This window comes from Streptomyces sp. NPDC051684, assembly GCF_044453445.1.
Classification (GTDB): domain Bacteria; phylum Actinomycetota; class Actinomycetes; order Streptomycetales; family Streptomycetaceae; genus Streptomyces.
The window spans coordinates 105,417-161,543 of sequence record NZ_JBITCS010000022.1 but is presented as its reverse complement, the minus strand read 5'-3'; the positions used below and the strand labels follow the sequence as shown (position 1 = coordinate 161,543).

The window sequence follows — 56,127 nt, the reverse complement described above, 5'->3', positions numbered from 1 at the left end:
GCTCGGCTGACGCATACGCGGTGAAGTGGGGCCCGGCGCCGGGGTGGCGCCGGGCCCCGCCCGCGTTCTCAGCCCAGGTCGTCCGAGTGTCCCGCCGCGAGGCGCGGCCAGTGCGGGATGGGCCGGCCCCCGCTGCGCAGCCGGATGTCCTCGGCCGGTTCCCCCTGGCCCTGCGGCCAGCCCTCCGGCGAGTCCTCCCACAGCTCCTGGCGGCCGTAGGCGGTGAGGTCCATCAGCCGGTAGCTGTTGTCCAGCTGTTCCACGCCGCGCAGCGTGGTCCACCAGGTCTCGAAGACGCGGTCGCCGTCCCGCAGATAGCTCACCAGGTGCATCATGCCGACGTGCCGGCCGACGAGGAGCCGGTCCAGGGAGGGCACCGCCGAGTACCAGGGCATGTCCCAGCCCATGAAGTCCCGGTAGCGCCTGCTCTCGTCGTACGGGCCCTGGCACAGGACCGCGTACGTGATGTCGCGCGAGTGCAGATACGACAGCTCCCTGACCTGGCTCGCGCACCACGTGCAGCCCTCGCACTGCTCTGCGGCCGGCCGGCCCTCGCGCCACATGAAGTAGTACGCGAGGAGCTGTCGGCGCCCCTCGAAGGCGTCGAGCAGCGTGAGCGGTCCGTCGGGCCCGGTCAGCTCCAGGCCGCCGTCCACCTCCACCATGGGCAGCCGGCGCCGGGCGGCGGCGATGGCGTCGCCCTCGCGGGTGTGGGCCTTCTCGCGTGCGCGCAGCTTGCCGACCTCGGCCTCGAAGGCGGCCCGGTCGGTCACCGGCGGCAGCGCAGGTGCGTGGTCGCTCATGACTCCTTCTCCCTTCCCGCGTCCGGCACTTCGGCCAGTTCCTTGAGGCGCAGCAGGCGGGTCTCCCAGGAACGGCCGATCCGGTCGAGCTCCCGGGCGAGCGCCCCCAGCCGGGCGCCGACGGCGATGTGGACCACCTCGCGGCCGCGCTGCTCGGACTCGACGAGCCCGACCTCGCGCAGCACCTCCAGGTGCTTGCCGATGGCCTGCCGACTCACCGGCAGCTCGCGGGCGAGCGCGGACGCCGACATCGGGCCCCGCCCCAGTTGGGTGAGTATCTCCCAGCGGGTCGCGTCGCCGAGCGCGGCACACATGACGGAGGGCTCGGCGCTCACGCGCGGGCCTCGACGAACGTCTTCGCGGCGGCGAGTTCGGTGAGCCAGCCCTCGTCGTTGCCCGCGCGTTCCTTGAGCCATGCGGCCGGGTCGTCGGCGAGGCCGGAGAACCCGCTCTCGACGACGCGCAGGGTCACGCCGCCCTCCGGGCGTTCGTCGATCCAGAACTCGACGAGGGTCGAGGCCGTGGACTCGTCCCGGTACGGGGTGCCGATCCAGCGGAACGCGGCGTAGCGCGGCTTGTCGAGCTCGACGGTGCGGAACCGGAACTCGCCCAGCGTGGCGTGGCGCACGACGGCGACGTCTCCCTCGTACCGGATGTCGGGCTCGGCCTCGACGGTGCCGTCGTTGACGTACCACCCAGGTCGTACGACCAGGTCCCAGACCCGGTCGGCGGGGGCGTCGATGTCGATGCGGCGGGCGATGCGGTCGAGTTCCGCGAGGTCGGCGGCGGTGTGAGTGGCGTGGGTGTCGGACATGGGGTCCTCCTGACGACTCTTCCTGCAACTCCAGGGTTGCACATGATGCCGCGACCCGCAATGGGCGGGTTGCAGGTTGGGGTTCGCCGTTCCGAAGGCGTCAGCCCACGTGGCGGGACCAGTCCTGTTCTGCCGGGGGCTTTCCGTGGAGGTCGGGGACGCGTTTCAGCCAGGCGGGGCGGCCGCGTTCCGTCGCCGCCGCGCGCCGCGCGTCGGCCGCCGCCAGTTCGTCGCGGGACGGGAAGTCCGTGGGCAGCCAGGAGGCGGAGGTGCGGGCGCGGGCCAGGAGGTAAGTGACGTACGCGTCCCGCGCCTCGTCGGGCGTGGCGAAGTCCGTGAGCCACGCGTCCGGGACCAGGGACAGGATCTCGTGGAGCAGCCCCTCCGTGACCTTCGGCGCCAGCTCCGCGTCGGCCGCGCGCGTGTCGGGGCCGTACCCGCCGAGCGCGTGGTGCCGGAAGTCGTACGCCTTCGCCGGGTCCGCGCCGTCCCACCGGTGGTGGAAGACGAGCGCCGCACCGTGGTCGATCAGCCACAGCTTCGGCGGGGCGATGCCGAGCGTGGGCCAGACCATGAGGTTCGAACTGTGCACCGTACGGTCCACGTTGACGGTGAGCGCGTCGAGCCAGACGACTCGGCCCGCCTCCAGCGGGTCGACCGGAAAGGACTCCGCGACCTCCGGCGTGAAGTCGACCGCGCCCGGCAGGAAGTCCATCCCGAGGTTGAGGCCGGCGCTGGCCTCCAGGAGCTCCTTGACCTCCTGGTGCGGCTCGTCCGCCCCGAGTGCCGGATCGAAGTCCGCGAGCACCAACTCCGGGAAGCGCAGCCCGAACGCGCGCGCCAGCTCACCCACGACGATCTCCGCGACGAGCGCCTTCACGCCCTGCGCGGACCCGGTGAACTTGAGGACGTACGTACCGAGGTCGTCGGCCTCGACCACGCCCGGCACGGAGCCGCCGGTGCGCAGCGGGTTCACGTAGCGGGTCGCGGTGATCTCTCTGAGCGTGGGCACCAGGTCAGGCTAGTACTTCCCCCCCGGTCAGGCGTCCTGGCGCAGGACCTGTTCGAGGAGCGAGATCAGCGTCTCCTTGCCGGACTCCCGATCCCGGGCGTCGCACAGCAGCACCGTGGTGTCCGGGCCGAGGTCGAGCGCGCGGGAGACCGCTTCCGAGGAGTGGGACCGCACGCCGTCGAAGCAGTTGACGGCGACGATGAACGGGATGCCGCGGCTCTCGAAGTAGTCGACCGCCGGGAAGCAGTCGGCGAGCCGGCGGGTGTCCGCGAGGACGACCGCGCCCAGGCATCCCGTCGCCAGCTCGTCCCACAGGAACCAGAAACGGTCCTGGCCCGGCGTGCCGAACAGGTACAGCGCGAGGTTCTCGCGCAGCGTGATGCGGCCGAAGTCCATGGCCACGGTCGTCGTCGACTTGGTGGTGATGCCGTCGAGGTGGTCCACGCCGCGCGAGGCGACCGTGAGGTCCTCCTCGGTGCGCAGCGGACGGATCTCGCTGACGGACTCCACCATCGTGGTCTTGCCGACGCCGAAGCCACCCGCGATCAGCACCTTCAGGGCCGTGAAGTCGGCGCGGGCGGTCTGGTCAGAGTGCGCGAAGGCCATTGATCACTTCTCGGAGGAGGTGGGCGTCGGGGCGGGCGTACCCGGCGGGTGCGCCCGTGGCGGGGTCGGCGGCCGGGGTGCTGGGCGGCGTGACCCTGACGAGGGACTTCACCGCCAGGTCGCCGAGCAGCACGCGTACGACGCCGAGCGGGAGGCCGGAGTCGGAGGCCAGGTCGACCAGCGGGCGCGGGCCCCGCAGGCACAGGGCGAGCAGCTCGCGCTGTTCGGGCGGCAGCGGGCCCTGCGGCCTGGTGCGGGTGGGGCGGACGATGGCCATCAGGTCCATGCGTTCCGCGCCGTTGCCGGTGCGGGCGCGGCCCGCGGTCATGGCGTAGAGCCGGACCAGGGGCCCCGCGTCCTCGTCGTAGCGGTCGGACCAGGCGTCCATGCGGTCGGGGGGCTGTGACGTCACGGAGTATCGCCGTCCGAGCGGGTCGGTACGCCGAGGTGCTCGCGGACCCGGTCGACGAGCAGCGCCATCTCGTACGCGACGAGGCCGATGTCGGCGTGGCCGTCGGTGAACACGGCGAGGCAGGAGCCCTCGCCCGCGGCGACCACGAACAGGAAGCCGCCCTCCAGTTCGACCATCGTCTGGACGACGCCGCCCGCGGAGAAGTGGCGGCCAGCGCCCTTGGCGAGGGAGTGGAAGCCGGAGGCGATCGCGCAGAAGCGTTCGGACTCGTCGCGGCCGAGGCCGGTGGAGGCGCCGACGCAGAGGCCGTCGCCGGAGAGCATGACCACGTACCGGACTTCCAGGACGCGGGCGGCCAGCTCGTCGAGGAGCCAGTCGATGCCCATGCGGTGTTCGTCCTGGCTGCCGAGGCCGGTGACGTTGTACGTCGGGGTCATCGGGGTCCTCCGTCTTCCTCGCGGGCGGCGCGGGCGCGGCGGCGGCCCGAGCTCAGCGACGTCATGGTGGCGCGGGCGGCTTCCGGCGACCGTCCGCCGGCCCTCGTGCCCTCGCTCTGCGCGGGTGCGGTGTCCCGCAACTCGGGACTGATGTTGGCCTGCCGTACGCGCCGCGGAAGGTCTTCTCCGGTGCCGGGGTCGGCGTCCTGATCGTGGGTGCGCTGCACCGGGGTCTCCGCCATGCCGTGGTCGACGCCTTCCGTATCTGGCACGCCGCGCCGGGGTGCCTCCCCCAAGCTCTCGAACTTCGCTCGAGCAGGGGGGACCCCCTCGCCCACCCTGCCGCCCAAGGCGGCAGATTGCCCAAGGCGGGGCGGCACCGTACGGGTGGGCAGATCAAGCTCCTCGGCTTGCTCAGCACGCGGGCGGGTGGGCAGATCAAGCCCCGCCGGCGATTGAGGCGCGGGGTCCGGGGCGGAGCCCCGGGGCGCAGGGCGGTCGAGATGCATCGCTTCCAACAGGTTCTGCGGGATGAAGACGACCGCGGTGATGCCCCCGTAAACGGACCGCCGCAGCGTGACATCCAACCGCTGCCGCTCCGCGAGCCGGTTGACCACGAAGAGCCCGAGCTTGCGGGAGTCGAGCAGGTCGATGTCACTGGCCGTGATCCGCGCGTTGGCATCGGCCAGCGCCTCGTCGCTCATGCCGAGCCCACGGTCCTCGATCTCCAGACAGGCCCCCGCCCCGACCGGCTCACCGCGCACCACCACGGGCGTGTGCGGCGGCGAGAACGCCGAGGCGTTCTCGGCGAGTTCGGCGACGAGGTGGACCACATCCGCGACGGCCGAACCCGCGAGGGACAGGTCGGGGATGTCCTGGAGCTGGACCCGGTCGAAGTCGGGCGTCTCCGCGAGGCCCGCACGGACCGCGTCGATCAGCGGCACCGGATTGCGCCAGGCACGCCCCGGCGCCGAACCGGAGAGGATGAGCAGGGACTCGGCGTGCCGGCGCATGCGCGTCGTCAAGTGGTCGATGCGGAACAGGTCCTCGAGGTCGGTGGGGTCCTCCGTGCGGCGTTCCATCGCGTCGAGGAGGTCGAGCTGCCGGTGCAGCAGCACCTGGCTGCGCCGGGCCAGCGACACGTACACACCGGAGACACCCGTGAGGACCGCGGCCCGGTCCGCGACCGCGCGCAGCGCCGCGCGCTGCACGGTGGTGAGGGCCGCGGCGACCTGCCCGACCTCGTCGCTGTGCGGCGTCTCGTCGAGCGGCGCCTCCTTGTCGAGGTCGACGTCCTCGCCGTTGTGGATGCGCCGCATGGAGGCGGGCAGCCGGGTCGCCGCCATGTCGAGCGCGGCGTTGCGCAGGCCCGTCAGGTCGGCGACGAGCCCACGCCCGATCCGTACCGACAGCAACAGCGACACGATCACACCGACGAGCCCGAGCAGCACGGCGATGCCGGAACTGCCCAGCGAGGACAGGGAGTACGGCTCGGCGCCCGCGGCCTCGTCGATCGCGCGCGACTCGGCCTTGTCCAGGGCGGTCAGGGTGGCGCGCACGTCCGACTGCCAGCGCCCGGCGGGCACCGCGTCGGTGGCGTGCCCGGCACCCGCGGCGAGCACCATGTCCTGCACGTGCTCCAGGTCCTTGGCGCCGGCGGTGCCGAGCGCGGCACGGAAGGCGGCGGCGTCACCGTCCGGCAGGTCGGGCAGCGCGGCCTCGGTGAGGCTGCGCTGCACCGCCACGTCGCCGACGAAGTCGCGGTACTGGGCGGGCGTCATACCCCCCGCGGCCGCGTGCGCGGCGCCGAGCAGCGCGTCCTGGCGGCTCAACGCGTCGCGGGCGCGGGCGAGTTGGAGGAGCGTACGGGCGGTGTCGCTGTCGGCCGCCGCGAGTCCGGCCCGTACGGACAGGGCCCGCTGGACGGCGGTGTCGTAGCCGCCGATGGTGTCGGTGCCGCCCCGGGCGCCGGCCTTCTGGCGCGGCCCGGACAGCGAGTCGGCGCTGAACTTGAGCTTCTGGATGCGGTCGGGCAACGCGGCGTCGAGGTCGGCGAGGTCGGTGCTGATGGAGCGCAGGCCCGCGTTGAGCGCGCCGACGGCCTTGTCGGTGCGGGCGGTCGCGTCGGTGAAGTCCTGGCGCGTGGTGGCGTCGTGGGCGGCGCGGTACTTCATGGCGGCCGCGCGCTCGCCCTGGACGGCGACGGTGAAGCGGGAAATCGGCGTGACAAGCGCCGAGTTCACCTCCTTCAGCTGCTCCTTGTCGGATATCTGGGACGCCGTGGTCACCGCGGCGTGCCCCCACAGCGCCATCACGGAGACGACGGGGACCGTGAGCAGGGTGACGACCTTGGCTCTGATCGATTTGGAGCGCAGCCGTTCGGGCAGCGGAAAGCGCGCGGGCATGGGGAAGCTCCTCGGCCGGGCCTGAGTGGTGTGAGGGGGTGGGAAACGCGCCTACGCGACGGGGAGTTCGACCTCGTGCAGCGGGCGGGCGGCGGCGGCGCTGCGCGCACGCTCGTCGGCCGTCGGCGACAGCGCGACGAAGGCGCAGGTGAGGAAGAGGAACGAGCCGAGCACGACGGCCAGCGGCAGGATGAACGCGGTCGCGGTGGCACCGGACAGCGGCGCGGTTCCCGGGTGCACGGAGACCTTCACGGCGGCCATTCCGGTGTAGTGCATGCTGCTCACCGCGAGCCCCATCACGAGGGCGGCGACGGCCGCGATCACGGGCCCCCGCACGGACAGCGCGGCCCACAGCGCGGCGGACGCGGCGACGACGGCGATCACCACGGAGGCGGCGACCAGCACGGGGTCGTAGGTGAGCGAGCCGTTGAGCCGCACCGCCGACATGCCGATGTAGTGCATCGCGGCGACGCCGAGTCCGGTGCCGAGACCGCCGAGCACCACGGACAGGGCGCGCGACTTCCCGTATCCGGCGACGAACATGCCCGCGCCGACCACCAGGATCGCCACGAGCAGGCTCAGGAGGGTCAGGGGGATGTCGTAGCGGATCGCCGTGCCGTCGACGGCGTAGCCGAGCATCGCGATGAAGTGCATCGTCCAGATGCCGGCGCCGATCGCGACGGACGCGGTGAGCAGCCAGTTGCGCTTGGACCGCTGTCCGGCGGCCTGGGCGCGGGCGGTGCAGCGCAGGCCCAGTGCGGATCCCACGACTGCCATCACATAGGACAGGACGGGGGTGATCCAGCCGCCTGTCATGTGGTGCATGTGCCCCATGTTCTCTACGGGCCCCTCTCACTCTTCACAAGGATTGGCATCGGCCCCCCGACCGACCGGGACGCTAACACGCATATGACGGCTTGATCAGAGCGGTAATTGGCCCGAATCAGACGGGTTACCGACTGGTAGAGCCCGAGTTCATGGGGTCTTCACAAAGTGGCGCGTCCTGTGACCACGGGCGCGGTTGCGACTCTTGTCACGCCGCGCCTCGGGACGGTCCGGACATTGCCGCCGTTCCCTCGCGGGACGCCCATGAGGAGAGGTTTCAGGAGGTGCCACTCCCTGGAGAGGGGTGAGAACTCAGGAGGGCGTCCCCCTTGAGAAGGGACGCCAATTCAGGAGGCACCACTCCTTGAAGCGGGACGCGCACCCAGGAGGCGCCGCCCTGGAGAGAGACGCGCACTCAGGAGGCGTCACCGCCTTAAGGAGAGACGCGCACTCAGGAGGTGCCAGCGCGCAGTGCCTTCGCCAATGCGCTCTCTCCCGCCACGGAGACGCGTCCGTCGCGCACCGCCTCGACCAGGCCGACCGCACCGCGGGCGACCTCGCCGCACACCCCGGCCTCAAGGGTCAGCCGCACGTCCGGCTCCCCGTCCGGGTACCCGCCGTCCCCATATACGGGCGACACGGATTCCCCGCCCAGCCGGACGTGGAAGACCCCCTCGTCGACCCGGACCTCGACCGAACCCGGCTCCCCCAACCCTTCCAACTGTCGCGACAACGGCAGCGCCAACCAGTGCGCCCGCACCGCGTCGGTGGGCCTGCGCTCGGCGAGTTCCGGTGCGCCCCACTCCCCCAGCGCCTGGAGCACGGGCAGCAACCGCCGACCGCGCGGAGTGAGTTCGTACACGTATACGGAAGCGGGCGCGGGCAACCGCCTGCGCTCGGCGATCCCGTCCCGCTCCATGCCCTTCAGACGCGTGGCCAGCATGTCCGTACTCACACCCGGCAGATCGGCGTGCAGGTCCGTGTAGCGGCGCGCCCCGGCGAGGAGTTCGCGCACGATCAGCAGGGTCCAGCGGTCCCCGACGACGTCGAGGGCACGGGCTGCGGCGCAGTACTGGTCGTAACTTCGGCGTGGCATGACGCGCAGTCTATGCAACTTGTTGGACTTTCCAAGCACCCACTTGGTAAAACCAAGCAACAACGGTTCAGCACAGTGGCACCTGGTCCGCCTGGAGGGCAAGCGCATGGAGTTCCGGCAGTCGAGCAAGCTGAGCGAGGTCTGTTACGAGATCCGCGGCCCGGTGATCGAGCACGCCGACGCGCTCGAGGAGGCGGGCCACAGCGTGCTGCGCCTGAACACCGGCAACCCGGCGCTGTTCGGCTTCGAGGCGCCGGAGGAGATCGTCCAGGACATGATCCGGATGCTCCCGCAGGCGCACGGCTACACGGACTCGCGCGGCATCCTCTCCGCCCGCCGCGCCGTCGCCCAGCGCTACCAGGCGCTGGGCCTCGGCGTCGGGGTCGACGACGTCTTCCTCGGCAACGGCGTGTCCGAACTGGTCTCCATGGCGGTCCAGGCGCTCCTGGAGGACGGCGACGAAATCCTCATCCCCGCCCCGGACTTCCCGCTGTGGACGGCCGTCACGACGCTCTCCGGCGGCCGGGCCGTCCACTATCTCTGCGACGAGCAGTCGGACTGGTACCCCGACCTCGCCGACATGGAGTCGAAGATCACCGACCGCACGAAGGCGGTCGTCATCATCAACCCCAACAACCCGACCGGCGCGGTCTATCCGAAGGAGATCGTCGAGGGCATCCTCGATCTCGCCCGCCGGAACGGCCTGATGGTGTTCGCCGACGAGATCTACGACCAGATCCTCTACGACGACGCGGTGCACCACACCGCCGCCACCCTCGCCCCGGACCTCGTCGTCCTCACCTTCTCCGGTCTGTCGAAGACGTACCGCGTCGCCGGGTTCCGCTCCGGCTGGATGGTGGTCACGGGCCCGCGGCAGCACGCGCGGAACTATCTGGAGGGCCTGACCATGCTGGCCTCCATGCGCCTGTGCCCGAACGCGCCCGCCCAGTACGCCATCCAGGCCGCGCTCGGCGGCCGCCAGTCGATCCGCGAACTCACCGCGCCCGGCGGCCGGTTGCTGGAGCAGCGCGACAAGGCGTGGGAGAAGCTGAACGAGATCCCCGGGGTGAGCTGCGTGAAGCCCAAGGGCGCGCTGTACGCCTTCCCGCGCATCGACCCCAAGGTGCACAAGATCGTCGACGACGAGAAGTTCGTCCTCGACCTGCTGCTGCGCGAGAAGATCCAGGTCGTCCAGGGCACCGGCTTCAACTGGCCGAGCCCGGACCACTTCCGCATCCTGACCCTCCCCCACGCCGACGACCTCGATGCTGCGATCAGCCGGATCGGCCGCTTCTTGAGCGGATACCGTCAATGACATGATCACTTCGACGTCGTGCAGCACCTGTGGGCATCCCAGCCACACGCAGTTCGCCTCCCCCGACCTGGTCGGGCCCATCGTCTCCGGCCGGTTCGACCGGGCCCGGGACCCGGCATGGCGGCAGTCGGGCGCGGCGACGGTCGAGGACTACGCGCGCTGGTGCGGGCACCTGTGCGGGGCGACGTGCCTGCGCATGGCGCTCGGCCCCGGCGCCCCCTCGCTCTTCGAACTGCGCGACGGGGCCCTGAAGTTCGGCGCGTACCGGGTGGACGCCGAGGGCGAGATCCGCGGCATGATCTACGCGCCCGCGGTGGAGTACGTACGGGAGGTGCACGGCGTCGGCGCGGCGGTGCACCGCACCCTGGGCGCGGACGGGATCGGCGAACTGCTCGACGCGGGCCGCCTGGTCGTCGCCTCCGTGCACTACGCGATCCGCCGTCCGCAGGAGCCGGCCCCCGGCCGCGGCGGCCACCTCGTCCTCGTCACGTCCCGCACGCCGGACGGCTCCGGGTACCACTTCCACAACCCCTCCGGCACGGACGCGGCAACCCGCACGGCCCAGCTGCCCGTAGCCCGGTTCGCGGACTTCTTCGCCGGACGCGGCATGTCCCTGGCAGTGGGGGCGGACTGAGGCTCCGCCATTCAAGCCCCTGCAGGGAGCACCTCCCAGCGGTAGCTGGGGGAGATTGAGCAGCGGGGTCCGGGGCAGCGCCCCGAAACCGGCGGACGGTCCCGTGGCCAGGGGCGCAGCCCAGGTGTCAGCCGCCGCCCAGGACGGAGTCCAACGCCGACACCGGGTCGCGGCCCGGCTCCCCGCGGGGCCACCAGTCCTCGCGGCCCGGCTCGGACTCGTACCCGTACCACCACCCGTCACGGCCGAGCCGAAGCTGGACGGACCGGGTCGACAGGTGGTTGCGGTGCGGGCGGAACTCCGGGTGCCCCATGGCCAGGAGGGCCGGGCGGGCGCGGTCGAAGGGGCCCGCCGGCGGGTCCCACTCCTCCTCCAGGACCGAGAGACCGTCGAGCCCGCCCTGCCGCCACGCCGCGACGGCCCGCGCCAGATCCGTGGGCGTACGGCCCGTCCCCCGCGACAACGAGGCGTAGAGCGCACGGGTCGCCGCCGTGAGACCGGAACCGGGGTGCGCCGCTGCGAGGCGGACCGCGTCCTGCCACGGAGTGAGCGCGGCGATCGGGTCCGCGCCGGTGCTGAGCAGCGCGTGCGCGCGGGCCCCTGCCTCCGTGGCGAGGAGGTCGAGCGCGAGCGGGTCGGGGGCGTCCGGCGCCTGCGGGTAGGAGGGCGGCCGCTCGGGGTACTGCGGGGCCGGGAACTCCGGTGGCAGCTGAGGCAGTTGACCAGTCTCGGCGCTCGCGTACACGTCCTTCGCCGGGAGCGAGTCCAGCTCGGGGGCCCGCGCCTTCGAGCGCTCCTGCGCCTCGTGCACCGAGCTGCGCCGGGTCAGCGCCCGCAGCAGCTCCTGCTCGCCGCGTCCGCGCAGCAGGAACAGAACGAAGGGGTCCTCGTCGAGGATCCGGGCCGCCTGGTAGCAGAGCGCCGCCGCGTGCTTGCAGGGGTGGCCGCGGTCCGGACAGGTGCACTCGGGGCTGAGGTCGTCGACCGTGGGCAGCAGGTCGGCGGCCGCCGCCAGCGCGTGCGGCACGTCCTTGTCGAGCAGCGACGCCAGGTGTTCGGGGCGGGCCGCCGCCGTGTCCAGGAAGCGGTCCCAGGCCTCGTCCGGCAGTTCCCGCAGGCGCAGTTCGGCCCGGTAGGGGCGGGGGCGCGAGCCGTGCACGTAGGCGACGACGCGGCCCGGGGTGACCGTGATCGCGTCGACGTGGCCGCGGTCCGCGTAGGCGCGGCCACGGGCGAGGCGGCCCTGGTCGAGTGCTGTGTCCTCCAGGGCGTCGACCCACGCGTTGCCCCACCACGTGAGGGCGAAGCTGCCGCCCGGCTCGGCGCGCGGCGCCAGCGGCGGGAACGTGCGGCGCGTGTCCAGGTGCCGGGCCCTGGCCTGCTCGTCGGCGCCCGCGCGGCCCGGCACGTGCGGCCGGTGCGTCCTGTGGGGCCTGCGCGTCGGGCTCATCGCGTCGCCTCCCTGCGCAGCGTCACGAGGTCCGTGAGTTCCCGGTCGGTCAGTTCGGTGAGCGCCGCCTCGCCGGTGCCGAGCACCGCGTCCGCCAACGCCCGCTTGGTCGCGAGCAGTTCGGCGATCCGGTCCTCCACCGTGCCCTCGGTGATGAGCCGGTGGACCTGCACGGGCTGGGTCTGCCCGATGCGGTACGCCCGGTCGGTGGCCTGCTCCTCCACGGCCGGGTTCCACCAGCGGTCGAAGTGGATCACGTGCCCCGCGCGCGTGAGGTTGAGTCCGGTGCCGGCCGCCTTCAGGGAGAGCAGGAAGACGGGCACCTCACCGGACTGGAAGCGGTCGACCATGCGCTCGCGCTCGACGATCGTGCTGCCGCCGTGCAGGAGCTGGCTGGGGATGCCGCGGGTCGTGAGGTGCGTGGCGAGGAGCTTGGCCATGGAGACGTACTGGGTGAAGACGAGGACGGCCCCGTCCTCCGCGACGATCGTGTCCAACAGCTCGTCCAGGAGGGCGAGTTTGCCGGAGCGGCCCGACAGGCGCGGGCGGGAACCGTCGCCCTGGCCCTCCTTGAGGTACTGCGCCGGGTGGTTGCAGATCTGCTTCAGTGACGTGAGCAGCTTCATGATCAGGCCGCGTCGGCCGATGCCCTCGGCCTCCTCGATCTGCGCCATCGACTCGCGCACCACCGCCTCGTAGAGCGAGACCTGCTCGCGGGTGAGCGGCGCGGGATGGTCGGACTCGGTCTTCGGAGGCAGTTCGGGGACGATGCCGGGGTCGGACTTCCTGCGGCGCAGGATGAACGGGCGGATCAGGCGGGCGAGGCGCTCGATCGCCTCCGGGTTCGTCCCGCCGTGGCCCTGGAGCGGGACCTCGCCCTCGACCACGCGCGCGTGCCGGGCGCGGAACGCCTTGAGCGGCCCGAGCAGCCCGGGTGTCGTCCAGTCGAGCAGCGCCCACAGCTCGGACAGGTCGTTCTCCACGGGCGTGCCGGTGAGCGCCACGCGCGCGGGGGCCTCGATGGTGCGCAGTGCCTTCGCCGTCGCCGAGTTGGGGTTCTTCACGTGCTGCGCCTCGTCCGCCACGACCATGCCCCAGGTGTGGCCCGCGAGTTCGGCGGCGCGGGTGCGCAGCGTGCCGTACGTGGTGAGGACGAAGCCGCCCTCGACGCCGGTCAGGGCGCGGTCCACGCCGTGGAAGCGGCGCACCGGGACACCGGGGGCGAACCGCTCGATCTCCCGCTGCCAGTTCCCGAGCAGGGACGCCGGGCAGACGACGAGCGTGGGCGCGGTCCTGGCACGACGCAGGTGCAGCGCGATGAGCGTGACGGTCTTGCCGAGGCCCATGTCGTCGGCGAGGCAGCCGCCGAGGCCGAGCGAGGTCATCAGGTCGAGCCAGGCGAGACCGCGCAGTTGGTAGTCGCGCAGCGTCGCGCGCAGGCCCTCGGGCGGCTCGACGGTGTCGATGCCCCGGGTCAGCCGGTCGCGCAGCTCGGCGAGGCGGCCCGCGGGCACGGCCGCGACCCGCTCCCCGTCCACCTCGGCCTCGCCGGTCAGCGCGACCGCCAGCGCGTCGACGGGCTCGAGGAGGCCCAACTCCCGCTTGCGGGCCTTGCGGACGAGATCGGGATCGACGACCACCCACTGGTCGCGCAGTCGCACCACCGCGCGGTGCGACTCGGCGAGCAGGTCCATCTCGCGCTCGGTCAGCGGGTCCCCGTCGAGCGCCACCTGCCAGTCGAACTTCAGCAGCTCGTCGCTGTCGAAGAACGGCGTCCCGTCGGTGGCCGAGCCGGGCGCGGCCTGCGCGCGCACCACGGCGGTCGCGGTCAGCGAGCGGGCGATGTCGCGCGGCCAGTGCAGGGTCACGCCCGCCTTGGCGAGGCGCGCCGCGCCGGGCCCGAGCAGGTCGGTGAGCTCGCTCTCGGACAGGGCGAGCACGTCCGGCACGTCCTGCTCCAGGAGGCGGCCGAGCGGCGGCCAGGCGAGCGCGGCGCGCCGCACCGCGAGGACCGCGTCGATCCGGGCGCGCGGCCCGAAGTGGTCACCGGCCTCCCCGGCCCACAGTCCGGCGGCGTCGACCACGCGCGTGGGGTCGGCGAGGCTGTGCACCTGAACGATGGCGGCGCCCGCGCGGCGCGCCCCGGGGTCCTCCTCGGGCTCCTCGCCCTCGTACCCGGCGTCGTCCCCTTCGAACAGCGCGTACTGCGACAGGTCGAGCCGCAGCGACACCTTCACGCCCGCGTCGAGTCCGGCCGCCGCCTCGACCGCCCAGGGGCGGGCCCGCGGAATGTGCTGGGCGGCGGCCGCCGCGAACGGCGCGCCCGCCGCGTGCGCCGCGGCCGGGGTGCGCGGCAGCGCGTCGGCCACGGCGTCGAGCAGCGCCCGCACCAGCGCCTCGGGCTGCGGGACCCGCAGCGGCCTGCTCCCCGGCACCGGCGTCGCGTACCCCTCGGGCGGCAGGGCGGCGGCGATGCCCCGCACCTGCGCCACGTCGTCCTCGTCGAGCGGGCCCGCGCGCCACGCGTCGTGGTCGGACGCGGTGAGCCCCGGCAGCAGGCGGCCCCGCGCCACCAGGTGCAGGGCGTGCGCCGCGGCCGCGCCCCAGGCGGCCGCCGCCGGGTGGGCGCCCCTGGTGCGGCGGGCCCGCAGCAGCAGGGGCAGCGCGTCGAGGACCGGCAGGACGAGGGCGGGCACCGTGCGGCTGCGCACGGTCGAGCCGTGCGGCCGTACGACCGTCAGCTCGCCCTCGGCGCCCGGCAGGCCCGGCTCTTCCCGGCCGCCCTCCGCGTCGGGGAACCAGAAGGCGATCCGCCCGGCACGGGGCAGTGGATCCGGCAGGAAGACGGCGGCAGCGCTCAGCGGGACACCAGACAGCTCCGGCACGTCGCGCCACCTCCCTTCCCACTCTCCGCTCGGGCCTCGACTCCGGCCTCGACGACCCCTAAGACCTTACGGGCCGGGTCTGACAATCCTTGATCCCATGCCCGGCGGCCCGCGTCCGGCCCGCCCGCCGGGCCCGCTCACGCCCGCCCGGAGACAATGGCCGTGCCTCTGCCCACCTCCTAGCGAACAGGCGCGAACCTTGGGTGATCTGCTTCTCGTCCGGCACGGCGAGACCGAATGGGCCCTCACCGGGCAGCACACCGGCCTCACCGACATCCCGCTCACCGACAACGGCAGGGAGGAGGCGCGCCGCGTCGCTCCCCTCGTCGGCAGCTATCACATCGGGGCGGTCTTCGTGAGCCCCCTCCAGCGCACCCGGGAGACCGCCGAGCTGGCCGGCCTCAAGCGCTACACCGTCGATGCGGACCTGCACGAATGGGACTACGGCGCGTACGAGGGCGTCACCACGCGGGAGATCCAGCGCACCCGGCCCGACTGGTACCTGTTCGACGACGGGGTGCCGCCGGGGCCGCCCGAGCATCCCGGCGAGACGCCCGAGCAGGTGGGCGAGCGGGCCGACCGGATGCTCTCCAAGGTCGACGCGGCGCTCTCCAACAACGAGGGCAGCGTCGTCCTCGTCTCGCACGGCCACTTCCTGCGGGTGCTGACCGCGCGGCGCCTCGGGCTGCCGCCGTCGGGCGGCTCGCACTTCCTGCTGGCGACGGGCACGGTCAGCCGCCTCACCTACGAGCACGGCAGGCCGGTGATCTCCGGCTGGAACCTGCGGCCCTGAGGGCGTCCGCCCGGCCGCACCGGCCCGTTGTCAGTCCCGTCGTGCACCATCGACGCAAGACGGGAGGCACGCCATGACCAGACCGCCGACAGCCGCGCAGCGCCGCATCATCGAGGCCGCCGATCCGGAGACGGGCCGGATCTCCGGCACGCCCGCCCAGCTCGACCGGCTCATCGCCCTGAAGCTGGCGTTCCGGCATCCGAGGCCCCCGCACGAGCACTTCCTGACCCCGGCGGGTCACCGGCTGCGCGAGGCCGGGGACGAGCCGCCGGCCGCCGAGCCCGGCCCGGCGGAGTCCGGCGGGGTGTTCGCCGCGCGGCTCGGCGGCGAGCCGTGGTCCGGCTCCGACACGGGGCCCGCGCGGGCGCGCGAGGTGCGCACGGCCTGGCAGGGCCTGCTGGAGATACGTCGGATGACGAACCCGGACAGCGCGACGGACCGGCCGTGCGCCTGGGAGCGCGGTCGGCTCGCCCCGTCCGCCGCGCTCGCCCTGGAGGCCGCGGGCTGCGCGCCCGCGGAGGCAGACGGCGAGGACGGTTCCGTCCCCGGCTATCGCGTGCGGGACACCCCGCAGCCGGAGGCCGTCGCCGTGCAGCACCCGGACCCGGCCGGGCTCGCGGCGTGCGCGGCGGCGTTGCGGGAGGCGGGCTGGCAGGTCGGCGAGCACGCGCGGGCAGGCGGCGGGTCCCGTTATCTGCTGGCGTCGCCCAGACGTGCGTAACGCACCTCACGGCGGCGCGGACTGCCGTGTCCCACCCCCCTGTTGGCATGATCGGCACAACGCCCACCATCGAGAGGAACGTCGTGGCAGAGCAGTTTTCCGTACCGGTCGAGGTCCGCGGGTACGAGATCGATGTCAACGGGCACCTCAACCAGGCCGTCTACTTGCAGTACGCGGAGCACGCGCGCTGGTCGTTCCTGCGCCACGCCGGTCTCGACGAGAACGCCCTGCTGGGCCGTGGGGTGGGCCCCGTCGTCCTGGAGACGAACATCCGCTATCTGCGGGAGCTGCGCGCCGGCGATGTCGTCGACGTGAGCTGCGCCTTCGAGTTCGGAGACGGCAAGGTGTTCCGCGTCCACCAGACGCTCCGCAGGGCCGACGGCTCGGTGGCGGCCGAAGTGACCGCCGTGAGCGGCGTCATGGACCTCACCGAGCGCAAGCTGGTGCGCGACCCTGGGGAGATCTTCAAGGAACTGGCCGCCGCCCCGGCCGTCCTCGGCCTCTGACCGGCGCGCCCGCCGCTCCCCCGTCATGAACCTCCACAGCCGTTCCTACGGACACCCCGACGCGGTTGCGCTCAGCGACCAGGTGCAGGCCGAGTACCGCAAGCGCTTCGGCTACGACGACTTCACCGATCTGCACCCCGGGCACTTCGACCCGCCGCGTGGCCTGTTCCTCGTCGCGTACGACGCCGGGGTCCCGGTCGCCTGCGGCGGCTGGCGGGCGCAGGAGCGCGACGACGCGGGCTACGCGGACGGTGACGCCGAGCTGAAGCGGATGTTCGTCGTGGAGCGGGCGCGCGGCCGGGGCCTGGCGCGGCGGATCCTGACCGCGCTTGAGGACAGCGCGCGGGACGCGGGCCGTACGCGCATGGTCCTGGAGACGGGCGTCCACCTGCCGGAGGCGATCGGCCTGTACGAGGCCGACGGCTACGGCCCGACGCCGCCGTTCGGCCCGTTCCGCGACTACGACGACAGCCGCTTCTACGCCAAGTCCCTCACGGCTCCCGGCGCTTGTGGGTCCTAGGGCTTGTCGTTTGGATCAGGCCGGGCTCGCGGGGCCTGATCCAAACGACAAGCCCTAGCGGCGCCCCGCTCCCCCTTGCCACCTCCCGCGAAGATCGCTACGGTCCCGTTCGAGCCGCCTTTCTACGCGCGTCAACCCCGTGCACGGCACCACCCGAACGCCCCCACGCGAGAGGCCCCGCCCATGCAGTTGCGCCACAAGTCCCTGCTCTCCGCCGCCCTTGTCACGCTGGCCCTCGCCGCCCCCGCCCGCGCGGGCGCCCCGGCGCGGCCCGAGCCGCCCGCCACCGGCTGGCAGCAGGTCGGCGACGACGCCAGGTCCGGGGTCAGCGGCCTCGCGCTCACCGGGAAGACGACGGCCGACGGCGCGGTCCAGGCCCTCGTCGTGCACGACAACAAGATGCCCGGCGAGCGCCGGATCAGCCGCGTCGCCTTCCACCCCTCCGCGCCGAAGGACACCAAGGTCACCCCGCTCGCGTGGGAGGGCATGGCCCCCAAGGACCTGGAGGCGATCGAGGCGGTGCCGGGCTCGGACGGCGAGTTCATGGCGCTGGCCAGCAGGGGTCTCGTGTACCGGCTGCACGTCGACGGCGACACCGCACGGGTGCTCGACCTGGCGCCGCTGCCCGCGATCCCCGAGGGCGCGGACTTCGAGGGCTTCGCGCTCGGCACGTCGGCGCACGGGCGGACGGTCGCGGTGTGGGCCGACCGGGGCGCGGGCAAGGACCGCCCGGCGACGGTGTTCGCGGCGCCGTTCGCCGTGAACGAGTACGGGGAGGCGGAGTTCGGGAACGTCAGCAAGGCGGAGTTCCGCGCGGCCTACCCGAAGGGGGAGGTGCGGCACGTCTCCGACATCTCGCTGACCAAGTCCGGCCGGATCATGGTCGGTTCGGCCTCGGACGCCGGGGACGACGGGCCGTTCGCCTCGGCGGTGAGCGAGGCAGGCCGGGTGTCGCTGAACACGTCGGGCACCGGGGCGACGCTGCGGATCGCCGAACGGCACGGCGCCCCCGACAGGTTCGACGGCCGCAAGATCGAGGCGGTCGAGTGTCTGCCGGGGGCGGGCGGCCGGGCGCTGCTCGGCACGGACGACGAGAATCTGGGCGGGTACCTGAAGTCCGCGCCCGTGTGCGGCGGCTGAGACGCGGGCGGGGGTGGCGCCGCCGACCGCGTCACCCCCGCCGCGTCGCTCAGTGCGCCCCCGCCGTCGTCGCCTCGGTGCGTGGTCCCGCGATGTCGCTGCCACCCTCCATCGGATGCGTGACGTCGTCGGCGTCGCGCCCCTTGCCGATGTGGTTGAACAGCAGGTTGAGCACGACCGCCGCGACACAGCCCGTCGAGATGCCCGAGTCCAGGATGATCTTCGCGTTCTCCGGGAACGCGTGGTAGAACTCCGGCACCGCGATCGGGATCAGGCCCACGGCGAGCGAGACGGCCACGATGAGGACATTGTTGTCCTTGTCCAGGTTGGCCTTGACCAGGGTCTGGATACCGCTGGCCGCGACCGAGCCGAAGAGCACGACGCCCGCACCGCCGAGCACCGGGCGCGGCACGACCGCGATCAGCGAGGCCGCCATCGGGCACAGGCCCATCAGGACGAGGAAGCCGCCACCGGCCGCGACCACGAACCGGCTGCGGATCTTCGTCATGGCGACGAGGCCGATGTTCTGGGCGAACGCGCTGCACATGAAGCCGTTGAACAGCGGGCTGATCGCGGTGCCGAGGGTGTCGGCGCGCAGGCCGGCCGCGATGGTCTTCTCGTCGGCCGGGCGGTCGACGATCTCACCGAGGGCGAGCATGTCGGCGGTCGACTCGGTCATCGAGACGACCATGACGACGCACAGCGAGACGATGGCCGCGCCCGCGAACTGCGGGGCACCGAAGTGGAACGGGGTCGGGAACCCGACGATGTCCGCCTGGCCGACAGGTGAGAAGTCCGTGGCGCCGAACGGGATCGCGACCACCGTGCCGATCACCAGGCCGAGCAGCACCGCGATCTGCTTGACGAAGCCCGTCGTGAAGCGGCGGACGACCAGCACGATCACGAGTGTGATGCCGGCGAGCGCCAGGTTCTTCATCGACCCGTAGTCGGGCGCTTTGGCGTCGGGGCCCTGGGCCCAGCCGAAGGCGACCGGCATCAGGGAGACACCGATGAGGGTGATGACCGTGCCGGTGACCACCGGTGGGAAGAACCGCACCAGTTTCGAGAAGAAGGGTGCGGCTATGAAGCCGAGCACACCCGCGACGATCACGGCGCCGAAGATGATCGGCAGCGCGTCGTCCTTGTCCTTCGTCGAGCCGACGACGGCGAGCATCGGGGCGACGCCCGCGAAGGTCACACCGTTCACGAACGGCAGGCGCGCGCCGATCTTCCAGATGCCGAGCGTCTGGAGGAAGGTCGCGAGACCGGCCGTGAACAGGCAGGCGCCCGTCAGGAACGTCAGATCCTTCGGGCTGAGCCCGATCGCCGCGCCGACGATGAGCGGGGGCGCGACCACGCCCGCGTACATCGCCGCCACATGCTGCAGACCCGTCGTCGCCATCTTCAGCGGTGGCAACTTCTCGTCTACCGGATGTTTGGTATGCCCCGCGCCCACGTCCTCGGGCTCGTCGGGGGTCGTGCCTTGCTTGGTGAACCTGGGCTTCGTCGCCACTGCGGCTCCTCCGGTTGTTTTCCAGCCCCGGCAGGCCGCCGGCGCTTTTCGCTTCTGGGAGGTGGTGCAAGGTGCAAGGTCGTGCTGGTGGTGCTCGTACCGCCGTATTCAGTTGTTGTGCGCCCAGGTATTACTGGCCGCCCCGAGAACGTGAGGCTTTGGGCCACGTTCCGGGGCGGCACTCGGTCGAGCAGCCCGCTCGGCAGCTCGATCGAGTCCCCGGCCAGGGGCCGTCCCCCCTGACCGGAGTCTCAAGACATCAGCTCTCGGCGGTGATCCGCGCGAGTCGCTGCGCCTCCGCCCGCGTGGAGCGGGCGATGGCGTCCTCGTCGACGTTGAGCAGGCGGCTGTCCTCGACCACCGGCTTGCCGTTCACGAGGGAGAGGGTGACCGGTGCGGCCGCGCCGAAGACGAGCGCGGTCACCGGATCGGCGATCGATGCGTGGGCGAGGGTGTCCATCTTCCACAGCACCAGGTCGGCCAGCTTGCCGGCTTCGAGCGACCCGATCTGGGTGGCCCGGCCGAGGACTTGGGCTCCTCCGTACGTCCCGAGGCGCAGCGCCTGACGGGCGTTCAGGGCCGCCTCGCGGTGTGCGCCGAGGCGGTTGATGAGGAGGGCGTTGCGCAGCTCGGTGTGGAGTTCGCCGGACTCGTTGGAGGCGGTGCCGTCGACGCCGAGGCCGACCGGGACACCGGCCGCGAGCATGTCGGGCACGCGGGCGATACCCGCCGCGAGGCGGGCGTTGGAGGACGGGCAGTGCGCCACCCCCGTCTTCGTACGGCCGAACGCGGCGATGTCGGAGTCGTTCATGTGGACGCTGTGCGCCATCCACACGTCCTCGCCGAGCCAGCCCGTCGACTCGAAGTAGTCGGTCGGGCCCATGCCGAACAGCTCGTGGCAGAACTTCTCCTCCTCGACGGTCTCGCTGCCGTGGGTGTGCAGCCGAACCCCGAGGCGGCGCGCCAACTCGGCGCCCTGCTTGAGGAGTTCGGTGGACACCGAGAACGGCGAGCAGGGGGCCACGGCCACCTGCGTCATCGCGTCGAAGGAGTCGTCGTGGTGCTTCCTTACGGTCTCCTCGGTCGCGGCGAGCGCGCCGTCGAGGGTCTCGACGGCGAAGTCCGGCGGCAGTCCGCCGTCCTTCTCGCTGCGGTCCATCGAGCCGCGCGCCAGGGTGAAGCGCACGCCGGTCTCGGCGGCCGCCCGGATGATCGATCCGGAGAGGTCGCCCGAGCCCCGCGGGAACACGTAGTGGTGGTCCATGGCGGTGGTGACACCGCCGCGGGCCATCATCGCGAGGGAGCCCTGCGCCGCCGCGTACGTCATCTGCTCGTCGATGCGCGCCCACGTCGGGTACAGCGCCACCAGCCAGTTGAACAGGTTGTGGTCCGTCGCCAGGCCACGGGTGATCCACTGGTAGAAGTGGTGGTGCGTGTTGACGAGGCCGGGTGTGGCCAGGTGACCGGTGCCGTCGATGCGGCGGACCACGTTTTCGAGGCCCTCGGGCGCGCTGCCCGCGCCGATGGACTCGATCCGGTTGTCCGCGACGACGATGTGGCCCGAGGCGTACTCGGTGTCGTGCGCGTCGACCGTCGCGATGGCGACGTTCTCGATGACGATGCGGTTTGCCGTGGCAGGAGCCATGGTGCTTCCTTCAGTCGGTGTGACGTGTGGGCACGGCAGGACCCTAGGAAGATTTGAGTGCCGCGGCAGGTGCGCCACGGGTGCCGAGATGGTGGAAGAACAGGTTGAGCGAGACGGCGACGAGCGCGCCCGCGCTGATTCCGGATCCGAGCACGGTCTGTGCCCAGGCCGGGAAGTCGGCGTAGAAGCTCGGCGCGGCGAGCGGGATGATGCCCGCGCCGAGCGAGACGGCCACGAGGATGATGTTGGAGCTGTCGTCGAGGCCCGCTTCGGAGAGCGTACGGATGCCGCTGACGGCGATCGAGCCGAACAGCACGATGCCCGCGCCGCCCAGGACCGGCATGGGGACCAGGGAGACGACCGCGCCGAGCATCGGGAAGATGCCGAGGATCAGCAGGGTGCCGCCCGCGACGGCGACGACGTAGCGGCTGCGCACCTTGGTGAGGGAGACGACGCCGACGTTCTGGGCGAACGCCGAGGTCGGCAGGCCGCCGAAGATCGGTCCGAGGAAGGTGGCGATGCCGTCGGTGCGCAGGCCCCGGGTGATGGTCTTCCCGTCGCACTCGCGCTCGCAGATCTCGCCGATGGCCAGCATGCCGGCGCTCGACTCGGTCATCAGGACGAGCATGACGAGGCAGAGCGAGATGATCGCGGCAGGCTGGAACTCCGGGGCGCCGAAGGCGAACGGCGTCGGGAGTGCGGCGACGGGCGCGGACTTGAGGGAGCTGAAGTCCGCCATGCCGAACGGGATCGCGGCGAGCGTGCCGATCAACATGCCGAAGAGCAGGGCGACCTGCTTGACGAAGCCCTTGCCGAAGCGCTGGATCAGCAGGATGACGACGAGCGTGAAGGCGGCGAGGGCGAGGTAGCGCATGTCGCCGTAGTCGGCGGCGGTCTTGTCGCCGCCCTGGGCCCAGCCGACGGGCACGGGCATCAGGGTCACACCGATGAGGGTGATGACGACGCCGGTGACGAGCGGCGGGAAGAATCTGAGGAGCCGTCCGAAGAACGGCCCGATCGCGAGACAGAAGACGCCCGCGACCATGACCGCCCCGTAGATCGCGGGGAGTTGGTCGCCTTTGGCGTTCGTCTCGGCGATGGCGAGCATCGGTGCGATGCCCGCGGAGGACGCGGCATTGACGAAGGGCAGCCGGTTGCCGACGAAGCCCTTGACGCCGAGCGTCTGGAGCAGGGTGGCCACACCCGCGATGAGCAGCGACGCGGCGATGAGCCGGGTCTGGCCCGCAGTGTCGAGGTGGACGGCCTGGCCGATGATGAGCGGCGGGGTGACAACGCCTGCGTACATGGCGGCGATGTGCTGGAGTGCCGCGGGCGCGAGCCGCGACGGCTGGAGCTTTTCGTCCACCGGATGCACCTGCGTAGCGGTGCTGCTCTCCGATGGGGTGGAACACGGGCCCTCGGCTTCAGCCGGCCCCTTTGCTGGCACTGCCATTGCTTTATGTTCCCTCCGGGTGCTGCGCGCCCCCGCCGACTGCGGGTGGACGGGGGCGCGCTGCCGCGTCAACTACGCCTATGGCGTCAGAGGTTGGTCATGTCGACCGGGATGCGCTGGTCGGCGCCGTCCCTCAGAATGGTGGCCTCGATCAGGCCGTAGGGGCGGTCTGCGGCCCAGTACACGGCGCCGTCCTTCGCCTCGTTCTCCAGACCGAAGGCCGAGAGGTCCTGCCGGAAGTGGTGCTTGTTCGGCGCGGACATGCGGATCTCGTCGATCTCGTTGCGGTTGTTGATGACGCGCGAACCCATCTGGAAGAGGGTCTGCTGCAGCGACAGCGAGTACGTCTCCGCGAAGGCCTGCAGGAGGTGCTTCTTGGACTGCTCGTAGGACTTGTTCCAGTTGGGCGTGCGCTCGTTGTCGACGCCCGTCCAGCTGTGCCGCCACCACGTCGACAGCGACGTCGCGAGGATGCGGTCGTAGTCCTCCTTGAGCGTCGTGTACTTGTCCTTGATGAAGCCCCAGAACTCGGAGTTCGTGGTGTTCAGCACGGTCAGGTCCTTGAGCCCGGACAGGACTTCGAACTTCTCGCCGTCGTAGGTGACCTGGACGAGGCGCGTCTCCTGGCCCTTGCGGACGAAGGAGTGCTGGACCTCGTCGGCGCCGATGAACTTGGAGCCCGCGTCGGAGCCGGCGATGCGCTCCCAGGAGTACTCCTCGAGGCGGATGCGCGCCCGGTGGATGGACGGCTGGCTGTCGACGAAGTGCCGGGCCAGCTCGATCCCGTACTGCTCCACCGACTCGATGCCGAATTCCTTGGCGAAGGCGAAGCAGGTGTTCTTGGTGGTGTCCGTCGGCAGGCAGTTGGCGTTCGAACCGGTGAGGTGGACCTCGTCGAGGTCACCGCTGAGGGCGACCGAGACGTTGACGTCCTTGATGTGGTGGGTGTCGCCGTCCCGCGTGATCTTTACGACTCGGTTCTCGGCCTTGCCGTACTGGTTGTGTCCCAGGATCGTGGGCATGTCTGCTAGCTCCCTCGGTAAACGGAGTAGCCGAACGGGTTGAGCAGCAGCGGCACGTGGTAGTGCTCGCCCGGCTTGACGGCGAACGTGATCGCCACCTCCGGGAAGAACGCTCCGGTCGTGTCGCTGTCCCGATTCGCGGGGGCGTCCTGCTGCGCATCGGCTTGCTTCTTGTCGAAGTACACCTCGGTCTCGAAGTCGAGGCGTACGTGGGTGGTGCCCTCCGGCAGCGCCGGCAGGTCCTTGCAGCGCCCGTCCGCGTCGGTGGCACTGCCGCCGAGCGCCTGCCACGCGGCGCCCGAACCGGCGCGCGCCGCAAGGGAGATGGCGACGCCCTCGGCGGGGCGTCCGATGCTGGTGTCCAGAATGTGCGTGGACACCGATGCCGTGGTCTCGGTGCTCATCAGGCGTTCGCTTCCTGTTCTTACGGTGCTTCTACGATGCGGGTCAGGCGAATGCGGTTGATCTTGCCCAGTTCGGTGCGGACGATCTCCCGCTCCTGCTCGGCGGTGTGGCCGAGCCGGGTCCTGAGCGCATCGAGCATCTGCTCCCCGGTGGCGCCGGTGGCGCAGATGAGGAAGACGTGACCGAACCTGTCCTGGTACGCCAGGTTGAGCTCGAGCATCTCCTTCTTGAGCTCCTCGGACGCCCCCGCCATGCCGCGCTGCTCACGCGAGGACGTCGGGTCACCCGGCTTCGGGCGGCCGATCGGCGGGTGCCCCGCCATCGCCTCGGCGAGGTCGTCCGCGGTCAGTTCCGCCATCGCGGCGTCACTGGCGGTGAAGAGAGTCTCTGCTGAGGCGAAGGGGCGCTGGGCGAGGATCTTGCTCCCCCACGCCGATGAAGCACACACCTCGTGGAGCTCGGCCTGGGCCGCGCTCTCGTCCGAGGCGTTGAACCGGGTGAGACCCGGCGTCGAACCTGAAGTCACGGGGTGCCTCCGTGGCCTTGTGCTGGACGGGCTGCAGATAGCTAACGCCCCCGGAAACATCACGTCAACACTTTGTTGAAAACTCGGAGTTACAAAAAACCGCCGTCCGGATATCGGACGGCGGTGTGGAGGCACGCGGCTGGCTCGGCATCGTCCCAGGTCAGGGAGTCTTGTCCCGGTTGAGATAGTTGTAGACGGTGAAGCGGGAAACGCCGAGGGCGCCGGCCACTGTCTCCACACCGTGACGTACGGAGAACGCTCCGCGCGCCTCCAGGAGCCGGACGACCTCCTGCTTCTGCCGGCGTTCGAGCGCGGACAGCGGCATTCCCTTGGTGCGCTCCATGGCCGCCAGGATGTGGTCGAGCGAATCCGCCAGCTGGGGCAGGCGCACGGCCACGACATCGGCCCCCTGCCACGCGAGCACGACGTCGTCGGGGCCCGCGCCGTCCGGCGGCATCAGCTCCCCGCCCATCGCGTCGACCAGTGGCTTCACCGCCGTGATGAAGGCGTCCCCGGTGTCGTTCACGTGTCGTCACCCTTCCCCTGGGGGTCCCCCACCACGTTGACCTGCAACGAGATCCGCGTCGCCCCGCTGTCGAGGCTGCGCCGCAGCAGCGCGTCGACCGCGGTGAGCACCGCGTCCGCACCGCCCTCCGCCGTATTGCCGAACGGCCCCACGTCGACCTCGTCGAGATCGGCCGCCTCGATGACCCGGCGCGCCGCGAGCGCGTGCTCGGGCGCCTCCTCCAGGTCGAAGGGCTCCGTCGTGAACTCCACTCTCAATCGCACGCGTTCAACCTAACCCGCATGGGGCGGTTACCGGGAGCCACCGTGGGGATCAGGGTGCGGGGCACGTGCTGCCCGAAGACCCGGAACCGCAGCCGTCGCGGCAGCCAGGGCCAGTTCCTGCGGTCCGTCCGGCGGCCCCTCATGCCACGCCTCCCCAGCTGCGCTCCAGCGGCCGGTCCTCGCCGTCCCGTACGGCGCGCGGCCGGCGGACCGCCGCCTGGGCGAGGACCGCGCGCCCCGTCAGGTGCTGGGCGGACAGGAACGACAGGTCCTGCCCGATCCGCGCGGCCGGCAGCCGGTCCGCCTCGGCGAGCTCGTCGGCGGCGTACCAGAGGGCGTGCAGCAGCCGGAAGACCGGCTGCTTCTCCAGGCTCGCCTCCGGGTCCGCCCGCACCTGCGGCCGGTCCCTGCGACCCTTGCCGGCCTCCTGGCAGTGCTCGAACCAGAGGTCGCCGGGCGGGCGGCGCGTGCGCCACCGTCCGCAGCGCCCGCAGCCACTCCAGGGCGTCGCCCTCGGGGCGCCCGAACTCCGCGTGCAGCCGGTCGACGACCTCCTGGGTCTCCCCGCCCGCCAGCCGGTGCCACAGGAAGCGGGCCCACTCGTCGCGCCCGGCCCGCCCGGAGCGGCCCTCGGCCCGGCGCCTGTGGTGCTGCGCGAGCAGCCCGTGCGCGTCGCCCCAGCCCACGCCGCCCGCGCCGCGTCCGCTGCGCATCTGGTGCACGAGCAGGGCGCGCAGAAAGCGGTCCGTGATGAACGGGCGGCTGCCGGGACCGCGCGACCAGCGCTCCCGTTCCAGCTGGGCGGCGACGCCGTCGGCCGCGGCCAGGTCGTCGATGGTCCGCGGCACCCACCGCTCGGCCAGCTGTTCGGCCGCCTCCCGGTCCCAGGCCAGCGAGAGCAGGCACAGCTCGTCGTGGTTCTCGCTGCCGACGAGGGTGTCGAGCAGCCTCCGGATGACCGACTCCCCGGCCCCGCCCGGATGGTCCAGGTCGAGCAGTTCCTCGGCCGCGACCCATTCCTCGCCGCGCGCCTTGTGCACGACGGCGTCGCACATCCGGCGGGCCCCCATGGGGTGCCCGCGGGTCAGATCGTGCAGCGCCGTCGCGATGTACGGGTCGAACGTGACCCCGCTCGTCGCTGCGGAGCATGCGCTCCAGGTGTTCCGTGTCGAGCGGTGGCAGCGGCAGGAGCAGCACGCCCTGGGACGGCTCCGTGCCGTCGCGGCTCCAGCGGGTGCGCGCGCCGACCTCGTGCAGGGGCTGCCGGGTGGCGTGCGGGTACGGGGCGGTCTCCTGCTCCTCCTCGGGGGTGTCGTCATCGTCGTCGGCGTCGCCGCGCAGCTCGGTGGCGAGCACGACGAGGGGGTCGCGGGCGCCGCGCTCCTGCAACGCGCGCTGTTCCAGGAGGAGTTCGAGGAAGTCGCGGCCGGCGTCGGTGTGCACGTTGTCGAGCAGCGGCGGCGTGCCGGTCGGCGACGTCGCCCTCGCCCCGTTCCGCCGGGCCGACGTGGACGGGCGCGGGCAGTTCCAGGTGATTTCTCGCGAACTCCAGGTCTTCCAGGGGGAGTTGACGGCCGCAGTAGAAGGCCTCGCTCACCCACAGGAAGTTCTCGGGGTGGGACTCCTCGCCGCCGCGGTGCTGCCCGGCCCGGTCACAGTACGCGAACAGGGCGGCCTTGGCGTAGCGCCGCCTGGCCTCCCGGTCGGCGTACGCCTCGTCCCAGACGGCGACCTCGGCGAGCCCGGCGGCGGTGGGACTGACCAGGGGCGGGTCGGCGTCCGAGTCGTTGTGCTCGGTGAGCCAGCCGAGCGCGCCGAGCCGCCCCACGGCATCGGCGACCAGGTCCACGCTGCACCGCTCGTGCGGCGCGAAATCGGCGCTGGCCCATCTCCCCCAACTCCCGTGACCGGCAACGGGCCTTCACCTTCCCAGAACTCCAGGGCCAAACACGTGTCACGAGCCGGTTCCTCAAGACCCCGACCAGGGCGCGGGCAGGGCGAATTTCGACGACCCCTCTTGACAGCCACGAGCCCTTACAGGCAATCTTCCATCAAGTAGAAACGAACTTCCGCAATACGGAAGCTCGACCATGACGAACCTGAAGGGAGCGCCGACCCTGATGGGCTTCACAGACCAGCGCTTCAACGTCAACCTGTCGATCCTCTTCACCGAGCTCCCGCTCCTGGAGCGCCCCGCGGCCGCGGCCGCGGCGGGCTTCACCGCGGTCGAGCTGTGGTGGCCCTGGGTCGACGCCCCCACCCCCGAGCAGTCCGAGCTCGACGCCCTGCGCGCCGCGATCAACGACGCGGGCGTCCAGCTCACCGGCCTGAATTTCTACGCGGGCCGGCTGCCGGGCCCGGACCGGGGCGCCCTGTCGATCCCCGGCGAGGAGAGCGAGAAGTTCCGCGCGAACATCGACGTCGCGGCCGACTTCGCCCAGTCCCTCGGCTGCACGGCGCTCAACGCGCTGTACGGCAACCGCGTGGAGGGCGTCTCCGAGCAGGAGCAGGACGAGCTCGCCCTGGAGAACCTGGTGCTCGCCGCCCGCGCGGCCGACCGCGTCGGCGCCGTGCTGCTGATCGAGGCGCTGAACGCGCCGGAGTCGCCGAAGTGCCCGATCGTGAGCGCCCCCAAGGCGATCGAGATCGTGGACAAGGTGAACGCGGCGACCGGCCTCGGCAACGCCAAGTTCCTGATGGACCTGTACCACCTGTCCATGAACGGCGAGGACCTCCAGGCGATCATCAGCGCCTACACCGACAGGACGGCGCACGTGCAGATCGCCGACAACCCGGGCCGTGGCGCGCCGGGCACCGGTTCGCTGCCGCTGGAAGACCTGCTCGACCAGCTGAAGAAGGCCGGCTACGAGGGCTACGTGGGCCTGGAGTACAAGCCGGGCGACGCCCCGAGCGCCGAGGCCTTCGACTGGCTGCCGCGCGAGCACCGCGCGGCCTGAGCACGCGGCGCCCCTTCGCCAGGCGCCAACTCATCGACTTATCAAGGCATTTGGAGTCACCCTCATGAGCAACAACCTCCCCAAGGTCGCGTGGATCGGTCTCGGCATCATGGGCTCCCCCATGTCGGAGAACCTGATCAAGGCCGGTTACGACGTCACGGGCTTCACCTTGGAGCAGGACAAGCTGGACCGCCTCACGGCCGCCGGCGGCACCGCCGCCAAGTCGATCGCCGAGGCCGTCAAGGACGCCGACGTCGTCGTGACGATGGTTCCGGCCTCCCCGCAGGTCGAGGCCATCGCCTACGGCCCGGACGGCATCCTGGAGAACGCGAAGTCGGGCGCCCTGCTCGTCGACATGTCCTCGATCACCCCGCAGACCTCGGTCGACCTCGCGAAGGCCGCCAAGGACAAGGGCATCCGCGTCCTGGACGCCCCCGTCTCCGGTGGCGAGGCCGGTGCGATCGAGGCCGTCCTGTCCATCATGGTCGGCGGTGAGCAGGCCGAGTTCGACGAGGCCAAGCCGCTGCTCGACGCGCTCGGCAAGACCATCGTGCTGTGCGGTCCGCACGGCTCGGGCCAGACCGTGAAGGCCGCCAACCAGCTGATCGTCGCCGTGAACATCCAGGCGTGCGCCGAGGCCGTGGTCTTCCTGGAGAAGTCCGGCGTCGACCTGAAGGCGGCCCTGGACGTCCTCAACGGCGGTCTCGCCGGCTCCACCGTGCTGACCCGCAAGAAGGACAACTTCCTGAACCGGGACTTCAAGCCGGGCTTCCGCATCGACCTGCACCACAAGGACATGGGCATCGTCACCGACGCCGCCCGCAACGTCGGTGCCGCGCTGCCCGTCGGCGCCACGGTCGCCCAGCTGGTCGCGTCGCTGCGCACCCAGGGCGACGGCGGCCTCGACCACTCGGCGCTGCTGCGCTCGGTCGAGCGCCTCTCGGGCGACCAGCCCAAGTAGGCACCAACCCCCAGACTTCCGGGCCGTGGCGGCGCTGACACCTGTCCTGTCGCGCCCAGGCGCCGCCGCGGCCCGGAACCCTCATTCGCGTACCCATAACTTCAACAAACTGTTGACGTAGCTGTTCAGGGGTCCTTACGCTCCACACCATCGCCCCCGTAAACCGCTCTCATCGTCAGCAGCCACTGCACGGAAGGTCGCCTCGAAGAATGCCGAAGCGTGTGCTCACCACCGAGTCCGGCGCCCCTGTCGCCGACAACCAGAACTCCGCCACCGCAGGCGTCGGCGGCCCGATCCTCCTCCAGGACCAGCACCTCCTGGAGAAGCTCGCCCGCTTCAACCGCGAGCGCATCCCGGAGCGCGTGGTGCACGCCCGTGGCTCCGGCGCCTACGGCTACTTCGAGGTGACGGACGACGTCACCGACTACACGTACGCCGACTTCCTGAACTCGGTCGGCAAGCGCACCGAGGTCTTCCTGCGCTTCTCGACCGTCGCCGACAACCTCGGTGGGGCGGACGCCGTCCGTGACCCCCGCGGCTTCGCGCTCAAGTTCTACACCGAAGAGGGCAATTACGACCTCGTCGGCAACAACACCCCGGTCTTCTTCATCAAGGACCCGCTGAAGTTCCCCGACTTCATCCACTCCCAGAAGCGCGACCCGTTCACGGGCAAGCAGGAGCCGGAGAACGTCTGGGACTTCTGGGCGCACGCCCCCGAGGCCACGCACCAGATCACCTGGCTGATGGGTGACCGCGGCATCCCGGCGTCCTACCGCCACATGAACGGCTACGGTTCGCACACCTACCAGTGGACGAACGAGGCGGGCGAGGCCTTCTTCGTGAAGTACCACTTCAAGACGAACCAGGGCGTGCGCAGCCTGTCGTCCGACCAGGCCGCGGAGATCGCGGGCAAGGACGCCAACTCGCACCAGACGGACCTGCTGCAGGCCATCGAGCGCGGCGTGAACCCGTCCTGGACCGTGTACGTCCAGCTGATGCCGGCCGCCGAGGCCGCGGACTACCGCTTCAACCCGTTCGACCTCACCAAGGTGTGGCCGCACAAGGACTACCCGCTGCAGCGCGTGGGCCGCCTGGTCCTGGACCGCAACCCCGAGAACGTCTTCGCCGAGGTCGAGCAGGCCGCCTTCTCCCCGAACAACTTCGTTCCGGGCATCGGCCCCTCCCCCGACAAGATGCTCCAGGGCCGCCTGTTCGCCTACGCGGACGCGCACCGCTACCGCCTGGGCGTCAACCACACCCAGCTCGCGGTCAACGCGCCGAAGGGCGTCGAGGGCGGCGCGGACAACTACGGCCGCGACGGCCTGATGGCGGCGAACGCGTACGCCCGCAGCCGCAAGAACTACGAGCCGAACTCCTTCGACGGCCCGGTCGAGACCGGCCGCCCGCTGGCCGCGCCGCTCGCGGTCAACGGCCACACGGGTACGCACGAGGCCCCGGCCCACACGAAGGACGACGACTTCTTCCAGGCGGGCGAGCTGTACCGCCTGATGTCCGAGGACGAGAAGGGACGCCTGGTCGCGAACATCGCGGGCGGCCTCTCCCAGGTCTCGCGCGACGACATCGTGGAGAAGAACCTGGCCCACTTCCACGCCGCCGACGCCGACTACGGCAAGCGCGTGGAGGAGGCGGTCCGCGCCCTGCGCGAGGACTGATCCCGCCGGGCAACACCCAGACCGCGTAAGAGGGTTGACGGGAGGTCTTCCCTCGTACGCAATGGCCCGCGCCGTCTGCCACGACCCGGATGAGGGGTGGTCTGGCGGGCGGTAGCGGGAGACTGCGCCAGTCGTTGCGGCTGGCGCCGTGCGGGGACCGCGGCGGCTTGTGCAGCGTACGAGCCAGTGCGGTGGTGAAGGTTCGCCGCTCCTCTTTCGACCTGAGGAAGAGCGGGCGGGGAACCGTCGTACGACAGCCGCCGTGGTCCCGGCCAATTCCCTGACGGGGTCTGACCGTTGGGGTCCCTTGGGCCTTCCGGCCCATGCGGTCTCCGTCCGGTGGCGCGCATGCATGTTTCGCCAGTCGCGCGCCGTCGGACGGCAACAACTTCCCGGCCAGAGCGCCGAGTTCGGACGGTCCCGGACTCGGCGCTCTTCTGCGTCCGCAGGGGTACCGGGACGGGGGCGGTGCCGGTCGGCGACTTCCGCGTCCGTGGCGCTTCGGTTCCCGGTTGTGACGGTCGGCCGTCCCAGGCCTCGGGGGGTCTTCTGCTACCGGGACGGGGGCCGATGCCGGTCGGCGGCTTTCCACGTCCATGGCGCGGCGGTGTCCGGCCATTGCAGTCGACCGTCCTACGCCTCGGGGCTCCGCCCCGGACCCCGCTGCTCAATCGCCGCAGGGGCTTGATTGGCCTGGCTCAACGCTGCCCGGCGCGCCAGGGCGACGTACGGGCCCTGCACCCAGGCCTCGTACTTGGCTCCCGCGCCTGGACCTGGGCCCCGGGCTCCGTGCACAGGTCTCGTACCCGTGTGCAGCGCACGGACCTCGGACCCGTGTCCGATGCCCATGCCTCGCACCTGGGCCTCGTGTCTGTGCCCCGCGTCTGCGTCTCGTCGGCGCGCCGCGTCTGTCGCCTCGCCCCGCGCCTCGTCTCCACGCCGCGCCCGACGCCTCACCCCCGTACCGCGTCTGCACGCCGTACCTGCACGGGCGCCGCGTCGGCGCGCCTCCACACGACGCCCGCACCAGGCGCCTCTACGTCACGCTTCTACGCCTCGCCTGTGCGCCGTCGCTCCCGCCCATCTCCCAGCCACCCGCCCCCTCCAGGGGCGTCGGCCCGACGGGGTGCCGCGGCCGGCCACGGCTCCTCGCGGCGACGGCAGGGCCGTGCCCCGGCCGCCTTGGGCAATCTGCCGCCTGGGGCGGCAGGGTGGGCAAGGCGGTCCACGGTGCCGCGCGCCATCAGCTCAGGCGCCGACGCCGGCACAGAAGCCGCACGCCGGTCGGACCGAAGCCCGGAGGGGGCAGGTGAGCGGACGCCGGTGCGCGGCGGACTCCGGCGGTGCCGCGCCAAAATGCTCGCGCGCGCCGACCACGGCACGCGAACTGCCCGAGGCGACGAGCGGCATGGGCGCGGCCCGGGGGCTGCTGTGCCGCGGAACGATGACCACAGGCACTTCCCCCGGAACACCAACCCACCCTGCCTCGGGGGGGGGCCGAAGCCCCCGGAGGGGGCGGGTCGGTGGGAGGTGGGCGGGCAACGGCGGGGGTGGACAAGGGCCCTGACGCGTCGCGATGGCCTCAGCGCCGACCACGGCGCATGCCCCGGGGCGGCCGAAGCCCTCGGAGGGGCGGGTGGAGATGGGCGGGCGACGGTGCCGGTGGGCTCCAGCAGTGCCGCGCCGAGGGTGGTGCCGCGCCGAGGGTGGTGCCGCGTCACGATGGCCGCGCGCGTCGGCCACGGCGCCCAACACCGGCGGGGCCGAAGCTCCCGGAGGGGGCGGGTGGGTGGGAGGTGAGCGGGGCGACGGCGGGGGCGGACGAGGGCCGTTACGCGTCGCGATGGCCGTAGGCATCGACCACGGCGCACGTCCACGGGAGGGCGACTTCCCATGGGGGCGGGGTCCGGCGGGACCGTGCCGCGAGGGGCGGGTGCGTCGGTCGCGGTTGTCCGCCGCCGGCCCGGGACGGCCGGAGCGCGGGAAGGCCCCCGGTTCCGTGGAAGCGGGGGCCCGTCCTCGTACTGCGCGGAGCGGTTGTCAGACCTTCAGCGGCCGGATGGCCGTCGGCGCGTGCCCCGGCTCCGTCGCGACCTCCTCGAACTCCTTGACCGCGCTGATGTCGGCCGTCGGGCTCATCGCGATGTTCGTGATGCGCTCCAGGATCGCCTCCACGACCACCGGGACCTGGAACTCCTGGGCCATCTTCTTGGCCTGTTCGAAGGCGGCACCCAGCTCGTTCGGGTCCGTCACGCGGATCGCCTTGCAGCCGAGGCCCTCGGCGACCTTGACGTGGTCGACGCCGTAGACGCCCAGCTCGGGGCTGTTCTGGTTCTCGAACTCCAGGTTGACCTGGAAGTTGATGTCCAGGCCGATCTGGGCCTGGCGGATCAGGCCCAGGTACGCGTTGTTCACCAGCACGTGGACGTACGGGATGCGGTGCTGCGCACCGACCGCCAGCTCCTCGATCATGAACTGGAAGTCGTAGTCGCCGGAGAGCGCGACGACCTGCGTGTCCGGGTCGGCCTTGGAGACGCCGAGCGCCGCCGGGATGGTCCAGCCGAGCGGACCCGCCTGGCCGCAGTTGATCCAGTGCCGCGGCTTGTAGACGTGCAGCATCTGCGCGCCGGCGATCTGCGAGAGGCCGATCGTCGTGACGTACCGGGTGTCCTTGCCGAACGCCTTGTTCATCTCCTCGTAGACGCGCTGCGGCTTCATGGGGATGTCGTCGAAGTGCGTACGGCGCTGGAGGGTCTCCTTTCGCTCCAGGTGCGAGGCGACCCACGCGGAGCGGTCCGGCAGCTTGCCCGCGGCCTTCAGTTCCTTGGCGACCTCGACGAAGAGCTCCAGGGCCGACTTGGCGTCGGAGGTGATCCCGTAGTCCGGCGCGAAGATCTTGCCGATCTGCGTCGGCTCGATGTCGACGTGCACGAACTTGCGCTCGCCCTGGTAGACGTCGAGCTTGTAACCGGTGTGACGGTTGGCCCACCGGTTGCCGATGCCGAGGACGAAGTCCGACTCCAGGAACGTGGCGTTGCCGTACCGGTGACCGGTCTGCTGCCCGACCATGCCCGCGTTCAGCTCGTGGTCGTCGGGGATCGTGCCCCAGCCCATCAGCGTGGGAACGACAGGCGTGTTGGTGACCTCGGCGAACTCGACGAGCAGCTCGCTCGCGTCCGCGTTGATGATGCCGCCGCCCGCGATGATCAGCGGCCGCTCGGACTCGACGAGGAGCTTGATCGCCTTCTCGATCTGGGCGCGGCTCGCGGCCGGCTTGTAGACCGGCAGCGGCTCGTACGTCTCCGGGTCGAACTCGATCTCCGTCTGCTGGACGTCGATGGGGAGGTCGATGAGGACGGGACCGGGACGACCCGAACGCATCAGGTGGAAGGCCTGCTGGAAGACGCCCGGGACCTGCGCGGCCTCCAGGACGGTCACCGCCATCTTCGCGACCGGCTTGGCGATCGTGGCGATGTCGACGGCCTGGAAGTCCTCCTTGTGCAGGAGGTGACTCGGGGCCTGGCCCGTGATGCACAGGATCGGGATCGAGTCGCCCGTGGCGGAGTACAGGCCGGTGATCATGTCGGTCCCGGCGGGACCCGAAGTGCCGATGCAGACACCGATGTTGCCCGGGTTGGCCCGGGTGTAGCCCTCGGCCATGTGCGAGGCGCCCTCGACGTGCCGGGCGAGCGTGTGGTCGATGCCACCGCTCTCCTTGAGCTCCCTGTAGAAGGGGTTGATGGCGGCACCGGGCACGCCGAACGCGTTGCTGACGCCTTCGCGCTTGAGGATCTCAACGGCCGCGCGGGCGGCGGTCATTCGAGCCATGAGTGCTCCCGACTCCTGCTGTGACTGTGTACGGCTACGGCTGTCGGATTCGCGCTCCCGTCGCGCCCCGCGGCGAGCTCTGAATTCCGTCACCCAGTCCCCCCCGCTCGTTCGAGCGGCCCTTTCGGGCACTTTCACGATGTGGAAACTAGGTTCTGCTATATGGAAGCAATGTAGAGGGGCGCTTTGGAGGCCGTCAAGGTGGATGATGAGACTGACGTCGATCCGTTTCCGGGCAGGAGCAAGGGGGAGTTGCCATGGCCGAGCCCGCCCACCTGCGCTGCCCCACCTGCCGGCGCGAGCATCTGTACGCTCCGCAGGCCCTGCCCTGCGCCTGCGGAGCGCCCGTCGCGCCCCCGATGGTGCGCGGCGCCAGCCCCGTCCCCGTCTCCGAGCGCACCTGGGACGACGACTGGATGACGCTGCGCTGCCCGATGTGCGGCCGGCACGACCGCTGGCCCCGGCCCGAGCTGGGCTGCGCCTGCGGTTCCGTACTGCGCGTCCCGGTCCACGACGACCAGGCCCCCGCGCCCGCCCACATCCCGCTGCCGCGCACGGGCGCGTCCCCACGCACCCCCTCGCTCCCGCCCGACCGCCCCGCGTTCCAACCCGTCGCCATCCGCACCGCGCGCGACGCCGTGACGGCCGTGGCGCTGTATCTGCGCTGGCTCGGCTACGACGACGTGCGCAGGGCCGACCAGCGTCCGCCCTCCGGCATCGCGCTCGCGGCGAGCGGGGTCGTCGCCCAGGTCGAGCCGTCGGTGCGGCCCGCGACGCTGCGCGACGTGGAGTGCCTGTGGCTCCAGTCGATGACGGAGTCCGCGGCCTGCGCCTACTTCTCGCTGGCCGGTTACGCGGACGAGGCCGGCAGCCGCGCCGACGCCCTCGGCGTCCCGCTGTTCGTCCTCGACCTGGCCGGGATGCCGCAGCCGGTGAACAGCCCGGCCGACGAGCTGATCGCCGGGGCGTGAATCCGCGTGAGCGCGGCGGGCGCTCTCGGCATACTTGCCGGATGATCATTCGTACCGCCGAGCCCGCCGACCTCCCCCGCCTCCAGGCGATCGAGTCGGCCGCGGGCGAGATCTTCCGTACGCTCGGCATGGACGCGATCGCCGACGACGCACCGCCCACACTCGCCGAACTGGAGCGGTACCGGCGGGCGGGGCACGCCTGGGTCGCCGCCGAGGACGCCGAGGACGCCGAGAACATCGCCGCCTACCTCGTCGCCGAGGTCGTCGACGGCGCCTACCACATCGAGCAGGTCACCGTGCACCCCCGCGCCGCCCGCCGAGGTGTGGGCCAGACCCTGATCGCGTGCGCCGCCGACTGCGCGCGCGGCCAGGGCCTGACCGCTCTCACCCTGACCACGTTCGCCGACGTGCCGTGGAACGCCCCGTACTACGAGCGCCTCGGTTTTCGCCGGCTCTCCAGGGCCGAGCTCACCCCGGGGCTGCGCGCGATCCGCGCGGCCGAGGCCGAGCACGGCCTGGACCGGTGGCCCAGGGTGTGCATGCGAAGAGAGCTGTAACGCTCCCTGCCTTTCGGTTACAGGTCCTGTCTACAGGTTTCCCGTTCTACAACTCCCCGTACCCCTCTCGGAGTTCCACCTTCCGGACCTTCCCGCTGACGGTCATCGGGAACCGTTCGAGAAGGCGCAGTCGGCTCGGGATTTTGTAGTGCGCGAGCCGGTCACGGCAGAAGGCGCGTACCTCGTCGAGGGTCAGTGTGTCCGCCGGGTCCCGCAGGATCACGCAGGCGAGCACCTCCTCGCCGTACTTCTCGTGCGGCACGCCCACGACCTGCACGTCCGCGATCTTCGGGTGGCCGTAGAGGAACTCCTCGATCTCGCGCGGGGAGATGTTCTCGCCGCCACGGATGATCATGTCCTTGATGCGCCCGACGATCTGCGCGTACCCGTCGTCACGCAGGACGGCCAGGTCGCCCGTGTGCATCCACCGGCCGGCGTCGATGACCTCGGCGGTCTTCTCCGGCTCGCCCCAGTAGCCGAGCATCACGCTGTACCCGCGCGTGCACAGCTCGCCGGACTCGCCGCGCGGCAGTGTGACGCCGGTGACCGGGTCGACCACCTTGACCTCGATGTGCGGCAGCACGCGGCCGACCGTGCCGGTGCGGCGCTCCAGGTCGTCGTCGCGGCGCGTTTGAAGGGAGACGGGCGAGGTCTCGGTCATGCCGTAGCAGATCGAGACCTCGGCCATGTGCATCTCGGAGACGACCCGCTTCATCACCTCGGCGGGGCACGGCGAGCCCGCCATGATGCCCGTGCGCAGACTGCCCAGGTCGTACGCCGCGAAGTCCGGCAGGTTCAACTCGGCGATGAACATGGTGGGTACGCCGTACAGCGCCGTGCACCGCTCCTGCTGCACGGCGCGCAGGGTGGTGGCCGGTTCGAAGGACGGGCCCGGGATGACGATGCAGGCGCCGTGCGAGGTGGCGCCGAGGTTTCCCATCACCATGCCGAAGCAGTGGTAGAAGGGCACCGGCAGACACACCCGGTCCTGCTCGCTGTAGCCGACCGTCTCCCCCACCCAGTAACCGTTGTTGAGGATGTTGTGGTGGGAGAGCGTGGCCCCCTTCGGGAAGCCGGTCGTGCCGGAGGTGTACTGGAGGTTGACCGGGTCGTCGCAGGACAACTCGGCCTCCCGGGCCGCGAGTTGGTCCACCGTGGCGCCGTCGGCGGCTGCCACCAGGGCGTCCCAGCTGTCCGTGCCGATGAAGACCCGGTCGCGCAACTCGGGGCACTCGGGGTCCACTTGCCGGACCAGCTCGCGGTAGTCCGTGCCCTTGTGCTCCGTCGACGAGACGAGAAGCGAGACACCCGACTGCTGGAGTACGAACGCCAACTCGTGTGACCGGTAGGCCGGGTTGATGTTCACCAGGATCGCGCCGATCCGCGCGGTCGCGTACTGCACGAGCACCCACTCGGCGCAGTTGACCGCCCAGATGCCCACGCGGTCGCCCTTGGCGATGCCGCGCGCGAGCAGCCCGCGCGCCAGCTCCTCGACGTCCGCGCCGAACTCGGCGTACGTCCAGCGGCGCCCGTCGGCCATGTCGACGAGTGCCTCGCGCTCGGGCCAGGCCTCGACGGCCCGCCGCAGATTGCGCCCGATGGTGTCTCCGAGGAGCGGCACCTCGCTGGTCCCGTGCGCGTAGGAGAGTGCGGTCACCGGAAGTCCTCCTCGGAGTACGGGGCGGCCGCCTCCTCGGCGGTGGCCGCTCGCTGCATCGGCACCAGCATGCCTTGAGCGTCGCCCGGCCGTCGCCCCCTCGGTGCACACCCGCCACACCGAATGTCGGCCCGCACACCGCCCTCCGTCACGTCCGCCGCTTCTCACGCACCTTTGCCCCTTCTCACGACCGGCCCTCGAGCGGTGGTCCACCACCCCACTCGACGATTGCGAGTACGCGAGGTGACAGCGCCTCGGTGAGGCCGTGAGGAGTGCGTGATGCGCAAGGTCGTTTCGAGGGACGGCACGACGATCGCCTACGAGAAGGCGGGCCAGGGCCCGCCGATCGTGCTGCTCAACGGCTCGTTCCGGGACCACACCATCTTCGACGCGCTGGTGCCGGAGCTGACCGCGCACTGCACCACCTACGTCTACGACCGGCGCGGGCGCGGCGAGAGCGGGGACGCCCCGCAGTACGCCGTGGCGCGCGAGATCGAGGACCTGGAGGCGGTCATCGAGGAGGCCGGCGGGTCCGCCGTGGTGTTCGCGGGCAGTTCGGGCGCGAACCTGGCGGTGGAGGCCGTGCTGTCCGGTGCCCCGGTCAGCAGGCTGGCGCTGCACGAGCCGTTCTACCGGGTCGAGGGCTTCCCCAAGCCGCCCTGGAACGTGGCCAAGACGATCCGCGTACTGATGGAACAGGAGCGGCGCCACGAGGCGGTCGAGTACTACCTCGGCAGCTTCCTGGGGCTGACGCCCGACACGGTCGCCGACTGGCGCAAGGGCCCGATCTGGGCGATCAACGAGGCCAACGCGCACACCCTCGCGTACGACCTGGAGATCTGCGGCGACTGCGAGGTCCCCGTCGAGCGGCTGGCCGGCTGCCAGCTGCCGGCCCTGGTCCTCAACAGCGATCACACCAGCGAGTGGCTACGGGCCGCCGCGCGTGCCACGGCCGCGGCCCTGCCGGGCGGGCAGTCCCTGGAACTGCCCGGTTCCTGGCACCGGATCGACATGGATGTGCTCGGCCGGACCCTCGTCGAGTTCGCCACGTCCTGAGGCGGCGCCCGTCGCCCGTACGACAACTCAGTCGAGGAGGTACCGCCGTGACACCCGTTCACACCCAGGAACCGGCGCAGGCCGCAGCGCGCTCCGCGCCGCGCGGTCGCGGAGCCACCGTGTGGCTGACCGGGCTGCCCAGCGCGGGCAAGACCACCCTGGCCCGTGCCCTGGCCGAGCGGCTGCGGGCGCGCGGCCGACCGGTGGAGATACTCGACGGTGACGAGATCCGCCTGTTCCTCTCCGCCGGGCTCGGCTTCTCGCGCGAGGACCGGGACACACACGTGCGACGGGTCGGGTTCGTGGCGCAGAAGCTGGCGGCCCACGGTGTCACGGTCCTCGCTCCGGTCATCGCCCCCTACGCCGCCTCCCGGGCGGCCGTCCGCGCCCACCACGCCGCGTACGACACCGACTTCGTCGAGGTGCATGTGTCGACGCCCGCCGAGGTGTGCGGCGAACGGGACGTGAAGGGGCTCTACGCGCTCCAGGCCGCGGGGCGGCTGACGGGTCTCACCGGGATCGACGACCCCTACGAGGAACCGCGCGACCCGGAGCTGCGGGTGGCCACCACCGGCCGGACGGTGGCCGCGTGCACCGCGCGACTGCACGGATTCCTGACCGAGAGGGGCCTGGCATGACGTCGGCGAGGCAGAGCCCGGCGCCGCCCGCCGGAACCGGGTTCGACCTGTCCCATCTGGACGCCCTGGAGGCGGAGTCCGTCCACGTGCTCCGTGAGGTCGCGGGCGAGTTCGAGCGGCCGGTGATCCTCTTCTCCGGGGGCAAGGACTCCCTGGTGATGCTGCATCTGGCCCTGAAGGCGTTCCGTCCCGCGCCGCCGCCGTTCGTGCTGCTGCACGTCGACACCGGGCACAACTTCCCCGAGGTGCTGGCCCACCGGGACCGGGTGGTGGCGCGCGCCGGGCTGCGGCTGCACGTCGCCTCGGTGCAGGAGTACCTCGACGAGGGGCGGCTGCGGGAGCGCCCGGACGGCACCCGCAATCCCTTGCAGACGGTTCCGCTGCTGGACGCCGTGACGGCGCACCGGTTCGACGCGGTGCTCGGCGGCGGGCGCCGTGACGAGGAGAAGGCGCGGGCCAAGGAGCGGGTCTTCTCGCTGCGCGACGAGTTCGGCGCCTGGGATCCGCGCCGCCAGCGCCCCGAGCTGTGGCAGCTCTACAACGGGCGACACGTACCGGGCGAGCACGTGCGGGTGTTCCCGCTGTCCAACTGGACGGAGCTCGACGTGTGGCAGTACATCGAGCGGGAGCGCGTCGAGCTCCCCTCGATCTACTACGCGCACAAGCGCGAGGTGTTCGCCCGCGCCGGCATGTGGCTGACCGCCGGTGCCTGGGGCGGCCCGCGAGCGGGCGAGACGCCGCAGTGGCGCATGGTGCGCTACCGCACCGTCGGCGACATGTCGTGCACCGGCGCCGTCGACTCCGACGCGGCCACCGACGCGGAGATCGTCGCCGAGGTCGCGGCCAGCCGCGTCACTGAACGCGGCGCGACCCGGGCCGACGACAAACTGTCCGAGGCCGCCATGGAGGACCGCAAACGCGAGGGGTACTTCTAGCCATGACGGCCACCACAGCCATGACCGGCACCGGACACACCGCCGCGGCCACCCTGCTGCGGTTCGCCACCGCCGGGTCCGTCGACGACGGCAAGTCGACCCTGGTGGGCCGGCTGCTGCACGACTCGAAGTCTGTGCTGAGCGACCAGTGGGACGCCGTGGCGCGGGCCTCGGCCGGACGCGGGCAGGAGGCGCCCGACCTGGCGCTGCTCACCGACGGGCTGCGCGCCGAGCGGGAGCAGGGCATCACGATCGACGTCGCCCACCGCTACTTCGCGACGCCCCGGCGCCGGTTCATCCTCGCGGACACCCCGGGGCACGTGCAGTACACGCGGAACATGGTGACCGGTGCCTCGACGGCCGACCTGGCCGTGGTGCTTGTCGACGCCCGCAACGGGGTCGTCGAGCAGACCCGGCGGCACGCGGCCGTCGCCGCGCTGCTTCGGGTGCCGCACGTCGTCCTCGCCGTGAACAAGATGGACCTGGTGGACTACCGGGAGAGCGTCTTCGCCGCCGTGACACGGGAGTTCACCTCCTACGCGCGCGGGGTCGGGCTCACGTCCGTGACGGTGATCCCGGTCTCGGCGCTCGCAGGGGACAACGTGGTGAGTCCCTCGGCCCGGATGGACTGGTACGGCGGTCCGACGCTCCTGGAGTACCTGGAGACCGTCTCCGTGGGCGGGGATCCGCGCACGGCCGACGCCCGTTTCCCGGTGCAGTACGTGCTCCGCCCGCGGCGCGACGGCTTCCACGACTACCGGGGCTACGCGGGCCAGTTGGCGTCCGGTGTGCTGCGGGTCGGGGACCCCGTCACCGTGCTGCCCTCCGGCCGCGCCACGACCGTCTCCGCACTGGAGGTGCTGGGCAGGCCCGAGCGGACGGTGTGGGCGCCGCAGTCGGTGACGGTGCGGCTCGCCGACGACATCGACGTGTGCCGCGGGGACCTGATCGCGCCGACCGGGGCGCTGCCACCACTCACCCGCGGCCTCCGGGCACACGTCTGCCACCTGCACGAACGCCCGCTGCGCCGGGGAGACACCGTGCTGGTCAAGCACACCACCAAGACGGTGCGGGCCCGCGTGAGCGACCTGCCGTACCGCATGGACATCGACACCCTGCGGCGCCGGCGGGACCCGGACGCCCTGTACGTCAACGACATCGGGCGGGTCGTGCTGCGGACGGCCGAACCCCTGGCCGTCGACGACTACGCGGACCACCGGCGCACCGGCTCGTTCCTGATCGTCGACCTGCACGACGGAGCCACGCTCGCCGCCGGGATGGCCGATGCGGCGCCGCTCGAGAAGGACGCGACCGTCGCTCCGGACGCACTCCATCAATCGTCCACGCGTCGCTGATTCCCTCTTGAGGAGTCGCCGATTTCGGCAACACATGCCCCGCGAACGGAGATTGATATGCGGCCCCGCAAAAGGTCCGTCGTGCGGTCCCTCGGAAAGACGATCGGAGAGGGACTGATGTGGATGGGATACGCCTGGAACGGACTCTATCCGCCCTCCTCACCGGGGGACTACGACCTGCACCTTGCCGAACAGCCCTGCTGGCCGCCCTTGTCGGACGAGGAGATCGCCCAATGGACGGCACTGGTCAGGAATGTGTGACAGGCACGGCACAGCTTCGAGGAGATGTCGTATGCACAGCAATCTGATAGTGGCCCGAATGGATTCCGGGTCGAGCGCCGACGTGGCCCGGCTCTTCAAGGACTTCGACGAGTCGGACATGCCGCACCGCATGGGCACCCGGCGGCGTCAGCTCTTCATGTTCAACGGCCTGTACTTCCACCTCCAGGACTTCGAGGACGAGCAGGGCGGCGAGCGCATCGAGGAGGCGAAGACGGATCCCCGGTTCGTGCGCATCAGCCGCGACCTCGACCCGTTCATCGACGCCTACGACCCCGCGACCTGGCGTTCGCCCGCCGACGCGATGGCGCGCCGTTTCTACTCCTGGGAGTCCAAGTGAGCGGCCGGCGCGTGGTGATCACCGGCGTGGGCGTGGTCGCGCCGGGCGGGGTCGGCACCAAGAACTTCTGGAACCTGCTCAGCGAGGGCCGCACCGCGACCCGTGCGATCACCTTCTTCGACGCGGCGCCGTTCCGCTCCCGGGTGGCCGCCGAGGTCGACTTCGACCCCTACGAGCACGGGCTGCGCCCGCAGGAGATCCGGCGCACCGACAGGGCCGCGCAGTTCGCCCTGGTCACCGCCGGCGAGGCGCTCGCGGACAGCCAGTTGGACCTGACGGCGAGCGCCCCGCACCGCGTCGGGGTGGCCGTCGGGAGCGCGGTGGGCGCCACCATGGGGCTCGACGACGAGTACCGGGTGGTGAGCGACGGCGGCCGGCTCGACCTCGTCGACCACACGTACGCCGTGCCGCACCTCTACAACTACTTCGTGCCGAGTTCGTTCGCGGCCGAGGTCGCCTGGGCGGTCGGCGCCGAGGGTCCCGCCACGGTGGTCTCCACCGGCTGCACCTCCGGCATCGACTCCGTCGGGTACGCCGCGGAGCTGATCCGCGACGGCTCGGCCGACGTGATGATCGCCGGGGCCACGGATGCGCCGATCTCGCCGATCACCCTGGCGTGCTTCGACGCCATCAAGGCGACGACCCCGCGCAACGACGACCCGGAGCACGCCTCCCGGCCCTTCGACCGCACCCGCAACGGGTTCGTCCTCGGCGAGGGTTCGGCGATGTTCGTCCTGGAGGAGTGGGAGTCCGCGCGCCGGCGCGGCGCCCATGTCTACGCGGAGGTCGCCGGGTACGCCTCGCGCTGCAACGCCTTCCACATGACGGGGCTGCGGCCCGACGGCCTGGAGATGGCCGAGGCCATCGGCGCCGCCCTGGACGAGGCACGGGTCGACGCGCGGGAGGTCGACTACGTCAACGCCCATGGTTCGGGCACCAAGCAGAACGACCGGCACGAGACGAGCGCCGTCAAGCGCGGCCTCGGCGAGCACGCCCGCCGCACCCCGATGAGCTCGATCAAGTCGATGGTCGGGCACTCGCTGGGCGCGATCGGCTCGATCGAGATCGCCGCGTCGGTGCTCGCCATGGAGAACCACGTGGTGCCGCCGACGGCCAATCTGCACGATCCCGACCCCGAATGCGATCTCGACTACGTGCCGTTGACCGCGCGCGACTGGCGCACCGACACGGTGCTCACCGTCGGCAGCGGCTTCGGCGGTTTCCAGAGCGCCATGGTGCTCGCTCGACCGGACAGGAACAGGACGGCATGAGTTCTCAAGTCGTGGTGACCGGTATCGGAGTCCTCTCCCCCAACGGCTTCGGCACCCAGGGGTTCTGGGACGCGACCCTGGCGTCCAAGAGCGGCATCGGCCGCATCACACGCTTCGACCCGCGCCAGTACCCCGCCCAACTCGCGGGCGAGATCGACGGGTTCGGCGCCGAGGAGCATCTGCCGAGCCGGCTGCTGCCGCAGACCGACCGGATGACGCAGCTCGCCCTCGTCGGCGCCGATCACGCGCTGGCCGACGCGGACGTGGACCCGCGGCAGGCCGACGCGTACGGCATGGGGGTGATGACCGCCAGCACGTCGGGCGGCTTCGAGTTCGGCCAGGAGCAGCTGAAGAACCTGTGGAGCAAGGGCAGCCAGTACGTCAGCGCCTACCAGTCCTTCGCCTGGTTCTACGCCGTGAACACCGGCCAGATCTCCATCCGGCACGGCATGCGCGGCCCCAGCGGTGTCGTGGTGGGCGACCAGGCCGGCGGCCTCGACGCGCTCGGGCACGCGCGGCGGCTGGTCCGCAAGGGCAGTGACCTCATCCTGTCCGGCGGGGTCGACGCGGCGATCTGTCCGTGGGGCTGGGCCGCGCAGCTCACCTCCGGCCGGCTGAGCACCGCGGACCAGCCGGAGCGCGCCTACCTCCCCTTCGACGCGGAGGCCTGCGGTCATGTGCCCGGCGAGGGCGGCGCGCTGCTGATCCTGGAGGAGGCCGAGGCGGCGCGGCGCCGTGGCGCCCGTCAGGTCTACGGCGAACTCAGCGGGTACGGCGCCACGTTCGACCCCCGACCCGGCAGCGGCCGGCCCCCGGGGCTGCGCACGGCGATCGAGGTCGCGCTGGACGACGCGGGGGTGCGCCCCGGCGACGTCGACGTGGTCCTCGCCGACGCGGCGGGCGTCGTGGAGCTCGACCGCGAGGAGGCCGACGCCATCAACGGCGTGTTCGGCGCGCGGGCGGTGCCGGTCACCGCGCCCAAGACGATGACGGGCCGCCTCGGTTCGGGCGCCGGGCCCCTCGACGTGGCGACCGCGCTGCTCGCGCTGCGCGACGGGGTGATCCCGCCGACCGCACACGTGGTGCCGAGCGCCGCGTACGGCCTCGATCTGGTCACCGAGCCGCGGCGCACCGCCCTGGCGACGGCCCTCGTCCTGGCCCGCGGCCACGGCGGTTTCAACTCGGCGCTCGTCCTGCGCTCCGGCGCCAGGGCCTGATCCGACCCGACCTCACGAAGGAGACCAGCGTGACCACCACCGGGTCGGCCACCGCCTCGCTCCCCCCGCACAAGCGGCGTGTCCTCGGGCTGTTCCGCCCGTACCGCCGGAGCCTGTTGTTCGTCGCGGCGCTGGTCGCGGCCTCGTCCCTGGTCTCCCTCGTCAATCCGTTCCTGATCCGGGAGATCATGGACGAGGCGCTGCCGAAGGGCCGTACCGGTCTGCTGTCGCTGCTCGCCCTCGGCATGATCGTCATCTCGGTCGCCACCAGCACCTTCAACGTGTGGCAGACCCATGTCTCCGCCAGGGTGGGCCAGTTGGTGATGCACGATCTGCGCACCGCCGTCTACGCCCATCTCCAGCGCATGTCGCTCGCCTTCTTCACCCGCACCCGCACCGGTGAGGTGCAGTCCCGCATCGCCCACGACATCGGCGGCATGCAGGTGACGGTGACGACCACCGCCACCGCCCTGGTCTCCGACCTGACGATCGTCGTCGCGACGACGACGGCGATGCTGCTGCTCGACTGGCGGCTGACCATCGCCTCGATGGTGATGCTGCCCGCCTTCGTGTGGGTGAGCCGCCATGTCGGTGACGAGCGCCGGGTCATCACCCGCGAACGCCAGCGGCACTTCGCCGATCTGACGTCCATGGTCCAGGAGTCGCTGTCGGTCAGCGGCATCATGCTCGGCCACACCATGGGCCGCTCCCGGTCCCTGGCCGACTCGTTCGCGGACGAGTCCCGCAAGCTGACCGCGATCGAGGTTCGGGCCAGTACGGCGGGCCTGTGGTACCAGTCGACGATCTGGGTCGTGATGGCGTCCATGCCCGCGGTCATCTACTGGGTCGCGGGTCTCGCGGCCGGCGGCGGCCCGGCCCTCTCGCTCGGCTCCCTGGTGGCGTTCACGACGCTCCAGCAGGCCCTGTTCCGGCCCGCGCAGCGGCTGCTCACGATCGGCATCGACATCCAGAGTTCGCTGGAGCTGTTCGCCCGCATCTTCGAGTACCTCGACCTCCCGGTCGACGTCGCCGAACCCGAACACCCCGTGGTGCCCAAGGAGTTGCGCGGCGAGGTGTGTCTGCACGGAGTGGGCTTCTCCTACGCGGGGGCGGCGCGGCCCACCCTGGAGGGCGTCGACGTGCGGGTGCCGGCCGGCGGGAGCCTCGCCGTGGTCGGCGAGACCGGGTCGGGCAAGACGACGCTGAGTTATCTCATCCCCCGTCTGTACGACGCGAGTTCGGGCAGCGTGACAATCGACGGGTGCGACGTGCGCGACCTGTCCTTCGACACCCTCGCGGCGGCCGTCGGCGTCGTCTCGCAGGAGACGTACCTCTTCCACGCGACCGTCGCCGACAACCTGCGGTTCGCGAAGCCCGACGCCACCGACGAGGAGCTGTACGCGGCCGCCCGCATCGCGCACATCCACGACTACGTGACGGCGCTTCCGGACGGCTACGACACGGTCGTCGGGGAGCGCGGCTACCGCTTCTCCGGCGGCGAGAAGCAGCGCCTGGCCATCGCCCGCGCCATCCTGCGCGATCCGCCCGTCCTGGTCCTCGACGAGGCGACGAGCGCCCTGGACACGCAGACCGAGCAGGCCGTCCAGGCGGCCATCGACGCGGCGAGCGCGGGCCGCACCACGATCACGGTCGCCCACCGGCTTTCGACCGTGCGCGACGCCGACGAGATCGTCGTCCTCGACAAGGGCCGGGTCGCCGAGCGCGGCACGCATCACGAACTCCTGGCGCTCGGCGGCCAGTACGCGACGCTCATCGACCGGGACACCCGGCTCGCCGCGGTGTGAGAGGTCGGCGACGCCGCGGTGCGAGCGGTCCGTGAAGAGCCCGCTCTGGAGCGGACCTCGAGCCGCTCTGCAGCGGCCGTCCCTAACTTCGCGCCATGGACACTGCTTCCGACCGGACACCCGACAGACCCGGACTCGACCGCCGTACGCTGCTGCGCGGTGGCGCCGCCGCCGGTCTCGGCGCCGTGGTGACCACCACCACGGTCCTCGCCACCTCCCCGGAGGCGGCTTCCTACGACGCGGGCCCCGAGCCGTCGCCGCCCGAGCTGATCCTGACCAAGTTCCGGGACCGGCTGCCCGTCCCGCCCGTCCTGCGCCCCAAACAGCGCGACCGGCACGACGAGTTGACGGTGCGTCTGCGCACGGCCGACGTCACCGTCCACTCGCAGCTTCCCCGGGTGCGGATGTGGACCTACGAGGGCTCCTACCCCGGCCCCACCATCGAGACGACGGCGGGCCGCCCGCTCCGGGTGGCCTGGGAGAACGGGCTCACCGGCGAGATCCCCGTCAAGGCCGTCGACTTCGGCCTGGCCACCGGCCCCTCCCCCGACCCGCTCACGAACTATCCCGGGACCGCCGGCTGCCAGGAGGTGGCGGGTGTTTCGGGGCTCGGGCCGTGGGCGGTGGTGCATCTGCACGGCATGCTCACCGGCGGCGGCAACGACGGCTGGATGGAGAACCTGCTGGCCCCGGGCGACGTGCAGCTGTCGGCCTATCCGAACCGGGACGCGGCCACGCTCTGGTACCACGACCACACCCACCACGTGAGCCGCTTCAGCGTGTACGCGGGCATGGCCGGGCTGTTCCTCGCGCGCGGCGGCCGGGAGCGGGACCTTGGACTGCCCGCGGGCGAGCACGAGGTGCCGCTGGTGCTCAGCGACCGCAACTTCGACCTCGACGCCTCGGGCGCGCCGGCCGGCCGGCTCGTGCACAAGGTGGAGATGGTCGGCGCCCAGCGCCTGATGCGGGTGCACGCGGCCCCGTACACGCTGGTCAACGGCGTCGTCTGGCCGTATCTGGAGGTGCGGCCGCGCTGGTACCGGTTCCGGGTCGTCAACACCGCCAACTCGCGGATCTACCGGTTGATGCTGCTCGCCGACGGGGTTCCGGTGCGGGGCGCCTTCCAGGTGATCGGCACCGACCAGGGCCTCACCGACCGGCCGCGACAGGTCGAGGGCGCGCTCAACCTGTCCCCCGGCGAACGCGCCGACGTACTGGTCGACTTCGGGGAGTTCCGCGGCCGCACGCTCAAGCTGGTCAACACCATCGACGGCGTCACCCCCGGCGGCTCCAGCAGGCGCGACGACATGCTGGAACCGGACGTGATGCAGTTCCGGGTCGCCGACCGCAGGCCCAACACCGGCTTCACCCTGCCGAAGACGGTCGAGCCCGCGTTCCGGCGGCTCGGCACCGACGACCTCCCGCGCGAGCGGCCCCCGCGCTGGATCGCCCTGGTGGGTCCGGGCACGCAGAACATGCCCGAGCTGTGGGAGATGGAGGAGCTGGCGGAGAGCGAGGCGCAGGGGCTTGACCTGCCGGCGGAGGGGATCGTGCAGGTGCGCGACGAGCACGGCGCCCTCACGACGCTGCGCAGAACGGCGATGGCGTACGACGACGGGAACACCGTGCGGGCCGCGCACCAGGACCTGGAGGTGTGGAAGTACCTGAACCTGGCGGCGTCACCGCACCCGATGCACATCCATCTGGCACACTTCCAGGTGCTGTCCCGGGCGTTGTACGACGTCACCGGCTTCGACCGGAAGGTGCGCGGCTCCGCCCGGCCGATCGCCTTCAAGGAGACGGCGGAGCTCGAGGCGCACGAGATCGGCGAGAAGGACGTGATCCGGGTCGGGACCGCGGGCCGCATCACGGCGGGCCCGAACGGCACGCCGGGCGAACTCGTCACCGTCGCGGTGCGCTTCCCCGTGCTGGGCCGGGGCGTGCACCACTGCCACATGCTGGAGCACGAGCAGCACATGGTGCGTCCCCTCGTGGTGGGCCCCGCGGACGGCGCTCAGCACGAGGGACACAGCGGCATGCACCACTGACGGCAGCGGTGGCTCAGGGGTTGAGCACCCACGCCGAGTCGTGCCGGGTGAAACCGATGTGCGGGTAGTACTCGGCCGCGGCGGGCGCGGACAGCAGCACGATCTTGGCCTGGGGGGCCTCCTTGCGGGTCGCGTCGATCAGCTCGCGGCCGATCCCGCAGCGCTGGTGGGCGCGGTCGACGGCGATGTCGGAGAGGTACGTCACGTAGGCGAAGTCGGAGACGCTGCGGGCGATGCCCACCAGTTCGCCGTCGACGCGGCAGGTGACGACGAGGTTGGCGTGGCGCACCATGTCGGCCATCCGCCGCGTGTCCTCGACGGGCCGGCGCTCGCCGAGGCCCGACTCCCGGTAGACCTTCAGCACCTCGTCGAGGTCGAGGTCCCGGCCGTCCGTACGCTCAATGATCCTGCTCACGCAGCTGGTCCAATCGCTTGTGGATGACGTCGTGGTGGGACAGGAACCGCTGGGGCGTCAGGCTGCCCGTGTCGAAACCCGCGGCGTCGAGTTCCCGGCGGAAGTCCGCACCGTTCGCGGCGGACTGGATGGTCCGGTAGATCCGCTCGCGGTCACCGCCGGAGCGCAGTTGCTCGGCGAGGACCGCTGAACTGTAGGCGAGTCCACCGGTGTGGTCGATCGCGGCGCGCATCCGCTCGGGGAAGACCGCCATGTCGCGTATCAGCTTGGTGGCGGCCGTCACTTGGTAGTGCGCGACGGTGAAGGCGTCGGGCAGCACAACCCGTTCGACCGAGGAGTGCGACAGATCGCGCTCGTGCCACAGAGCGACGTTCTCCAGCATGGCGCCGGCGTGGCCGCGCAGCAGCCGGGCCAGGCCCGAAAGGCGTTCGCCGGTCGTCGGGTTGCGCTTGTGCGGCATCGCGCTGGACCCCTGGTAGCCGGCGCCGCGCGGCTCCTCCACCTCGCGCACCTCGGTGCGCGACAGCAGTCGCACCTCCACGGCGATCTGCTCGACGCAGGCGCCGAGCGTCGCGATGGCCTGGACGAGCTGCGCGTGCCGGTCGCGGGCCACGACCTGGCTGGGGGCCTGCTCCACGCCCAGGCCGAGCGCCCCGCACACGTGCTCCTCGACGGCCGGGTCGATCAGCGCGTAGGTGCCCACGGAGCCGGAGATCGTGCCGACCGCCACCTGCTCGCGGGCGTCCCGGAGCCGGCGGATCGAGCGGTCGACGGCGAAGGCGAACCCGGCGAGCTTGTGCCCGAACGTGGTGGGCTCGGCGTGCATGCCGTGGGTGCGCCCGATGCACACGGTGTCCCAGTGCTCGTCGGCCCGCTCCACGAGGGTGGCGCGCAGCCGCACCGCCGTGTCGATGAGCAGGTCGCAGGCGCGGGCCAGGGTGTGTCCGAGGGCGGTGTCCACGAGGTCGTAGCTCGTCATGCCCAGGTGCACCCAGCGGGCGGTGTCCGCGGGCATGGTCTCGCAGAACGCCGCGAGGAAGGAGAGGATCTCGTGGTCGCGGTCGCGTTCCAGTTCGGCGACCCGGGCGGCGTCCGGCACCGGCGCCCGCCGGATGCCGGCGTACGCCGCTTCGGGGACCAGACCCAGACGCGTCTGCGCCGCGGAAGCGAGCACCTCCACCTCGGTCCATGTCGCGTACCGGGCCTGGTCGGAGAAGAGTTCGGCCATCTCCGGGAGCGCGTAGCGGGCGATCACGGTCAGGCGGCCTTGCGGATGATTTCGACCGAGCCTTCGTCCAGGAGGGTGCGGACGGCCTCGTCACCGCCGGCGACGTCGAGGTCCATGTCGTGCAGGCGGTCGATGACGTTGCGGACCACCTTCTCCTGCTGCCGCTCGCCGGAGCCCTCCCAGACCAGCTCGGGGAACACCGTCAGAAAGACCTTGTCGTTGCCCTGGCTGAAGATGTTGACTTCCATGACGTCGCGCAGTGCCATTCGGGCGTTGTAGATCAGGGTATTCATGCCTGCCACCGACTTTCGGTATCCGGGTCCGTCGCGACTCATGATGGTGGGCGGCCCCGGCGCGGACAAACGTTCAACTGCGCGAATTCCCCGCTTGAACGGCATTGCCATTTACGGGTGTTTGACAGAAAAACCCACCGCCGCAGACGATGCAGACGTTCGCAAATGCGTTTGGCCGCGTCTCACGAAAAGACATCCGGAGTGCCATGAAAATCCTGTTCATAACGACGGGCAGCCAGGCAACCTACTACGCCACTGCCCCGCTGGCGACGGCCGCGCGAAACGCCGGCCATCAGGTCATGCTGGCCGCCCACGAACCCTGGGTGGAGACCGCGGAGGCCATCGGCCTGCCGACGTTCTGCTACACGGTCGACCCGATCCGGCACTTCATGCGGATCACCAACCCCGGCAAGGGGCTGCGCTTCCCGCGGGAGCTGGGCGACGACGAGATGATCGGGCAGGGCCGCGGCTTCGCGCAGATGGGCCTGGCCGGCGTCACGTCCCTCCTCGAACTGGCCAAGGACTGGACTCCGGACGTCGTCGTCGGCAGCTCGCAGAGCTACGCGGCGATGCTGCTCGCCGCCCACCTCAAGGTGCCGTACGTGCGGCACGTGGAGTACCTGGGCATCCCGCTGACGGGGATCGACCCGGGCGCCGAGGCCGAACTGCGGCCGGAGATGGAGCGGTTGGGCGTGGACGGGCTGCTGAAGCCCGACCTCCTGATCGACTCGACGCCGCCCTCGCTGCGCCCCGCCGGGGACCCGGAGGCCCAGCCGATGCGCTGGATCCCGAGCAACCCGCAGCGCCGCCTGGAGCGGTGGATGTACACGCGTCCCGAGGGGCGTCGCCGGGTCGTCATCACGTCCGGCTTCCGCAGCCTGATGTTCCGTGACCCGGGCTGGACGATGCCGCTGCTGGTGAGCGAGTTGAACAAGCTCGGCGCCGAGGTGCTGATCGCCGCGTCGCCGGGTGCGGCCGAGCGGTTCGGCGAGGAGCTCGGCGACGCGCGGGTGGGCTGGATCCCGATCGACGTGGCGGCGGCGACCTGCGATCTGGCGGTCCACCACGGTGGGGCGACCACCGCCACCAGCCTGATGGCCAACGGCGTCCCGCAGCTGATCATCCCGGAGAACCCGCCGGAGTTCCCGCCCAACTACCACCGTGAGGCCATCGCCGGGGCGATCAGCGGCTTCGGCGCGGGCAAGACGCTGTGGCCGCAGGCCCAGGAGCCGGACACGGCGCCGGGCGCGGTGATCGCCGCCGCCTGCCGCGAGCTGCTGGAGGACCCGAGCTACACGGAGCGCACGCAGTTCCTCGCCAAGGAGATCGCCACGCTTCCGACGCCCGCGGACCTCGTGCCGCGCCTGGAGGCCCTGACCGCCGGCTGACCCCGTACGGCGGCGCACGTCAACTCGCCCCGGAACCACGGAGATTCACTCCTCCGGCGGTTCCGGGGCGAGTTGGCGTGCGCCGCCGTACGTACAGGCGCATGAAGAGGCCGCCGACCCGCGGGGCGGGCCGGCGGCGCCAGGAGGTTCAGCGGGCGGCCAGCGCCTCGATGTCGCGCAGGACTTCGTCGGGCCTCGGCAGCGCGGCCGCCTCGGCAGCCAGCAGCCGGGTGCGCTCGGCGTAGCGCGGGTCGTCGAGGATCGTCCGGGCGGCCTCGACCGTGACCTTGTACGGGTCGCGGCCCGCCTCGGGGCGGTGCCGGTCGACGAGTTCGGCGGCGCCGAAGTCGCGTACGGCCTCGGCGACGGCCTTGCCGTATCCGTTGTCGGGGATGATCAGTTGGGGCACCCCGGAGTTGATGAGCGTCATCGCCGTGGTGGCACCGCCGTGGTGGACCGCGAGGTCGCAGGTGGGCGCGACGACGTCGAGCGGGATCCAGCCGATGCGCACGTCGTCGCCCAGTTCCGCGCCGAACCGCTCGGCGGCCTCGGGCAGCGCCGCCACCAGCACCTCGACCCCGCCGCCCGACAACTCCTCGACCAGGGCGCGCAAGGAGCTGCCGGGGGTGTCGAGGACGAGGTTGCGGGTCCCGGCGGTGATCAGGACCCGGGGCCTGCCCTCGGTCTTCGTGTACATCCACGGTTCGACGCGGCGCTGGCTGACCCGCGGCGTCCAGCGCATGGACCGGGCCGGGGGCGCTCCCGCGGGGCGCAGCGAGGGCGGGCAGAGGTCGATGAACAGGTCCGGGTCCGGCAGCTCGGCAAGGCCCAACCTCGCCAGTTCCGGCTGGAGTTCGGCGACGGCCGTCCGGTCGCGGCGCGCCATCGGGGCGATGTGCCAGATGTGCCGCACGTACGGGACGCCGAGCCGGGCGGCCAGCACCCGGGGGACGTGCGAGAGGCCGCCGACCACCACGTCGGGCGTCCATTGCCCGGCCAGTTCCAGGAGGGCGTCCAGGCGGACGGACGCCGTCATGGCGTCCTGGCCGTAGCGCATCCGCTCGGGGGTGATGCAGACCGCGGGCAGTCCGACCGACTGCGCCGCCGCCATCAGCGGTTCGTCGGCGGCCAGCAGGATCTCGTGCCCCGCGTTGCGCGCGGCGGCGGCGAGCGGGGCGACGCCGAACACGGCTGCCTGGCTGCCGCCGACGGTGAACAGGAATTTCATGGCGCTGCCGTTTCTTCCGGTCTTCCGGTGGGAGGGGGTGCGTGCCGTCGGGCACGGATCAGCCGGCCTGGGCCATTTCCATGACGTAGCGGCCGTAGGAGGAGTTGGCGAGCCGACTGCCGAGGCGGTAGCAGTCCTCGCGGTCGATGTAGCCCATGCGCCAGGCGATCTCCTCGAGGCACGCGATGCGCACTCCCTGGCGGTGCTCCAGGACCTGCACGTAGTCGCCGGCCTCCATGAGGGCGTCGTGGGTGCCGGTGTCCAGCCAGACGAAGCCGCGCCCCAGCGGGACGAGCCGGGCCTCGCCGCGCTCCAGATAGACGCGGTTGAGGTCGGTGATCTCCAGTTCGCCGCGCTCGGAGGGGCGCAGCGCGCGGGCGATGTCCACGACCGAGTTGTCGTACAGATAGAGCCCGGTGATGGCCATGTTGGTCTTCGGGTTGGCCGGTTTCTCCTCCAGGTCGACGAGCCGGCCCTGGTCGTCGAGCGTGCCGACGCCGTAGCGCTCGGGGTCGCGCACCGGGTAGCCGAACAGCACGCAGCCCTGGATGTCCCGCGCGGAGCGTTGCAGCAGGGGGCCGAATTCGTAGCCGTGGAAGATGTTGTCGCCGAGGACGAGGGCGACGGAGTCGTCGCCGATGTGGTCGGCGGAGACCAGGAACGCGTCGGCGAGACCGCGGGGCTTGTCCTGTTCGGCGTAGGTCAGGGTGAGCCCGAGCCAGGAACCGTCCCCGAGGAGCCTGCGGAACATGTCCAGGTCGTCGGGGGTCGTGATGATCTCGATCTCGGTGATTCCGGCCAGCATGAGCGCGGAAAGCGGATAGTAAATCATTGGCTTGTCGTAGACCGGGAGCATTTGTTTCGAGACGCCCAGCGTGATCGGATGGAGCCTCGTACCATTGCCGCCGGCCAGGATTATTCCTTTCACCGTGGCACCTCCTCAGTGACTTCGTGCCCGATGGGCGATGCCCGCACTTTATCGGCGGCCGACACACGTTCAAAAGGCCCGGCGGCCGTGCGCACGCGGGGCCGGGAACGGGCATTGACAACCACTGACCGCCTCACAAGGCTTGGGTCGTCCCGGTTCAGGCATGTGCATTCTCATATCGTTTGGGTGGACCTGTGAAAATCGAAGGACCGACGTCCGTTCTCGAATCCGAGCAGAGAGCCGGTATAGGGATCATCGGATGCGCCGACATCGCGGTGCGGCGCGCCATTCCGGCCATACGGGAATCGCCCTTCCGGCTGGCCGCGGTCGCGAGCCGGTCGGCCGGGAAGGCCGAGGAGGCCGCCGCCCGGGCCGGCTGCGAGGCGGTCGTCGGATACGAACGGCTGCTTGAGCGGCCGGAGATCGAGGCGGTCTACATCCCGCTGCCCAACAGCGAGCACGCGCGGTGGGCGCGCCGGGCGCTGGACGCGGGCAAGCACGTGCTGATCGAGAAGCCCGCGGTGTCCTCGTGGCGCACGGCACGGCAGTTGACGGACCTCGCCGAGGCGCGCGGGCTCGCGGTGATGGAGAACTTCGCGTTCCTCCGGCATCCGCAGCACGAGCAGGCGCTGGCCCTCGTCGCGGACGGGGCCATCGGCGAGCTGCGCTCCTTCACCGGCGCGTTCGGGATTCCGCCCACCGACCCGCGCGGCATCAAGTACCAGGCGGACCTCGGCGGCGGTGCGCTGTGGGAGGTGGGCTGCTATCCGGTGCGCGCCGCCCAGGCCCATCTCGGCGCGTCCGCGCGGGTGGTCGGCGCGAGCCTCTCGCACGACAACCGGCTCGGCGTGGACATCTCGGGTTCCGCGCTGCTGCGCGACGACGCCGGGGTCACAGCGCACTGCTCGTTCGGGCTCTCCCACAGCTACCGCTCGACGTACGACGTGTGGGGCAGCGAGGGGCGGCTTGTCCTGGAGTGGGCGTTCACGCCCTCGCACAGCGCGCGTCCGGTGCTGCGCCTCCAGCAGCGGGATGTAGAGACGAAGATGATCGCGCCGGCCTGCGACCAGTTCGTGGGCGTCTTCCGGACGTTCCACGAGGCGGTGCGCGATCCCGCGCGGCGGGCGACGCACCGTCAGGACATGGTGCGGCAGGCGGCGTTGATGGAGCAGATCAAGGAGCGCGCGAACGACGGCGAGTGAGCCGGACCGGCGGGACGCGGTACGGCGGGGGGGGGGGGGGCCCCCCCCCCCCGCCCCCCCCCCCCCCCCCCCCCCCCCCCCCCCCCCCGGCCCCCCCCCCCCCGGGGCGCCCGGGCGCGGGGCGCGCCCCCGGACCCCGCGCCTCAATCGCCCGCCCCCACCCCCCCCGG

53 protein-coding genes (1 of these 53 cut by a window edge) are annotated in these 56,127 nt (G+C 71.6%); 24 read left to right on the top strand and 29 right to left on the bottom strand.

Going from position 1 to position 56,127, the window contains the following annotated elements; all coding sequences use genetic code 11:
* Positions 1–10 carry the end of a malate synthase A gene (gene aceB, locus ACIA8D_RS26005; RefSeq protein ID WP_399235706.1) on the top strand. It extends 1,613 nt beyond the left edge of the window, so 10 of the gene's 1,623 nt are visible here — the last part of the coding sequence; the start codon falls outside the window, past its left edge; it ends in the stop codon at positions 8–10.
* A 58-nt stretch (positions 11–68) separates the two neighbouring features.
* Here the strand turns inward: aceB and ACIA8D_RS26000 are convergent, their stop codons facing one another.
* The 10 genes from ACIA8D_RS26000 to ACIA8D_RS25955 form a co-directional block, all read right to left on the bottom strand.
* Positions 69–803, bottom strand: a complete 735-nt coding sequence (locus ACIA8D_RS26000) for a DUF899 family protein (RefSeq protein WP_399235708.1) — start codon at positions 801–803, stop codon at positions 69–71.
* A complete protein-coding gene (locus ACIA8D_RS25995) occupies positions 800–1,138 on the bottom strand; it encodes an ArsR/SmtB family transcription factor (protein ID WP_399235710.1) in 339 nt (112 codons plus the stop codon). The genes ACIA8D_RS26000 and ACIA8D_RS25995 overlap by 4 nt, the downstream gene beginning before the upstream one ends.
* A complete protein-coding gene (locus tag ACIA8D_RS25990; RefSeq protein WP_399235712.1) occupies positions 1,135–1,617 on the bottom strand; it encodes an ATPase in 483 nt (160 codons plus the stop codon). Before ACIA8D_RS25990 ends, ACIA8D_RS25995 begins: the two co-directional genes overlap by 4 nt.
* Positions 1,618–1,717: 100 nt before the next feature.
* Positions 1,718–2,632 carry a HipA family kinase gene (locus ACIA8D_RS25985; RefSeq protein ID WP_399235813.1) on the bottom strand — a complete coding sequence of 305 codons (915 nt, stop codon included), beginning with the start codon at positions 2,630–2,632 and terminating at the stop codon, positions 1,718–1,720.
* A 24-nt stretch (positions 2,633–2,656) separates the two neighbouring features.
* A complete protein-coding gene (locus tag ACIA8D_RS25980; RefSeq protein ID WP_399235714.1) occupies positions 2,657–3,235 on the bottom strand; it encodes a GTP-binding protein in 579 nt (192 codons plus the stop codon).
* Positions 3,216–3,623 (bottom strand): DUF742 domain-containing protein, encoded by a 408-nt coding sequence (locus tag ACIA8D_RS25975; protein WP_399235815.1) that lies wholly within the window; start codon positions 3,621–3,623, stop codon positions 3,216–3,218. The genes ACIA8D_RS25980 and ACIA8D_RS25975 overlap by 20 nt, the downstream gene beginning before the upstream one ends.
* Before the next feature lie 20 nt (positions 3,624–3,643).
* A complete protein-coding gene (locus ACIA8D_RS25970; RefSeq protein ID WP_399235715.1) occupies positions 3,644–4,084 on the bottom strand; it encodes a roadblock/LC7 domain-containing protein in 441 nt (146 codons plus the stop codon).
* Complete coding sequence (locus tag ACIA8D_RS25965; protein WP_399235716.1) at positions 4,081–6,489, bottom strand: nitrate- and nitrite sensing domain-containing protein; 2,409 nt, start codon at positions 6,487–6,489, stop codon at positions 4,081–4,083. Before ACIA8D_RS25965 ends, ACIA8D_RS25970 begins: the two co-directional genes overlap by 4 nt.
* A 51-nt stretch (positions 6,490–6,540) precedes the next feature.
* Positions 6,541–7,323 (bottom strand): MHYT domain-containing protein, encoded by a 783-nt coding sequence (locus tag ACIA8D_RS25960; RefSeq protein ID WP_399235717.1) that lies wholly within the window; start codon positions 7,321–7,323, stop codon positions 6,541–6,543.
* A gap of 442 nt (positions 7,324–7,765) precedes the next feature.
* Positions 7,766–8,410, bottom strand: coding sequence for a winged helix-turn-helix transcriptional regulator (locus ACIA8D_RS25955; RefSeq protein ID WP_399235719.1), 645 nt, complete (start codon positions 8,408–8,410; stop codon positions 7,766–7,768).
* A 106-nt stretch (positions 8,411–8,516) separates the two neighbouring features.
* Between ACIA8D_RS25955 and ACIA8D_RS25950 the strand changes: the two genes are divergently transcribed.
* Both ACIA8D_RS25950 and ACIA8D_RS25945 read left to right on the top strand, forming a co-directional pair.
* Entirely contained in the window at positions 8,517–9,725 is a 1,209-nt protein-coding gene (locus ACIA8D_RS25950; RefSeq protein ID WP_399235721.1) for a pyridoxal phosphate-dependent aminotransferase, read from the top strand.
* A 1-nt stretch (position 9,726) separates the two neighbouring features.
* On the top strand, positions 9,727–10,359 hold the full coding sequence (locus tag ACIA8D_RS25945; RefSeq protein WP_399235723.1) for a peptidase: 633 nt from the start codon (positions 9,727–9,729) through the stop codon (positions 10,357–10,359).
* A 127-nt stretch (positions 10,360–10,486) separates the two neighbouring features.
* Here ACIA8D_RS25945 and ACIA8D_RS25940 read toward each other — a convergent pair whose 3' ends face one another.
* Positions 10,487–11,809, bottom strand: a complete 1,323-nt coding sequence (locus ACIA8D_RS25940) for an SWIM zinc finger family protein (protein ID WP_399235725.1) — start codon at positions 11,807–11,809, stop codon at positions 10,487–10,489.
* The gene (locus tag ACIA8D_RS25935; protein ID WP_399235727.1) at positions 11,806–14,694 is read right to left on the bottom strand and encodes a DEAD/DEAH box helicase; all 2,889 of its coding nucleotides are present in this window, start codon (positions 14,692–14,694) and stop codon (positions 11,806–11,808) included. The genes ACIA8D_RS25940 and ACIA8D_RS25935 overlap by 4 nt, the downstream gene beginning before the upstream one ends.
* A gap of 199 nt (positions 14,695–14,893) precedes the next feature.
* Here ACIA8D_RS25935 and ACIA8D_RS25930 point away from each other — a divergent pair, with 199 nt between their 5' ends.
* The 5 genes from ACIA8D_RS25930 (at position 14,894) to ACIA8D_RS25910 (ending at position 18,374) form a co-directional block, all read left to right on the top strand.
* Positions 14,894–15,487 carry a histidine phosphatase family protein gene (locus tag ACIA8D_RS25930; RefSeq protein ID WP_399235729.1) on the top strand — a complete coding sequence of 198 codons (594 nt, stop codon included), beginning with the start codon at positions 14,894–14,896 and terminating at the stop codon, positions 15,485–15,487.
* 73 nt (positions 15,488–15,560) lie between these two features.
* Positions 15,561–16,208, top strand: coding sequence for a hypothetical protein (locus ACIA8D_RS25925; protein WP_399235730.1), 648 nt, complete (start codon positions 15,561–15,563; stop codon positions 16,206–16,208).
* A gap of 83 nt (positions 16,209–16,291) precedes the next feature.
* Positions 16,292–16,714: an acyl-CoA thioesterase gene (locus ACIA8D_RS25920; RefSeq protein ID WP_399235731.1), complete on the top strand. Its 423-nt coding sequence runs from the start codon at positions 16,292–16,294 to the stop codon at positions 16,712–16,714.
* 25 nt (positions 16,715–16,739) lie between these two features.
* Complete coding sequence (locus tag ACIA8D_RS25915; protein WP_399235732.1) at positions 16,740–17,234, top strand: GNAT family N-acetyltransferase; 495 nt, start codon at positions 16,740–16,742, stop codon at positions 17,232–17,234.
* Between the two features lie 183 nt (positions 17,235–17,417).
* The gene (locus ACIA8D_RS25910; protein WP_399235733.1) at positions 17,418–18,374 is read left to right on the top strand and encodes a hypothetical protein; all 957 of its coding nucleotides are present in this window, start codon (positions 17,418–17,420) and stop codon (positions 18,372–18,374) included.
* 49 nt (positions 18,375–18,423) lie between these two features.
* Here the strand turns inward: ACIA8D_RS25910 and ACIA8D_RS25905 are convergent, their stop codons facing one another.
* From ACIA8D_RS25905 to ACIA8D_RS25860, 10 genes are all read right to left on the bottom strand, one after another.
* Positions 18,424–19,887, bottom strand: coding sequence for a nucleobase:cation symporter-2 family protein (locus ACIA8D_RS25905; protein ID WP_399235736.1), 1,464 nt, complete (start codon positions 19,885–19,887; stop codon positions 18,424–18,426).
* A gap of 259 nt (positions 19,888–20,146) precedes the next feature.
* Positions 20,147–21,532 (bottom strand): 8-oxoguanine deaminase, encoded by a 1,386-nt coding sequence (locus ACIA8D_RS25900; RefSeq protein ID WP_399235738.1) that lies wholly within the window; start codon positions 21,530–21,532, stop codon positions 20,147–20,149.
* A gap of 43 nt (positions 21,533–21,575) precedes the next feature.
* Positions 21,576–22,985, bottom strand: coding sequence for a nucleobase:cation symporter-2 family protein (locus ACIA8D_RS25895; RefSeq protein WP_399235740.1), 1,410 nt, complete (start codon positions 22,983–22,985; stop codon positions 21,576–21,578).
* An 86-nt stretch (positions 22,986–23,071) separates the two neighbouring features.
* Positions 23,072–24,007, bottom strand: coding sequence for a factor-independent urate hydroxylase (gene pucL, locus ACIA8D_RS25890; protein WP_399235742.1), 936 nt, complete (start codon positions 24,005–24,007; stop codon positions 23,072–23,074).
* 5 nt (positions 24,008–24,012) lie between these two features.
* Positions 24,013–24,411 (bottom strand): hydroxyisourate hydrolase, encoded by a 399-nt coding sequence (gene uraH / locus ACIA8D_RS25885; protein WP_399235743.1) that lies wholly within the window; start codon positions 24,409–24,411, stop codon positions 24,013–24,015.
* A gap of 20 nt (positions 24,412–24,431) precedes the next feature.
* A complete protein-coding gene (gene uraD / locus ACIA8D_RS25880) occupies positions 24,432–24,938 on the bottom strand; it encodes a 2-oxo-4-hydroxy-4-carboxy-5-ureidoimidazoline decarboxylase (protein ID WP_399235744.1) in 507 nt (168 codons plus the stop codon).
* 160 nt (positions 24,939–25,098) lie between these two features.
* Positions 25,099–25,410 (bottom strand): helix-turn-helix domain-containing protein, encoded by a 312-nt coding sequence (locus ACIA8D_RS25875; protein WP_399235817.1) that lies wholly within the window; start codon positions 25,408–25,410, stop codon positions 25,099–25,101.
* Between the two features lie 50 nt (positions 25,411–25,460).
* Positions 25,461–25,727, bottom strand: a complete 267-nt coding sequence (locus tag ACIA8D_RS25870; RefSeq protein WP_399235745.1) for a hypothetical protein — start codon at positions 25,725–25,727, stop codon at positions 25,461–25,463.
* Positions 25,718–26,782, bottom strand: a complete 1,065-nt coding sequence (locus tag ACIA8D_RS25865) for a hypothetical protein (RefSeq protein ID WP_399235746.1) — start codon at positions 26,780–26,782, stop codon at positions 25,718–25,720. Before ACIA8D_RS25865 ends, ACIA8D_RS25870 begins: the two co-directional genes overlap by 10 nt.
* Before the next feature lie 260 nt (positions 26,783–27,042).
* Positions 27,043–27,576, bottom strand: a complete 534-nt coding sequence (locus tag ACIA8D_RS25860; RefSeq protein WP_399235748.1) for a hypothetical protein — start codon at positions 27,574–27,576, stop codon at positions 27,043–27,045.
* 271 nt (positions 27,577–27,847) lie between these two features.
* Between ACIA8D_RS25860 and ACIA8D_RS25855 the strand changes: the two genes are divergently transcribed.
* The 3 genes from ACIA8D_RS25855 to ACIA8D_RS25845 all read left to right on the top strand — a co-directional run bounded on the left by ACIA8D_RS25855 (position 27,848) and on the right by ACIA8D_RS25845 (position 31,318).
* On the top strand, positions 27,848–28,684 hold the full coding sequence (locus tag ACIA8D_RS25855) for a TIM barrel protein (RefSeq protein WP_399235818.1): 837 nt from the start codon (positions 27,848–27,850) through the stop codon (positions 28,682–28,684).
* Positions 28,685–28,748: 64 nt separating this feature from the next.
* Positions 28,749–29,645 (top strand): 2-hydroxy-3-oxopropionate reductase, encoded by an 897-nt coding sequence (locus ACIA8D_RS25850; protein ID WP_399235750.1) that lies wholly within the window; start codon positions 28,749–28,751, stop codon positions 29,643–29,645.
* 209 nt (positions 29,646–29,854) lie between these two features.
* A complete protein-coding gene (locus tag ACIA8D_RS25845) occupies positions 29,855–31,318 on the top strand; it encodes a catalase (RefSeq protein ID WP_399235752.1) in 1,464 nt (487 codons plus the stop codon).
* A gap of 2,040 nt (positions 31,319–33,358) precedes the next feature.
* On the opposite strand, the gene gcl is transcribed toward ACIA8D_RS25845, so the two are convergent.
* Positions 33,359–35,146 (bottom strand): glyoxylate carboligase, encoded by a 1,788-nt coding sequence (gcl, locus tag ACIA8D_RS25840; RefSeq protein WP_399235754.1) that lies wholly within the window; start codon positions 35,144–35,146, stop codon positions 33,359–33,361.
* Positions 35,147–35,403: 257 nt separating this feature from the next.
* Between gcl and ACIA8D_RS25835 the strand changes: the two genes are divergently transcribed.
* Together ACIA8D_RS25835 and ACIA8D_RS25830 are read left to right on the top strand one after the other, a co-directional pair.
* Positions 35,404–36,117 carry a hypothetical protein gene (locus ACIA8D_RS25835; RefSeq protein ID WP_399235755.1) on the top strand — a complete coding sequence of 238 codons (714 nt, stop codon included), beginning with the start codon at positions 35,404–35,406 and terminating at the stop codon, positions 36,115–36,117.
* 41 nt (positions 36,118–36,158) lie between these two features.
* Positions 36,159–36,674 carry a GNAT family N-acetyltransferase gene (locus tag ACIA8D_RS25830; protein WP_399235757.1) on the top strand — a complete coding sequence of 172 codons (516 nt, stop codon included), beginning with the start codon at positions 36,159–36,161 and terminating at the stop codon, positions 36,672–36,674.
* Between the two features lie 46 nt (positions 36,675–36,720).
* Here ACIA8D_RS25830 and ACIA8D_RS25825 read toward each other — a convergent pair whose 3' ends face one another.
* Positions 36,721–38,331, bottom strand: coding sequence for an AMP-binding protein (locus tag ACIA8D_RS25825; RefSeq protein ID WP_399235758.1), 1,611 nt, complete (start codon positions 38,329–38,331; stop codon positions 36,721–36,723).
* Positions 38,332–38,610: 279 nt separating this feature from the next.
* Here ACIA8D_RS25825 and ACIA8D_RS25820 point away from each other — a divergent pair, with 279 nt between their 5' ends.
* From ACIA8D_RS25820 to ACIA8D_RS25780, 9 genes are all read left to right on the top strand, one after another.
* Positions 38,611–39,387, top strand: coding sequence for an alpha/beta fold hydrolase (locus ACIA8D_RS25820; protein ID WP_399235760.1), 777 nt, complete (start codon positions 38,611–38,613; stop codon positions 39,385–39,387).
* Between the two features lie 47 nt (positions 39,388–39,434).
* Positions 39,435–40,025 (top strand): adenylyl-sulfate kinase, encoded by a 591-nt coding sequence (gene cysC, locus ACIA8D_RS25815; RefSeq protein WP_399235762.1) that lies wholly within the window; start codon positions 39,435–39,437, stop codon positions 40,023–40,025.
* Positions 40,022–40,960 (top strand): sulfate adenylyltransferase subunit CysD, encoded by a 939-nt coding sequence (gene cysD / locus ACIA8D_RS25810; RefSeq protein ID WP_399235764.1) that lies wholly within the window; start codon positions 40,022–40,024, stop codon positions 40,958–40,960. Before cysC ends, cysD begins: the two co-directional genes overlap by 4 nt.
* A 2-nt stretch (positions 40,961–40,962) precedes the next feature.
* Complete coding sequence (locus ACIA8D_RS25805) at positions 40,963–42,315, top strand: sulfate adenylyltransferase subunit 1 (RefSeq protein ID WP_399235766.1); 1,353 nt, start codon at positions 40,963–40,965, stop codon at positions 42,313–42,315.
* A gap of 292 nt (positions 42,316–42,607) precedes the next feature.
* On the top strand, positions 42,608–42,934 hold the full coding sequence (locus ACIA8D_RS25800; RefSeq protein WP_399235767.1) for a TcmI family type II polyketide cyclase: 327 nt from the start codon (positions 42,608–42,610) through the stop codon (positions 42,932–42,934).
* The gene (locus ACIA8D_RS25795; protein WP_399235769.1) at positions 42,931–44,205 is read left to right on the top strand and encodes a beta-ketoacyl-[acyl-carrier-protein] synthase family protein; all 1,275 of its coding nucleotides are present in this window, start codon (positions 42,931–42,933) and stop codon (positions 44,203–44,205) included. The genes ACIA8D_RS25800 and ACIA8D_RS25795 overlap by 4 nt, the downstream gene beginning before the upstream one ends.
* Positions 44,202–45,422 (top strand): ketosynthase chain-length factor, encoded by a 1,221-nt coding sequence (locus ACIA8D_RS25790; RefSeq protein WP_399235771.1) that lies wholly within the window; start codon positions 44,202–44,204, stop codon positions 45,420–45,422. Before ACIA8D_RS25795 ends, ACIA8D_RS25790 begins: the two co-directional genes overlap by 4 nt.
* Entirely contained in the window at positions 45,422–47,227 is a 1,806-nt protein-coding gene (locus ACIA8D_RS25785) for an ABC transporter ATP-binding protein (protein WP_399235820.1), read from the top strand. Before ACIA8D_RS25790 ends, ACIA8D_RS25785 begins: the two co-directional genes overlap by 1 nt.
* A gap of 95 nt (positions 47,228–47,322) precedes the next feature.
* Complete coding sequence (locus ACIA8D_RS25780; RefSeq protein ID WP_399235773.1) at positions 47,323–49,275, top strand: multicopper oxidase family protein; 1,953 nt, start codon at positions 47,323–47,325, stop codon at positions 49,273–49,275.
* Positions 49,276–49,288: 13 nt separating this feature from the next.
* Here ACIA8D_RS25780 and ACIA8D_RS25775 read toward each other — a convergent pair whose 3' ends face one another.
* The 3 genes from ACIA8D_RS25775 to ACIA8D_RS25765 are packed head-to-tail and all read right to left on the bottom strand — an operon-like array spanning position 49,289 to position 51,211.
* Positions 49,289–49,690 carry a GNAT family N-acetyltransferase gene (locus ACIA8D_RS25775; protein WP_399235775.1) on the bottom strand — a complete coding sequence of 134 codons (402 nt, stop codon included), beginning with the start codon at positions 49,688–49,690 and terminating at the stop codon, positions 49,289–49,291.
* Positions 49,674–50,945 (bottom strand): adenylosuccinate lyase, encoded by a 1,272-nt coding sequence (gene purB, locus ACIA8D_RS25770; protein ID WP_399235777.1) that lies wholly within the window; start codon positions 50,943–50,945, stop codon positions 49,674–49,676. Before purB ends, ACIA8D_RS25775 begins: the two co-directional genes overlap by 17 nt.
* 2 nt (positions 50,946–50,947) lie before the next feature.
* The gene (locus ACIA8D_RS25765) at positions 50,948–51,211 is read right to left on the bottom strand and encodes a hypothetical protein (RefSeq protein WP_399235823.1); all 264 of its coding nucleotides are present in this window, start codon (positions 51,209–51,211) and stop codon (positions 50,948–50,950) included.
* Positions 51,212–51,417: 206 nt separating this feature from the next.
* Here ACIA8D_RS25765 and ACIA8D_RS25760 point away from each other — a divergent pair, with 206 nt between their 5' ends.
* The gene (locus ACIA8D_RS25760) at positions 51,418–52,599 is read left to right on the top strand and encodes a glycosyltransferase (RefSeq protein ID WP_399235779.1); all 1,182 of its coding nucleotides are present in this window, start codon (positions 51,418–51,420) and stop codon (positions 52,597–52,599) included.
* A 148-nt stretch (positions 52,600–52,747) separates the two neighbouring features.
* Here ACIA8D_RS25760 and ACIA8D_RS25755 read toward each other — a convergent pair whose 3' ends face one another.
* Positions 52,748–53,827 carry a glycosyltransferase gene (locus tag ACIA8D_RS25755; protein ID WP_399235781.1) on the bottom strand — a complete coding sequence of 360 codons (1,080 nt, stop codon included), beginning with the start codon at positions 53,825–53,827 and terminating at the stop codon, positions 52,748–52,750.
* Between the two features lie 58 nt (positions 53,828–53,885).
* Positions 53,886–54,755 carry a glucose-1-phosphate thymidylyltransferase RfbA gene (gene rfbA, locus ACIA8D_RS25750; RefSeq protein ID WP_399235782.1) on the bottom strand — a complete coding sequence of 290 codons (870 nt, stop codon included), beginning with the start codon at positions 54,753–54,755 and terminating at the stop codon, positions 53,886–53,888.
* Positions 54,756–54,949: 194 nt separating this feature from the next.
* Here rfbA and ACIA8D_RS25745 point away from each other — a divergent pair, with 194 nt between their 5' ends.
* On the top strand, positions 54,950–55,957 hold the full coding sequence (locus ACIA8D_RS25745; protein WP_399235784.1) for a Gfo/Idh/MocA family protein: 1,008 nt from the start codon (positions 54,950–54,952) through the stop codon (positions 55,955–55,957).
* The last annotated feature ends 170 nt before the right edge of the window (positions 55,958–56,127 follow it).

What these genes read in the sequence shown, in the direction of transcription:
- ACIA8D_RS26000 (WP_399235708.1), bottom strand. Translation starts at nt 803, where the DNA reads ATGAGCGACCACGCACCTGCGCTGCCGCCGGTGACCGACCGGGCCGCC.
- ACIA8D_RS25990 (WP_399235712.1), bottom strand. Translation starts at nt 1,617, where the DNA reads ATGTCCGACACCCACGCCACTCACACCGCCGCCGACCTCGCGGAACTC.
- ACIA8D_RS25980 (WP_399235714.1), bottom strand. Translation starts at nt 3,235, where the DNA reads ATGGCCTTCGCGCACTCTGACCAGACCGCCCGCGCCGACTTCACGGCC.
- ACIA8D_RS25975 (WP_399235815.1), bottom strand. Translation starts at nt 3,623, where the DNA reads ATGGACGCCTGGTCCGACCGCTACGACGAGGACGCGGGGCCCCTGGTC.
- ACIA8D_RS25970 (WP_399235715.1), bottom strand. Translation starts at nt 4,084, where the DNA reads ATGACCCCGACGTACAACGTCACCGGCCTCGGCAGCCAGGACGAACAC.
- ACIA8D_RS25965 (WP_399235716.1), bottom strand. Translation starts at nt 6,489, where the DNA reads ATGCCCGCGCGCTTTCCGCTGCCCGAACGGCTGCGCTCCAAATCGATC.
- ACIA8D_RS25960 (WP_399235717.1), bottom strand. Translation starts at nt 7,323, where the DNA reads ATGGGGCACATGCACCACATGACAGGCGGCTGGATCACCCCCGTCCTG.
- ACIA8D_RS25955 (WP_399235719.1), bottom strand. Translation starts at nt 8,410, where the DNA reads ATGCCACGCCGAAGTTACGACCAGTACTGCGCCGCAGCCCGTGCCCTC.
- ACIA8D_RS25950 (WP_399235721.1), top strand. Translation starts at nt 8,517, where the DNA reads ATGGAGTTCCGGCAGTCGAGCAAGCTGAGCGAGGTCTGTTACGAGATC.
- ACIA8D_RS25945 (WP_399235723.1), top strand. Translation starts at nt 9,727, where the DNA reads ATGATCACTTCGACGTCGTGCAGCACCTGTGGGCATCCCAGCCACACG.
- ACIA8D_RS25940 (WP_399235725.1), bottom strand. Translation starts at nt 11,809, where the DNA reads ATGAGCCCGACGCGCAGGCCCCACAGGACGCACCGGCCGCACGTGCCG.
- ACIA8D_RS25925 (WP_399235730.1), top strand. Translation starts at nt 15,561, where the DNA reads ATGACCAGACCGCCGACAGCCGCGCAGCGCCGCATCATCGAGGCCGCC.
- ACIA8D_RS25915 (WP_399235732.1), top strand. Translation starts at nt 16,740, where the DNA reads ATGAACCTCCACAGCCGTTCCTACGGACACCCCGACGCGGTTGCGCTC.
- ACIA8D_RS25910 (WP_399235733.1), top strand. Translation starts at nt 17,418, where the DNA reads ATGCAGTTGCGCCACAAGTCCCTGCTCTCCGCCGCCCTTGTCACGCTG.
- ACIA8D_RS25900 (WP_399235738.1), bottom strand. Translation starts at nt 21,532, where the DNA reads ATGGCTCCTGCCACGGCAAACCGCATCGTCATCGAGAACGTCGCCATC.
- ACIA8D_RS25895 (WP_399235740.1), bottom strand. Translation starts at nt 22,985, where the DNA reads ATGGCAGTGCCAGCAAAGGGGCCGGCTGAAGCCGAGGGCCCGTGTTCC.
- pucL (WP_399235742.1), bottom strand. Translation starts at nt 24,007, where the DNA reads ATGCCCACGATCCTGGGACACAACCAGTACGGCAAGGCCGAGAACCGA.
- uraH (WP_399235743.1), bottom strand. Translation starts at nt 24,411, where the DNA reads ATGAGCACCGAGACCACGGCATCGGTGTCCACGCACATTCTGGACACC.
- ACIA8D_RS25875 (WP_399235817.1), bottom strand. Translation starts at nt 25,410, where the DNA reads ATGGGCGGGGAGCTGATGCCGCCGGACGGCGCGGGCCCCGACGACGTC.
- ACIA8D_RS25865 (WP_399235746.1), bottom strand. Translation starts at nt 26,782, where the DNA reads ATGTGCGACGCCGTCGTGCACAAGGCGCGCGGCGAGGAATGGGTCGCG.
- ACIA8D_RS25855 (WP_399235818.1), top strand. Translation starts at nt 27,848, where the DNA reads ATGGGCTTCACAGACCAGCGCTTCAACGTCAACCTGTCGATCCTCTTC.
- ACIA8D_RS25850 (WP_399235750.1), top strand. Translation starts at nt 28,749, where the DNA reads ATGAGCAACAACCTCCCCAAGGTCGCGTGGATCGGTCTCGGCATCATG.
- ACIA8D_RS25845 (WP_399235752.1), top strand. Translation starts at nt 29,855, where the DNA reads ATGCCGAAGCGTGTGCTCACCACCGAGTCCGGCGCCCCTGTCGCCGAC.
- gcl (WP_399235754.1), bottom strand. Translation starts at nt 35,146, where the DNA reads ATGGCTCGAATGACCGCCGCCCGCGCGGCCGTTGAGATCCTCAAGCGC.
- ACIA8D_RS25835 (WP_399235755.1), top strand. Translation starts at nt 35,404, where the DNA reads ATGGCCGAGCCCGCCCACCTGCGCTGCCCCACCTGCCGGCGCGAGCAT.
- ACIA8D_RS25830 (WP_399235757.1), top strand. Translation starts at nt 36,159, where the DNA reads ATGATCATTCGTACCGCCGAGCCCGCCGACCTCCCCCGCCTCCAGGCG.
- ACIA8D_RS25820 (WP_399235760.1), top strand. Translation starts at nt 38,611, where the DNA reads ATGCGCAAGGTCGTTTCGAGGGACGGCACGACGATCGCCTACGAGAAG.
- cysD (WP_399235764.1), top strand. Translation starts at nt 40,022, where the DNA reads ATGACGTCGGCGAGGCAGAGCCCGGCGCCGCCCGCCGGAACCGGGTTC.
- ACIA8D_RS25805 (WP_399235766.1), top strand. Translation starts at nt 40,963, where the DNA reads ATGACGGCCACCACAGCCATGACCGGCACCGGACACACCGCCGCGGCC.
- ACIA8D_RS25800 (WP_399235767.1), top strand. Translation starts at nt 42,608, where the DNA reads ATGCACAGCAATCTGATAGTGGCCCGAATGGATTCCGGGTCGAGCGCC.
- ACIA8D_RS25790 (WP_399235771.1), top strand. Translation starts at nt 44,202, where the DNA reads ATGAGTTCTCAAGTCGTGGTGACCGGTATCGGAGTCCTCTCCCCCAAC.
- ACIA8D_RS25780 (WP_399235773.1), top strand. Translation starts at nt 47,323, where the DNA reads ATGGACACTGCTTCCGACCGGACACCCGACAGACCCGGACTCGACCGC.
- ACIA8D_RS25765 (WP_399235823.1), bottom strand. Translation starts at nt 51,211, where the DNA reads ATGAATACCCTGATCTACAACGCCCGAATGGCACTGCGCGACGTCATG.
- ACIA8D_RS25760 (WP_399235779.1), top strand. Translation starts at nt 51,418, where the DNA reads ATGAAAATCCTGTTCATAACGACGGGCAGCCAGGCAACCTACTACGCC.
- ACIA8D_RS25755 (WP_399235781.1), bottom strand. Translation starts at nt 53,827, where the DNA reads ATGAAATTCCTGTTCACCGTCGGCGGCAGCCAGGCAGCCGTGTTCGGC.